This window comes from Paralteromonas sediminis (genome assembly GCF_003820355.1).
Lineage (GTDB): Bacteria > Pseudomonadota > Gammaproteobacteria > Enterobacterales > Alteromonadaceae > Alteromonas_F > Alteromonas_F sediminis.
Genome location: NZ_RPOK01000005.1, coordinates 230687 through 288357, shown reverse-complemented (window position 1 = coordinate 288357; position 57671 = coordinate 230687). Strand labels below are relative to the sequence as shown.

The following is a 57671-nucleotide window of genomic DNA, read 5'->3' as shown; positions in this document are numbered from 1 at the left end:
CTCATCTAACAGAGCATTGAGTCGCTGCTCTTCGTCACTCGCCGCTGAGACGCTGTGAGAGAGCATTAATGCCATACCTAGCAGAATAGATAGTACCTTTGACACCCTTTTCATTATATTTTCCTAATTTCCGTCTTTTTTTGGTGTGTATATAGGGTTGGGAAATGCCGTTACCTTATCTGATAGCTGAGTGATTTTTGCGCTACCCTGCTTTTTTACAGCATCTATTCTCAGCACGTTGTGCATAGGAACATAGGTACGGGTTACGTCGGAAAACTCTGACTTTAATTTTTCATGACTCGGGTCTAATACCAGACTTGTATGGGTATCCCACACAAAATCACCGATCTCGATAAAGCCAAATAGATTACCTTGCACTAGCTCTTTGACATAAAGCTCATAGCGTTCGCCATTGCTGACAAACTGAATTCGATAAAGTGGCGCTTCACCTGACATACTGTTTCTTTTTACTGCATTGAATTTTCGCTATTGTCTCTTTTTACGTAGCTTCGGGCAATAAAGGAGCAAGTAAAGATTGAATGGCAATTTGCATCTCTTCACTGTCCTGAGTGAGTACGGCATTAACTGCTAGGCCCTGAACAAAGCAGGTGAGCTGCAGCGCTGCTGATTCTATATCTACACCGGCTTTTAACTGCCTGTGTTCAGCTGCATGCTCTAAACAACCAATAAACGCTATTTGCAACCCGTCAAGGTAGTGGCGTCCCATTTCCTTGATCGTTTCATCATCGCTACCCAACTCGGTAATGGAGTTAATAAGCAGGCACCCCCGTCCTTCGATAAGATTGATGTAGTCATTAAAAAACGACTGAATAGATACTAAACCTTGTTTAGCGAGTAGCTGCGCTTGTATTGGTTGCAGTTGTGTTTGCTGATAATGGGACAAAACGCGATATAAAAAATGTCGCTTATCTTTAAATTCAATATAGAAACCACGACGGTTAAAGTCAGTACGGGCAATGATTTCATCCATAACTGCGCCGTGAAAACTGTGTTCAAGCAACACATCTATGGCTGAGGTTAGTACGTCTTCTATATCGTATAAGGCTGTTCTTGGCATGGCTTTAAGAGAATGTTTATTCTTAGCCTAATGGAAATTTTTTGAATAGCAAGTATTGAACACGAATAAAAAAGCCAACCCGTTAGGCTGGCTCTATATGGTTTTACGTGTGTAGCGGCTCAGAAAAGTACTTTGAAAATCTGCCATTGTTCGCTGAATTGCTCTGTGGGTCGCCGAGAGAATTCTGACCGGATGTATGCGTTTATTTTACCGTCTGCAAAGCTCACCATCATGTTGGCTAAGACCGATTCATCAGCACCCAGAGATTTACCTTCGCGGAGCTTTCGCTCTCTTAAAATTTGCTTGATTTGTGTTTCAAGCCTTTCAAATAACTGTGCAATCCTGGCGCGTAACCTGTCTTGCTCACCCATTAGCGCATCGCCATTGAGCAAGCGAGTGATACCCGGGTTCTTTTCGGCAAAGCCCAATACAAGATGCAGAATAAGCTGACAGCGAACGGCAGCATCCTTTTCTTCGGTCACTATTTTATTAATTCGCGAGAACAGCGTCGTTTCAGTAAACTCAATTAAGCCTTCAAACATACGTGCTTTGCTGGGAAAGTGTCTGTATAGCGCGGCTTCAGACACGCCTACTTTGTCAGCGAGTTTAGCCGTTGTAATTCTCTGACCTGGACTGGTTTCCAGCATAGAGGCAAGCGCTTGAAGAATTTGTGCACGACGATTGGTTTTTTTTACCGCTGGCATTTATGTTCCTTGGTGCTAATTTCTAATTGTTTTCGTTGTAGTGTGTCGCAATAAGTCCAATTAACGCAGCCGCCAGTTCTCGTTTGCTCGCGGCAGGTAATTGCTTATCGCCTTCTGGCCAGAAAACATGAAGCGCATTATTGTCACTGTTGAAACCCAAACCTTCAGCGGTAATGTCGTTTGCGGCGATCATATTAAGCTTTTTCGCTGCTAATTTTTTCCGCGCATATTCTTCAACATTCTGACTTTCTGCAGCGAAGCCAACTGTAAATGGTGCGGTCGGAAGTGCTGCAACGTCTTTAAGGATATCAGGGTTTTTAACAAAAGTAAGTGTTAACTCGTCAGAAGTCTTTTTGATCTTATTTTGTGCGACGGACTCAGGTCGGTAATCTGCAACCGCAGCACAGGCAATGAAGATATCTGCTGTATTGGCTTCTACTAATGCAGCCTTGTGCATATCCTGTGCTGACACAACATCTACTCGCGTTACATTAACCGGTGTTTGCAAAGAAACGGGTCCACTGATGAGTACAACGTCGGCACCTGCTTTCGCTGCTGCTGAGGCGATGGCGTAGCCCATTTTTCCAGAACTCTTATTGCTCATGTAACGAACCGGATCTATCGCTTCTTGAGTAGGCCCTGCGGTGATCACAATGCGCTTACCTTGCATATCTGGCAAATGTGTATGTTCGTCTTCAGCGAGCTCTAACGCCATGACGATGGCTTCTGGTTCAACCATTCTGCCAGGTCCAATATCACCACAGGCCTGTTCTCCAGAGTCGGGACCAATAAACTGACAGCCGTCGTCTGCTAGTAACGCCAAATTTCGACTCAAAGCAGGTGCCTGCCACATTTGTTGATTCATTGCAGGCGCAATGATTACTTGGGCAGTGGTCGCCATGAACAAGGTGGTTAGTAAATCATCTGCAATACCGTTAGCGAGCTTGCCCAACACATTAGCGGTAGCCGGAGCGATCAATAAAATGTCTGCCCACTTAGCGAGCTCGATATGTCCCATAGCCGCTTCAGCTGAAGGATCAAGCAGGTCAGTGCTAACCGGATGAGACGCTACGGCCTGCAAAGAGAGTTCACTAACAAATGCTTGTGCAGACTGGGTCAATACAACGCGTACATTAGCACCAGCAGTGACCAGCTTCCTTACCAAATCAGGCGTTTTATAAGCAGCAATTCCGCCACTTACGCCCAGAAGTACATTTTTGCCTTTTAACAAAACAAGGTCCACCAAGGGGAAGTTATTGAAAAGAATATCACGGAGTTTTTGTGGTTTGTAGCGCGTCTGATCGCTGGGTCAGCTCACATTCGACAATAGAGGTGATAAAAATAGGTTTTTCAACAAAGAGAATCAAAATGCGAGACTGGCCAGAGGCTGAACGACCATGTGAAAAGTTATTGCGACGGGGCACAGATATTCTGTCCGATGCTGAGTTGCTAGCCGTCTTTATTCGCAGCGGTCAAAAGCAGCGTGATGCGCTGATGATATCCCACGATTTACTTAAGGCTTTTGGCAGCCTTCGAAGTGTTATTACTGCACGAAAAGAGGCATTTTGTGCAGTGGCGGGGGTAGGAGAGGTTCGGTATGCACAAATACAGGCGGCACTCGAAATGGTAAAACGACAATACGAAGAAACCCTTATGAAAGAGTCGGTGTTTAACAATACAGTTGATGTTGAGCGGTATTTGCGTTGTCACTTGCGTGACATGGAACACGAAGTTTTTGGCGTGCTTATGTTGGACAGTCAGCACCAACTGATCAAATTTCGCAAGCTTTTTACTGGTACCATCAATGCTTCAGCGGTTTATCCTAGAGATGTGGTTAAGTGTGTGCTGGCTGACAATGCCGCCGCAACTATACTGGTGCACAACCACCCATCAGGTGTTGCAGAGCCGAGTCAGGCCGATATCTGTATGACAAAAACCATTAAAAAAGCGCTGGATCTGATCGATGTACCCTTGCTCGATCACTTCATCGTAGGAGACGCAAAAACTGTATCTTTGGCCCAAAGAGGCGAGATTTAGCAAAAATTAGCCTGAATAGCAGGAAAAGCTTGATCGCAAGTGGTGTTTGCTGTATAAAATGCGCCCTCTTATTTGAAGCGTAATGTCACTGGCTACTTATCCATCTGGAATAAAGAATGCCACTTAAAAAGTGACACGATAAAGTTGTTCTGGAGACAAAAAAGATGTCAAGAGTATGTCAAGTTACAGGAAAGCGCCCAGCAGTTGGTAACAACCGCTCACACGCGCGCAATGCGACTCGCCGTCGTTTTTTACCAAACCTTCAAACGCACCGTTTTTGGGTTGAAAGCGAAAACCGTTTCGTTAAACTTCGCCTAACTGCGAAGGGTATGCGTATTATCGATAAAAAAGGCATTGATGCAGTTTTGACTGACATCCGTGCACGTGGCGAAAAGGTTTAAGGAAGCAAGATCATGCGTGATAAGATCAAATTAGTTTCTTCTGCTGGTACCGGTTTTTACTACACCACAGACAAAAACAAGCGTAACATGCCTGGAAAAATGGAGATCAAAAAGTACGATCCCGTTGTTCGTAAGCACGTAATGTTCAAAGAGGCCAAAATCAAGTAAAGCCCTTTTTTAAGAGCACTTGCTTTTGTCTCCTGAAAAACCCGGCCAGCGCCGGGTTTTTTGCGTTACACTGAAAAAAAACTGTGGAGTCTTATGGCACGTTTTTCTCAAAGAGCAATAAACAATATGGTGATATTTGCCATGCTGATAATGATTGCCTTGTTTAATTTTGACAGCCTACTACCACGACCTTCAACACCTCCGATGCTGAGTCTGATCCCAGCAGACGCGCATATTCTTAAAATTGATTTTCCTACCTATTCCATTGAACGGGTTGCTAGTACCTTCGTATACAAAAACGGTGATAAGCAAAATGTGGCACCAGAGAAAAGAGCGGCAGCCTGGCAAATAGCTGAAGTGCAACCTTCCACCACTAATAATGTGGTGTCTGCACTGCCTTACATAGTAACCGTATGGCTGGCCGGACAGCCTCAGGGACATGTTTTTGCATTTTATCGCCTGGCGTCAGGTGAGGTGATTGTTGAATATCAAAAGGCGTGGTATTCCATAGACTCTAATACCGCGCAGTTATTAGTAGGCGAAATGGAGTAGAGTTACTTGCCAGAGTTACCAGAAGTTGAAGTGAGCCGTTTGGGCATCAGTCCCTATCTAGAAGGCCAATTTATTGAAAAAGTGATCGTGAGAGAAAAGCGCTTGCGCTGGCCGGTACCTGAGACTATCACTAACTTGGTTGAGCAGCCGGTATTATCGGTAACCAGAAGAGCAAAGTATCTACTGATTTCACTGCCGCAAGGAGACATTGTTTTACACCTTGGTATGTCTGGAAAACTTTGCGTAGTGGATGCATGCACACCGACAATCAAACACGACCACATCGACTTTGTATTGCGTTCAGGTAAGTGTTTACGATTTAACGATCCACGTCGATTTGGTTCTTGTCTCTGGCAGGAAAACGGTCAGCAGCTTTCACTAATGGCTAACCTAGGGCCAGAGCCCCTCACTGACGATTTTGACTCGAATCGGCTGTTTACCTTGTCTCGAAATAAACGAAGTGCGGTAAAAACCTTTATTATGGATAATCAGGTTGTTGTCGGCGTAGGGAATATTTACGCCAATGAAGCCCTGTTTTTGTCTGGCATTGATCCTAGACGACAAGCAGGAAAGGTGTCAAAGCAGCGCTATCAAACGCTAACAGACAATATTAAGCGTGTATTGGCGGCGGCCATTGCGCAAGGCGGTACTACGCTAAAGGATTTTGCACACGCAGATGGCAAGCCAGGCTATTTTAGTCAGCACTTGCGCGTTTATGGTCGTCAAGGTGAGCCTTGTGAAGTGTGTGAAACTACAATTAAGAGTCAGGTAATAGGGCAAAGAAACACATTTTTTTGCCCTCAATGTCAGCGTTAGGATTTGTCGTCGGCGTGCAATTTTTTGTGCAGGGCGGCGTCTACAATAGGGTGACAAAACTCGCTCACCCGCCCTCTATGTAACGCGACTTCTTTTACTAAGGTTGAAGAAATAAACGCATTTTCCTCTGCGGGTGTAAGGAATACACTTTCCAGTGTAGGGTTTAGGCGCCGGTTCATGTTGGCGAGCTGAAATTCATATTCAAAATCTGACACAGCGCGCAAACCGCGAATTAAGATAGGAGATTGTCTTTGCTCTGCAAAATCTGCCAGTAAGCCGGTAAAGCCAACCACATCAACATTGTCTAAACCGCGTGTAACAGACTTAAGCAGATCTACCCGCTCTTCTAGAGTAAACAACGGTTTTTTATTGGGGTTATTGGCAACAGCAACGGTGACATGAGAAAACATTTTTGCTGCGCGTTCGATCAAATCAAAATGACCATTGGTTACCGGATCAAATGTGCCCGGATAAATCGCTTTTGTCGTCATGAGAATACAGAGTCCGATTTAGTTGGGTGTGACATTAGCTGGTCTGCCCAGTTTTTGCAACGCCTCATTCATGGTAACCCTGCACAAGTGCCTGCCAGTTCTGCGGTTCAAAACAGTAATCAGGGAATTTGGTTTTTTGTTTATTCAACGACCGCAGTAATCGGTTCAAGTTGCTTTGTTTCCATTCATTGCCTTCTTGTTTTCGGCACTTGTCAAAGTCAATCAGCCATACTTGCTCATGATTATCGAGCATAATATTTTTGATATTGAGATCATGATGATAAACCTGAGCTTGGTGCATTTTTTTTATAGTTTGACCAACGCGAGCCCACGCTTCCTCACTAATCGGTGCCTGCGATATCAATTGATGGATGTCTGTTGCATCAGGAATACGCGCTGTAACCAAGTCTGCGCGATAACCGCAGCCCACCCGACTAACCAGGCCAGCGATGCCTGTTGGTACCGGCAAATGACAACTGTGCATATAACGCAATAAGGATAATTCCTGAAAGGGGCGCGTGTGTTCTGTAGAAAAGCCGAAAAAGATATCATGATTGAGGTGTCGTACCATTCCACCTCGACAATAATGCCTCAATACCATGGCTTGTGCCTGATGCTCTACAAATAAGGTTGTTCCCCTGCCTTCCGCTACGCCTGTTATCGCATTATTTTCCCGCCAGAAATCGGTGTTGAACCACGCAGCTATGGGGGTGATGTCGAGTTGTCGGCACGACTCAATATCAATCAACAAGGTATGTGTAGTGTCAATTTTTGTTGTTTTTATTTGAGTATTGATGGGATGTCACTCCGTCGCACTTGTGAAACGCAATAAAATGTAATCAAATTAGCATATCACCTATTCTACAAGTATGTGTCTGCATGCCCCAAACCCTTTCTCCTGATTATTCTCTTCCGCAAAATGCATCACTGTGCCTGCTTCGTCTTTCCGCCATTGGTGATGTTTGTCATGCCGTGTCTATGGTTACCCGAATCAGACAAACACGTCCCGACATCAAGATCGTTTGGGTAATTGGAAAAATTGAATATTCGCTGGTAAAGGATATGCCAGGTGTTGAGTTTGTCATTTTCGACAAAAAAGGCGGGAAAGCCGCTATCAAAAAAGTGAAGGACGCACTCAGCCCTATTTCTTTTGACGCTTTGTGTGTTATGCAGGTAGCACTGCGCGCAAACTGGCTATCGCGGCAAATAAAGGCCAGTGTTCGTTTGGGGTTTGATAAGGCCCACAGCAAAGAAGGGCACTCCCTTTTTATCAATAAACGAATAGCGCCGCTGCATCAGCCCCATGTTCTGGAAGGGTTTCATGCGTTTGCTGATGCGCTGGGGATTCCCAGACAAGAGAAGTTACAGTGGGACTTACCCATTTCAGACGATGACAGCGCGCTGTCTGTCAGCCTCAAACAAACACACGGAGAGTTTGTTGTTGTTTGTCCAGCCGCGTCCAAACTGGAGCGCAGCTGGTTACCTGAACGCTACGCACAAGTTATGATGCACTGTGAAAAAAAGGGCATGACACCCCTATTATGTGGGGGGCCTGGACCACTAGATAAATCCTTGGCGCAACAAATTGTGCAGCACTGTCACAGTAAGCCCGTTGACTTAGTGGGTAAGACCAGCCTCAAACAAATGCTTGCTATATTGGCCCAAGCCCGTTTAGTCATCTCGCCCGATACCGGCCCTGCGCATATGGCCACTATGGTTAACACACCTGTTATCGGCCTATATGCACATTCAAATCCCAGACGCACAGGACCCTATTTATCACTCTCTCATGTCATCAATGTTTATGATGCGCACATCGCTGAGCAAAAGGGTAAACCTTGGGAGCAATTAAAGTGGGGCACAAGAGCGAAAGGTGAATCACTCATGCAACAAATCAGTGTTGAACAAGTGATAGAGAAAATCGACGCGCTATTATCCTGAGCGGGCAATTCACCAAGCGTGCGTCTATATTTACAGTCTCTGCCCCAATTGCTTTCACTTATAGGGTGATTGGGTGTAAAAAATTAAGTACACTCTCGCCGATTTAAAAGACTATGAGGTCACAATGACTACCCTATATTCGCAGCTTGAAAAACAACTGGACGACGTAAAAGAAGCCGGACTCTATAAACAAGAACGCGTAATTCGATCTCAGCAACAAGCAGAAATTGGCATTGCCGACGGTTCTCAGGTGCTTAATTTTTGTGCCAACAATTACCTGGGGCTCGCTAATCATCCAGACTTAATCGAGGCCGCGAAGGACGGGTTGGACGAGCACGGCTTTGGTGTCGCATCGGTACGCTTTATTTGCGGGACTCAAGATATTCACAAAGCGCTGGAACAAAAAATCAGTGCTTTCCTTGGCACCGAAGACACCATTTTGTATCCGTCTTGTTTTGATGCAAACGGCGGCTTATTTGAAACTTTGCTGGGGCCAGAAGATGCCATCGTATCTGACGCTTTAAACCATGCCAGTATCATTGACGGCGTGCGACTCAGTAAAGCCAAGCGTTACCGTTATGCTAATAACGATATGACAGCACTGGAAGCGCAGTTAAAACAGGCGCGTGAAGATGGTGTCAGACATATCATAGTGGCGACTGACGGTGTTTTCTCTATGGACGGTGTCATTGCCGATTTGGCAGGTATATGCGACTTAGCTGAAAAGTATGATGCCCTGGTAATGGTTGACGATTGTCACGCAACGGGTTTTCTTGGTGATAACGGTAAAGGCAGTCATGAATATTGCGGCGTGATGAACAGAGTAGACATTATCACTGGTACATTGGGTAAAGCACTCGGTGGCGCCTCGGGTGGCTATACGGCAGGTAAAAAGCCCGTAATTGAATGGCTAAGGCAACGTTCCAGACCGTACTTGTTTTCAAACTCGGTCGCGCCACCTATCGTGAATGCGTCGTTAAAAGTGTTCGATATGATGGCTGAAGGTAACGAACTCCGGGCCGCGTTGTGGAGAAACACCAATCACTTCCGCACGCGTATGACCGAAGCCGGGTTTACGTTAAGTGGCAAAGATCATCCTATTATTCCTGTTATGCTGGGTGATGCAAAACTGGCGTCGGAAATGGCCGATGCCATGTTGAAAAAGGGTATTTACGTCGTAGGTTTCTCTTACCCTGTTGTTCCCCAAGGACAAGCGCGTATTCGTACACAAATGTCCGCCGGTCATAGCATAGAGCAGGTGGATCGCTGCGTTGACGCCTTTATTGAAGTGGGTAAAACCATGGGAGTGATAGAATGAAATCTCTCGCTAAGCTGCACAAGGAACCAGGCATTTGGATGCACGATGCGCCAATTCCCAAAGTTGGCCACAATGATCTGCTGATAAAAATTAAAAAAACAGCCATTTGTGGCACCGATATGCACATTTACCAATGGGATGAATGGTCTCAGAACACCATACCTGTGCCTATGGTCGTGGGTCATGAGTATGTAGGTGAAGTGGTAGAGATGGGCCAGGAAGTACAAGGGTTCAAAATCGGTGACAGAGTGTCTGGTGAAGGGCACATCACCTGTGGTCACTGCCGAAACTGCCGTGCCGGACGCCGCCACCTGTGCCGTAATACCGAAGGTGTGGGCGTCAACCGTCCTGGTGCGTTTGCTGAGTTTTTGGTTATTCCGGCGTTTAATGCGTTCAAAATTCCCGACAATATCAGTGATGACCTAGCGGCCATTTTTGACCCTTTCGGCAATGCGGTACATACCACTTTGTCTTATGACTTAGTGGGCGAAGATGTCTTGATCACAGGAGCCGGACCCATCGGTATTATGGCTGCTGCAGTGGCAAAACACGTAGGAGCTAGGCATGTAGTGATCACCGACATTAATCCTTATCGCCTTGCTCTCGCCGAGAAAATGGGGGCAACAAAAGCCGTTAATGTGAGCAATGAGTCGCTGACCGATGTAATGAAAGCATTGGGCATGACTGAAGGGTTTGACGTTGGACTAGAAATGTCTGGGGTCCCTGTCGCGTTCAGAGACATGCTGGATAAAATGAACAACGGCGGCAAGGTGGCCATGTTGGGTATTCCTCCTAGTGACGTGGCGGTAAACTGGAATGATGTAATATTCAAAGGTCTGACTATTAAAGGGATATACGGACGCGAGATGTTTGAAACCTGGTATAAAATGGCCAGCTTAATTCAGAGTGGATTGGACATTACTCCCATGATCACCCACCAATTCTCGGTCGATGATTTCCAAAAAGGCTTTGATACTATGGGGTCTGGTGAATCGGGCAAAGTCATTTTAAATTGGCAATAGGTACGCGCAGTGACAACCTTTACACACATTACTTGTGAACAACTCAACGCCGAACGCGACCAATGGACGCTGGTTGATATCCGCGACAGACAGTCTTTTGAGCTTGCCCATGTAGAGGGCGCGATAGCTATAGATAACGACAATGTTGCGCAGTTTCTGTCAGAAACAAGCAATGAGCAGCCTGTGGCGGTCATGTGCTATCACGGCATTAGTAGCCAACAAGCCGCCGCTTTTCTCAATCAGCAGGGGTTACAAAATGTGGCGACGGTTGATGGTGGCTTTGAATACTGGCGGCAGCACTTTGCGGTGACCACTGAGAAATGAAACTCGTTGGTTTTGCCAGTCAGCCTACCGCGCTGCTACTGGCTAACTACCTGCGCAAGCAAGGTATTGCGGTAGAGGTAAACGAAGACGCGTCAGGCACTTTTGTATTGCACCTGGTTGACAGTGCGCAGGCAGATAAAGCCATGGCGATCACGCAGGAATTTGTTAGCGCACCTACTCACCCTAAGTATCAACAAGCTGCTTGGGATAGTTCCGAACAGGTATCGCTGGTAAAAAGTGGTGCGTCGGCAATCGCATTCAATCCAAAACAATTACTGGGTGTACCTTTTACGTCCTTGGTGTTGTTAACCTGCGCCGCAATTTACCTGCTATCGCTATTTGGCGGCTTTGAGTTTTTTGCCAATGCACTGATGATCACGCCGTTTTCACAACTCACTGAATCTGGACAATGGTGGCGACTTGTTGGCCCAGCACTCATCCATTTTTCAGCCCTGCACATTGTTTTTAACCTGTTGTGGTGGTGGATCTTAGGCGCACCGATAGAAAACAAATTTGGTACTTCTTTTTTGGTTATCTTCATGCTCATCACCGCGACAGTTTCTAATGTGGCACAGCTGGTGGTAAGCGGGCCAAACTTCGGAGGCTTGTCGGGTGTGGTGTATGCCTTAATGGGTTTTGTGTGGTGGGTAGGCTGGCTAAAACCGCAATGGGGACTGTCGTTACCCAAACATTTGGTTGGCTTTATGCTGGTGTGGCTAGTGTTAGGCTTTGCTGACGTTTTGTGGGTGTCTATGGCAAATACCGCTCATACGGCGGGCTTAGTCAGCGGGTGTTTGTTCGCACTATTGCTGACTAAGCTGTCTAAACGCTAGTGATTAGCCTTGATAGAGATATTTAGTGAAGATTACGTCTTTGACTATTTCAGAGCCGGTTTCTTGTTGCATTAAGTCCTGAAGCGCCTTTCGGATAGTGAGTCTGATGTCCTCTCTGCCTGTTAGTGATTTTACTTTGTCTTGTGGCTGACGGCCAAAAATTTCAATAGTCGTTGCGCGTATCAGAGGTAAATGATGCTCGGCAATTTCCAGTTGGCCAATATCGTGTAACATCAGCTCAATATTTACCCTTACGTAGCCAAGGTTTCGTGCACTGTTGCCGGCGTAATTGGTGACAATCTCAGGTTCAAGACTAAGATAGGCAAAGTCGCCCTGAGCGAATGCAGAAGAGTGGGAAAAAAACAATGCCAAAAAAGACAGTCGCAACAACCAAGGCTTTATCATGTCCAATATCCTAAAGCGTGAAACGTTTATACAATGATATACTAGCACTTTGGTATCGGCATAGAGTAAAAAAATAGGAGCTATTGTTCCCTTGCAGCACGCACCTTCTTTTCCTGTTGGGTTAACCGTTACCTGGAAGCCCGAAAGCCATGCGTTAGTGCCAAATAACTACCTGCGCAACTGGCTGCTCGACACAGGTTCGCTCACGGAGCGTATTCAGTCACACTGCCGTCAATTTTCTGTATACAGAATAGGGCAGGGCGTTGCCCCTTTGTCGACGGAAGAAACCCAGCGTTTAAATGATATAGACAGTGCTTACGAAATACGTGAAGTGTTACTACTGGCTGACGACACCCCCTGGGTATTTGCGCGTTCTGTGGTGCCGGTGTCTTTGAGTACCGGTGAGTGGCGAGACTTGGGCTCTCAACCATTGGGCAAGCTACTGTTTAATGATACACGTTTCACGCGTGGCGAATTTGAAGTGGCTGAAGTACCCTTCAGTGTATTATCGTCGCTGCCAATAACACCTGTATCACACCCCCTTTATGGCAGACGCAGCTTATTTACGCTTGAAGAGAAGCAAATACTGGTTGCTGAAGTTTTTCTGCCCGCTTCACCTGTTTATCAAAGTGTAGTGTCATGACTCGGCTGTATTGGAAAAACCGCAATGTCTATTGGCGACTGATGCGCGCCGACAAACCTATTGGTATTTATTTGCTGCTTTGGCCAACATTGTGGGCGTTGTTCTTGGCTGCAGAGGGTATACCTCAGATATCTCATTTGATCATCTTTGTCTTGGGCGTGATTTTAATGCGTTCGGCAGGGTGCGTGATCAACGATTTCGCCGACCGCAAAGTCGACGGTCATGTTGAGCGTACCGCCGAGCGTCCTCTTGCCAAAAAAGAAATAACCAGTCAAGAAGCCCTATTGTTGTTTGCGCTGCTTATCGCCATATGTTTTGTGTTGGTGTTGTTCTTGAATTGGCACACAATACTGCTTTCGTTTGTCGCTCTGTTTTTGGCCTCACTCTATCCGTTTATGAAGCGTTACACTCATTTTCCGCAGGTGGTATTAGGGGCAGCTTTTGGCTGGTCAATTCCCATGGCGGCTATGGCTGTGCTGAATACCGTACCCGTATGGGCATGGGTGCTGTTTGCTGCCAATCTTGCCTGGACAGTGGCCTATGATACTTACTATGCCATGGTAGACAGAGACGATGACATACTCATTGGCGTAAAGAGTACCGCTATCGCTTTTGGCAAGTACGATTTATGGGTTACCTGGGGGTTACAGGTAATTGCGATGGCACTGCTGGCGTGGGTATTTAGTCAAAAAGCGTTAAATGCAGGCGCATTTATTCTGCTTGTCATTGCTGCTGCACAATTGGTATGGCATGGCTGGACAGTGAAAGACAGAAAAAAGCCCGCGCTCTTCTCTGCCTTTTTAAACAATCACTACGTGGGCATGACAGTGTTTGCTGCCATAGTGGTGGGGCTATTCTGAGCCTTTTTCCAGCTCGTCCAAACGCTTTTCCATGGCCTCCAGCTTTTCGCGTGTGCGAATGAGTACCTGAGTTTGTACGTCAAATTCTTCTCGGGTGACCAGATCCAGCTTAGACAGCTGGCTTTGCAGCACTTGCTTCACCTTGCCTTCTACTTCTTCAGCCATGTTTTTCACGCCGGGTGGAATGGAGTCAGAAATTTGTTTGGCAATTTCTTCAAGTTTTTTGGGGTCAAGCATGTTCGCCACCTATATTAAAGTGTGTTATCCCATTACAATGCGCTCCATTCTAAATAACTGTTTGACTAAGTGCTACAACCGGTAAGCAATGAGATTAAATCCCGCTCAACAATCTGCAGTTGAATATGTGTCTGGGCCCTGTTTGGTGCTGGCCGGAGCGGGCAGTGGCAAGACCCGTGTGATCACAAATAAAATTGCTTATTTGGTCAGGCAGTGTGACATGCCCGCCCGTCAGATAGCCGCTGTTACATTTACCAATAAAGCGGCAAGAGAAATGAAAGAGCGGGTTGCACAAACCTTGGGCAAAAAAGAGGCCCGAGGGTTAAAGGTGTGTACCTTCCACACGCTAGGGCTGGATATCATTAAAAAGCAGGTAAAGGACTTAGGTATAAAAGCCGGTTTTTCCCTTTTTGATGACAAAGACACTATGGCGCTTTTAAATGATCTGACAGAAGCTGACCTAGACGGAGACAAAGACCAACTCAATCTACTTCAGTCTTGTATTTCTAATTGGAAAAATGATCTGCTTACGCCCGAACAGCTGTTGAAGTCGGCAACCAGCCAGGGTGAGAAAGCTTTTGCGGCCTATTACCAGGCGTACCGGAATCATATGCGCGCCTACAATGCGTTAGATTTTGACGACTTGATCATGCTACCCACCTTGTTGTTAAAACAGAATCAAACGGTAAGAGAAAAGTGGCAGGTAAAACTGCGTTACTTGCTGGTGGATGAGTATCAAGATACCAATACCAGCCAATATGAGCTCATCAAGCTGCTGGTAGGTGAGCGAGCCAGGTTTACTGTGGTGGGTGACGACGACCAATCTATTTACAGCTGGCGCGGTGCAAAGCCGCAGAACCTGCATCTGTTACAGCAGGATTTTCCGCGTTTGAACGTCATTAAGTTAGAGCAGAACTATCGTTCGTCAGGCCGTATATTGCATTGCGCGAATATTCTTATTCAAAATAACCCGCACTTGTTTGATAAGCGCCTTTTCAGTGAGCATGACTACGGCGAGCCATTGCAGGTGATCGTTGCCAAAGACGAAAAAAACGAAGCAGAGCGGGTGGTGGCAGAGCTTATTGCTCACAAATTTATGCAGCGCACGCACTACAGAGATTACGCCATACTGTATCGCGGTAATCATCAAAGTCGGTTATTTGAAGAGTTGCTGGTACAAAACCGCATTCCTTACAAAATCAGTGGAGGGATGTCGTTTTTTGGCCGAGCAGAAATCAAAGACATGATGGCTTACTTGCGTTTGCTGGTGAACCAAGACGACGACAACGCCTTTTTACGTATCGTGAATACTCCCTCGCGTGGTATTGGCCGTGCCACGCTAGAAAAGCTGGGAAACTTTGCCAATGAACAGGGTATCTCGTTGTTTGCCGCTGCCGCCCATGAACATTTGTCCTCGGTTCTACCCACTAAGGCATACCACTCAGTCAGTCACTTTGTGAAATGGATAGTGACAGTGTCTGATAATGCCTTAAGGGGAGACACCAAAGACGCAGTACGCAGCGTAATAAAGACCTCCAACTACGAGTCGTGGTTGTATGAAACCAGCACTAGTCCTAAAGCGGCAGAAATGGCGATGAGCAACATTTCCACCTTATTTGGCTGGTTAGGTGACATGCTTGAAGGCAATGAGTTAGATCCCCCCATGACGCTGCAAGAAGTGGTAAATCGTTTTATTCTCAGAGACATGATGGAGCGGGGGGAAGAAGAGAGCGATGCAGATCAGGTTCAGTTAATGACATTGCATGCATCCAAGGGCCTTGAGTTCCCTTATGTGTACTTAGTCGGTATGGAAGAGGGCCTACTACCTCATCAATCCAGTATTGACGAAGACAATATCGAAGAAGAAAGAAGGCTGGCTTACGTGGGGATCACCCGTGCACAAAAAGCGCTCACCTTTAGCTTGGCAAAAGAGCGTCGCCAATTCGGTGAGATTATACAGCCTGAGCCCAGCCGCTTTTTGTATGAACTACCCACTGACGATGTCTCGTGGCTAGACAAGAAAAAACCAGTGACGGCCGAGGAGCGCCAAGAAAAAGGGCAGGTGGGCATTGCAAACTTGCGTAATATCTTAAAAAAGTAGCGGGTTAGTTGCTGAACGCGAGTAAATCTTGGTCTGTCGTTTCTAGATAGGTCGACGACGCAATGAGTTTTCCCTGGCCAAAGCGGCATCCAATATTAGAGAGTGCATCAAGCTGGGACTGACTGGTAATACCGTCTGCAATCACATCAAAGTGAAGGTGCTCTGAAATAAGCATTATCGATTGAATGAGCTTAAGGTTGCGCTGCGAACGGGGTAGAGATTTAATAAATCTGTGGTCAATTTTGATGTAATCAAAAGGATAAGAAAACAAATAGCTTAGCGACGCTAATCCACTACCAAAATTATCCAGAACCAACGTCACGCCAGCCCGTTTTAGCTTCTTAATGGCAGGCAAAATAAATTGCGAACGACGGTTCAGGTCATTCTCATCAAATTCGAACACGATTTTAGAAGGTGATACGCCAGAATCTTCAATTACATCAATAATCTTGTTGACGAGCGACGCTTGCAGCAAGTGCGTAATTGACACGTTTACTGCCAGCTTCTGCATGTTTTCATCTTGCGTGGACTTGAGTATTTCACAAGCCCGCTTTAGCTGATACATGTCTAAGTCTAAAGTCAGGCCACTGTGTTCTGCCACCTGTCTGAATTGCTCTCTGGCAATGGCACCCATTTGCGGATGCTCCCACCGCAGATAAAACTCATGATACAAAGGTGTTTGATCAGACAACGACAAAATTGGCTGTACGAACTGACCAAACTCGCTAGAGCGCATGGTTTTACGCAACTCAGCTTCCATTTCCATTTCTTCAAGTAAGCGCTCGCGCATGCTTTGATCGAACATCACATAATTGCCGCGTCCAGACGTCTTCGCCTGATACATAGCCGCATCGGCATCTCGAAGGACTTCATCGGCAGCACGGTAATGGCTTTGCACGTGGGCGATACCGATACTGGCACCAGAGTACATTTCTTTGCCGTCCAGCGAAAAGGGTTTGGAAATAGCATCAATAATACGTGCTGCGACCTCTTCAACGTCTGCACTGTCTTCAAAATTGTCGAGCAGCACTACAAACTCATCACCGCCCAAGCGCGCCAACAAGTCGTGCCCCCGAATGCAGTGCGCAATGCGCTTTGACACTTCAATTAAAAATTCATCGCCTGCGTGATGGCCCAGTGTGTCGTTGATCAGCTTAAAGCGGTCTAAATCGATAAAGAGAACCGCATACATATTGTCTGCCCGGCGTTGCTTACTGGCAATAGCCAGTTCTAAGCGACTATTGAACATCGCCCGGTTGGGCAAATCGGTCAGACTGTCGTGGTGGGCGTCGTGAATTAACTTAAGCTCTATTTCTTTACGCTCTTCTATTTGTTTTTTCAGTACCTGATTAGCGTTATCCAACTCTTCGGTACGATTTTTCACACGCTCTTCTAACTCTTGATTGTATTTTTGAATGGCTTTAGTTCGCTTTTTGCGCTCCATTGCCGAGGCAATATGGTGCGAAACAAACTTAAGCAATTCTAAGTCTTTGTTGCTGTAATTGGCCTGCGTTCCATAACTTTGAATGGCTATTACACCTTCAATTTCACCGTCTACCACCAGTGGAGAGCCCAACCAAGTAGTCGACTTCTTCAATATATCCTGCGCAGTCGTTACATCAAGCTCACCGGTTTCGGCCAAGCTCAAAACCCGTGCAGGATTAACCAGCTCAGCCTGACCTTTACGCAGTACCAGTTCCGTTAAACCCAAACCTAGACGGCGGCTTTCCACAGAGTCAGATTTGGTGTCACTGAAGTACGGGAACTCCAAGCGTTTACCCGACTCATCCAACTTGGCAATGTAGCAGTTAGGGGCACTAATCAAACGCGCCAGAATATCGTGAAGTTGAGAGTAGAAGGCATTCATGTCACCTTCCAGGTTGGCTGCCAGCTCAGAAATCTCAAACAGCGCTTGTTGGAGCGATTCTACTTTTTGTCGCTCAAGTATTTCTTCTTGCAAGTCGTCATTAATTTCGCGCAATTGGCGGGTGCGCTCGCGAATAGTGCGCTCGGTTAGCTCACTGCGTTTTACCCTGTCAACAGTGGTAACGATATGCTGAGAAACAAACGAGAAGACTTCTAAGTCTTCAGGGGTGTAGACCACTTTAGGATCGTAGGTTTGCACCACCATGGCACCAATCGTTTGCTTGCCGCGTTTTAACGGCACTCCCATTAAGTGCTCAGGCATCTCGCCCATTGCCTTAATGCCAATTTTCGCAAACAAACTGTCGACTTCATTTTTTCTGAAAACCAGGTTGTTACCTGATTTCAAAATATAACCAGTTACGCCACCTTTTGCCTTTTCGGCAGGCACTTGCTTGACGGTTTGCTCATCATATTCATCAACAAAATAAGCGAAGTTAATGGTGTCTTCGCTTTTGTCATAAAACGCAACGTAAAAGTTGTCAGCATTCATGAAATCACCAATGATTTCGTGAATAGCAGGGTACAGATTAGAGAGATGGCTTACCGTACTGGCAAGTTCGGAGATATCTAATAGCGCTTTTTGGATCCGCTCTGCGCGCTTGTATTTGTCGGTAAGTTGCTGAAGCTGAGGAATAAGGGCTCGCAGCTCTTCAACTGTTAGCTCTTCGTCTACCCCTGTAACTTCATTTTTTTTCGACATAAAAATGGCGCGAGCAATGCGGTATGAGTTAGCCCGTTAAGCTAACTCATTTGAGTAAAAAACGCTAATAAATATAGAAGATTGCGCGAATGAAGGCTAAATACCTTCGATCATGTACTCAACAGCGGCTTTAATATCGTCTTCGTTACAATCGCCACAGGTACCCATAGGCGGCATGGCATTAATACCGTTAACGGCATTCATCCAGACTGTTTCGAAGCCTTTTTCGTCTAAACGCGGCTGCCAATCAGCGGCTACCTGAAGTTTAGGGGCGCCAAGCACACCAGCACCGTGACAGGCCACACATGCTTGGTTGTAGATGTCAGCACCAGAACGTGCGCCACCGGCTGCTGTCGCTGACTCAGCTTCAGCACCTGCTACTTTTACGTTACCGTGGGGCTTAATACGGTCGATGATTTCTTGTTCGGTCATTTGCGCTTGTGCAGCAAAACCTACTGCAGATACCAAGGCAATACTGGTTACCAATTTCTTAATCACGGTTTTCTCCGCTGCTTTTAACACTATGATTTTGCGATTATAACCGTAAATAGCCACTGAACAACCGAAATAGCACAATTGTTGGATATTCTTTGTTCTGATTCCGCTACATCACACTAGGGACGATAAATCGGTTGAAGGCTTGGCAATCGCTGAGTATCATACGCGCCTCTGACAAATTGCATTCGCAATTTAAGAGCACCCGTAGCTCATCACTGCGTGACGCGCGTGAATAGAGCGCTTCCCTACGAAGGTTACGGACATCCGGGAATAGGGAAAAGTGAGCAACGGACATTGTGCTAAGAATACGACGCAACGTCGTGTATCATAAAATTTAAGTAAAAAGTTTATCCGCCCCTAGCTCAGCTGGATAGAGCGCAGCCCTCCGGAGGCTGAGGTCAGAGGTTCGAATCCTCTGGGGCGGGCCATTTTCCTCTTTTTTGTCCTTTGCTTTTCTTAGTCACAAAGCCTTAGAAATGAGTCTGTGATCAGATTGTGACCAAAGGTTTCTTGATGACGTCATTTCATACAGCATCGTGTAGGCTATTTTCCTATAGCTTTGTGTTAGTCAAACTCTCCAGTTTGCTTCACTAACGAAACGCATCTGGAGACAGTCTGGACGTTCGGGAAAGACCGTTATGCGAGCGGTAATTACACGTTAAAGCAAATTCAGAACGACTTGGCGGACTGGCTGAACAATGTAAAGCCAGAGCATGAACTAACCTAAGCCGTTCCCCAGAAACTTCATTTTATTTTGTTTCATTGTGTTTATATATGCACATTTCTGGCTTATAGTACTGTTTGTGCATATATAAACACACTTTTGGTGTAGATAATGAGCAGAGAATCAATCGGTAACCAGTTAACGGCTGAGCGCAAACGTCGGCATTTAAGCCAGGGGGACATTGCCAGCAAACTTAAAGTAGACCGGTCCCAAATATCTCGTATCGAGAATGGCCGGTACCAGGGGTCACTGCAGCTGCTGGAGCGGTACTTAACTCTTATGGGGTTAGAATTAACAACCACCCCCATTAATCGTCGCCCGACATTAGACGAACTGGATTCTATTTACGATGACGACTAATTTCATTCTCGCCGGACTGCCTGAACAGGTTCGCCAGTTGAAGGTCAATGTGGCCGGGCAATTATCCGGTATATTAAATCGGACTGCCCAGTTTAACTACACTTATACCCGGGAGGATTTACCGGTATCGTTAACGATGCCTTATCAACCTGAGCCGTATACGCGGGGTGCACTACACCCGATATTCACACAAAACTTGCCAGAGGGCTATCTGCGCCGGTATATCTCGGAAAAACTTATCCGGTATGCCAACGTTGATGATATGTACCTGCTGGCGCTCATGGGGGAGAAGGGTATCGGCCAATTATCTTATGATGCTGGCATTGCGCTGCCAGAACCTGATCCCATCGCCATCGATGACATACTGCATTGGGATGGCAAAGACAGGCTATTCCCTCAGCTGCTTGAACGCTATTACCTCAATGGGATGGCATCCGGCGTTCAGCCTAAAGTAGTGGTATCCCGCTCTACCATCTTACAAAAAGACGTTATCGTTAAAACCTTTGATGATGAGTTCCCGTTACTGACGGTAAACGAGTTCGTCTGTATGAAATGCGCTGAATACTGTGGTCTTAACACGCCCCGAGTATGGCTCTCGGATGATTTGCAGCATTACCTGATAGAGCGTTTCGACGTCGACGATGACGGCAATAAAATCGGTATAGAGGACTATGCCACGCTCATGGGGCGCACTGGCGACCAGAAGTACAGAGGCACCTATGAGAATGTTATGAAGGCTACACTCCGCAATACGCATTCTACTGAAGAATTAGACAAGATGTTTGCGCTTGTGGCCTTTAATTGTCTGATAGGTAACGGTGACGCCCACCTTAAAAACTTCTCACTGCAATACAACCGTGATCATACTGATGTAAAACTGAGCCCAGTTTATGACGTTACTCACACCCTCATATACCCGACTATCGATAACGCCATGGCGCTCAAAATGCGAAAGAGCAAAGCTTTCCCAACGCGCCGCGATTTGATTGAATTCGCCTTTGAGGAGGGGGTAAGCCGATCTATAGCCGGCGATACTGTCGATAGCATGGCGCAGGGGATTCTTGATTGCCTGGCATCACTGGATGAAGTAAACGCCATGGAAGGGCTACGGGAGTCAATAGAAAGGCATGTTGGCAGCGTCATGGAAAAGCATTCTATCCAGGCAGCCTATCGCCATGACAAAAAGAAAAAATACGAATAGGCCATAGGGCGAGTGGGGGCGATTGCCCCCTTCCGGAGGCAAAGGTCATAGGTTCGAATCCGATCTGATGCATTCCGAAGATGTGTAACTTCGTTCGACAAATTGCCGTGACCAATTTTGAACGCCTCAACTTCTGCTCTTTCAGAGTATTTTTCCTTGCTAATCAATTGAAATGAGCAGAACCTGGTTCTAGTCTCAGATTTTTAACCAAGGATGAGTTGTATAATGTTTGATGTGTATGCAGATGAACTTAAAAAGCTTAATGTTGATAGGTCGTCTGGTCGAGCTAAACCCCATAAAGTTTGCCTTTTATTCGCGGTATTTGATCTTATCGAAGATAAGCAAATTAGAGATAACCGAATTCTGTTAAACGATGAGTTGAAATTACGTTTCACTCATTACTTTAATAAGTTTCGTGCTGATGGTGATAGAGATAATCCTTATCTTCCTTTTTTTCACTTAAGAAGCTCAAGCTTTTGGCATCACAAACTGCGCTCTGGCGTGAAATACAATCATAAATATTCAGTAAGTGAAAAATCGCTAAATACTTACATCGAATACGTTTATTTGAATGAAGATCTCTTTGCGTTGTTAAAAAGTGAAAAGCAAAGAAATGCTCTTAGGCAATGTTTGTCAGAGAACTTTGCTGAGTTGGGTGATCAATTTAGGCGTTGGGCGGTTGAGATTGGTAAAAGTGAGAAGACTGCCAAGAATTACGTTTCAGCTTTAAAAACCACGATGCCCAATTGGATGAAAAGTTTAGGGCATGATACTGGTTCTATTTTTGAGCTGGGCTCACTCGCAGAATTCAAGTCGCTCGAGCAGAAACTGCGAGAGACTAGCATTTTCCAAGAAAGGGACTTTACTGGAAAGAGAATGTATTCAGCTGCTCTGAAGGCCTATGGAGATTTTCTGTCAGACACTACTCAGGTGCAATTGCAAGAAGACATTGACTATATTCTCAAAGATGAAACAAAAACGGTGACTGAGAAATCGGTGCTGGTAAAAGCGAGAATTGGCCAAGGAAAATATAGGCAAGACCTTGTTGACCTATGGGGCAAGTGTGCGTTGACTGGTTTCGAAAACAGAGATTTTTTGATTGCTTCTCATATTAAGCCATGGCGCGACTCTTCAGAAGCTGAAAAGCTTGATAAATACAATGGACTTTTGTTGGTTGCTAACTTAGACAGAGCTTTTGACAAAGGTTACATTTCATTCTCTGATAGCGGGGAGATTTTGATTTCTGAAGAGCTTGAGGAATATACAAAATTGGGCATAAGCTCATCCGGCAATTTGCACATGCACCAGGAGAGTCGAGAATATATGCTTTATCATCGAGAAATGATATTTCGCTGATCATACTTGTTGGTTTAAATGCCAGGAATATTCACCTTACAAATTCTGCATGAAGCGGATAACAATATCTGATAATTCCGACCAGTTGCACTTTGCATTTTTACCGCATTGTTCGTATCGTGCTGAAAACAGATAAAGTTATCTGGTAAGTTCTGAGTAAACTAGCAAGGAAGCGAGTCCTTTGTCCGAGAATATTAAATATTATTCAACCCACGCAGAAAAACTCGCTGATCAATATAACAGTGTCGAGTTTGAAAAAGTACATCAGGAGTGGCTGACTGAAATTCCTGAGAAGGGCTTTGCGCTGGATGTCGGCGCAGGTTCGGGTCGTGATGCTCGCTTTCTTGCTGCCAAAGGTTTGAGTGTGGTTGCCGTTGAGCCTGCTGATGGTATTCGCGAACGCGCTCAACAGTACGTGGTTAATCAGCCAATACACTGGCTGAACGACAAGCTGCCAGAGCTTGCTCAGGTATTTAGTCTGCAAACAAAATTTGATCTCATCTTACTCAGTGCTGTGTGGATGCATATTGCCCCGTCTGAGCGGGAACGATGCATCCGTAAGTTAAGTAGCCTGCTCAAAGCCAACGGAAAAATCATTATCTCTTTGCGGCATGGCGCGTGTCATGATGAGCGCACTATGTATAAGGTATCTGCCGACGAGCTGTCTGGTTTCGCCCGTAAGTTTGGCCTGTCATTTCGGTTGCTGAGTGAACAGGTTAATGCTGATGAACTGGGGCGCAATGATGTTTTCTGGCAAACCGTAGTCCTCACTTTACCCGATGATGGTTCCGGTGCATTCCCGCTGCTGCGAAACATCATTGTGAATGATAGTAAATCCTCTACTTACAAAGTGGCCTTACTGCGCACCTTACTGAGAATTGCTGAAGGCCATCCCGGCGCCGTGCTTGAACGCATGAAAGAGCACGTAGTATTGCCGGTGGGTTTGGTTGCACTTTACTGGATTAAGCTATTTAAACCGCTGGTCGATCACTTTCAAATTCCCCAAAGCAGTAACCGGCAAAAAGGGCTGGGTTTTGTAAAAGAAGGCGGATGGCAGGAACTGCGTTCATTTACGGCTAACGACTTTTATATTGGTGCTATTTATTTAAATGGCGATATTGCTCGGGCGGTTTACCAAACGCTGAAAGATGTTACCTCAACAATAAAGAAAATGCCTGTGAGTCACATTACGCTGCCTGGCACTGAGGAAGGGGTGTTTCATGTTGAGACTGAAAACAAACGTACAGCAAAACCGGCAGGGGGTATCGTTATTGACGCCGCCTTCTTGGCGTCGTTCGGTCGCTTTTATATTCCGGTAAATATCTGGGATTCACTGGCCAGATTCAGTGTGTGGATAGAGCCTTCACTGGTCAATGAGTGGGCAGCACTAATGCGTACTTACACCGACAATAATTCGATGCAGTTTTCTCAATCTGAATTGCTGAACGCGTTAACCTGGGAAGATCCACGCAGAACAACAACGCGCGTAAGAAATCGGGTTAATGAGTTACTAAAAAGTGATGGAGTTAACTGCTGCTGGTCGGGTTCAAAGTTGAGAGCTGAAAGTTATGCTGTCGATCATGCTATGCCATTTTCTCGGTGGCCGAATAACGACTTATGGAATTTACTCCCCACAAAAACACAGATAAACACCAAAAAATCAGATAAGTTGCCCAGTTCTACCCGGTTACAACACAGCAGACAAATTATTACCGACTGGTGGCAACAAGGCTGGGCCGACAATGCGGATGAATTTTTTATCCAGGCTAATCTGGCACTGCCTAACTTACCCGATAGCAACCGCAGCTTTGATGATGTATTCGAAGCGTTAACGATGCAGCGAGACAGAATCAAAGATTTTCAGCAACTCGAAGAGTGGTAAGCCAACTGGCAGGGACGAAAATGAAGGGAAGCAAGTCACAAAATAAATCATCATTTCGGATGAAACATTACTTCTAATATAATTCGGAATAAATAGCGGAGCTTTCCGTTATCCTTTCAGAAAAGTCGTTATTTTACGCAGGCAAGTGATCGTGCGTTCGGTTATGACCTCACCAACCGCCATATCAAAATGTGCATTCGCTTGCTTGAGGGTGGAAGTGAGCGCTTCTTCTACCTTTTCGTCTAAGTAGGCTAATATGCCGAGTGTTTGCTTCTTATCTATACCTTGCCGCTTACCGTGCTCTGGCCAGTGTCTAGGCAGAATTTCATTCCACTTGTAGTGTGTATTTTTACTATGGACTTTCATGGCCATTGTTATTTTTTTTGCCTGGATATTCCCTTGGCCAAAGTAGGGGTAGGCGCTTAACACATCGTAAATGGGCGTTAGGCGGAACCCATCCTGATCCAGTGCGATGCTGAAGTTTTTTGCATGTCCATCAATCGCAGCAAGCAACCAAAATACGATTTGCACACGGAAGAATTCGAGTCGATCGTCGTAGGCGTTTTTTGAGCCAGACAGCAGTTCCATGACTTGCTGAGAACCAGGACCACCGGTTTCCTCATACTTTGAACCACTCACTTTCCCTAATGCCTGACACATATCCTCTTGGGGAAGCCGGAAAATAGTGTCTCCCTCGATTCTGCGATCAAAGCGTTCCACCACCAATACCTTCTGGTCCTCAAATTGCGCAATGTCACAATCTGCCACATCCAAGCCCAGGTTTTTCATAAACGTCTGGCAGAACCATTCGTTGTCTACACTAGAAGATAAGTCTATTCCTAAGCTTTCATGATGAAGTATGGGCGGCTTAAAGATATGCGTGGTTGGCGTTGAGCCATGGGGCCGGCACCACCTTCCTTCCCATAGGGTTAGAGCGGTCTTTTCCTGCGCGCCAGCAAGAGAAATTCTGAAGCCATCATCTGAGTTCATACCTAACATTTTCTCAAGACGAGTGTTTCTGATAATTTGCGCAACCTCCCCCTCAGATAATGGAGTGAGTGACAGCGGAGGCATTTCTCCTGTTGCAGGCACTTGAGTGAACGTGAGCGCACCCACACAATCTTTTCCAACCTTGTCTAACAAATCGAAGGGCCTGGCACTATAGGCGCCTAAGCGGTCTTTCATCTGCTCTCTGATAGCGCTTGTATCCGGCAGCAAATTATCAAAATAAGCATGTACAGCGTCTCCCTTTATTTCAGCTCGTTGCATAGGAAGGCTAAGGGAGATAGCGCGGCCTCCCTCTACCTCTAGCCAGGCGGGGTTGTACTTAAAGCTCATGCGCCCATTTTTTAAATACAGCTCACCCACCGGGAATCCGTTCATTGAACAAAAGAGTGTGCGGGTATGTGATTTTCGTCCCATCAGAATCTCAGTGATTTTTTCGCGAGTGGAGAAGTCAGTGTGGATACTTCATCCTTGGACAGGCTGTCGATCTTCAGCTCTAAGTCTAGTGACGCACAAAGTTTGATTAGCATATTGACCGAGACTTTTTCAGGTTTGGTTTCACAGATAGAAATATCCCGTTGATATACGCCAATGCGTTTTGCCAAGTCAGCTTGAGTCCATCCTTTGGCTTTTCTACTGTCCTTGATAATGGCGCTAAGATCCTTGGACGTATTAATCTTCATGTTAGTCTCTTATACCGATTTATGTATAAATTTAAAATATACGTTTTTCTGTATAAATTCACTATATACACAAATCTGTATAAATCAAGTTTATACGGATTTGTGTATAAGAAAGTAAATCTAGCCAGAGTATCGATTTTCTAATCTCACCAGGCTAACACTGTTGATTGATATCAACTTAGCGACCTTATCAGGCGTTATGGGATTCCCATAACGAAAAGCCTCTCGTTTAAATGGAATTCACACGGCTTGAGTCAATTCACCAAATTAATAAGAGGCAAAATGATACGACTTGCCTGAACTTTGATAAGCGCTAAACTAGGGTTTTACCCTTTCGCAAGGGTGAAAAGTGGACAATTTGTCCATCATTAAGAGCCGCTTTTGTGACCTAAGGTGTGACCAAGACCGATTTAACCGGTTATAAATGGTGATTTTAGATATCTTGAAAAAAACTCGTAACTTCATGTAATTGAAGAGTTTATACGATTTTCACCGTTTAATATCGACCTTAAACTTTTCGAAGGGTCGCTCTTCAGGGGTAACGGACATCCGGAGAAAAGAAAAAGTGAGCAACGGATATTGTGCGAAGAACACGAAGCAACGTCGTGTAATATAAAAATTGAAGTAAAAAAGCTAAACCGCCCGTAGCTCAGCTGGATAGAGCGCACCCCTCCGGAGGCAGAAGTCATAGGTTCGAATTCTATCGGGTGCGCCATAAATGCTGCCATATCTTCTCTATAGCCCTTAATTTATGGGGTTGTTTGCTTTCATCTATCTGCAAAAGGTTGCATATCGCTTCCAAAACACTTTACTTTCATTATCGAGGTGGTAAGACCCTAGCGCACTGATAATTACAATCTAGGGCAATTTAGGTCAAAAGAATGCAAATCGTTGGTCTTGAGATTTTTTTGATGAATACATGGCAGAATCTGCCTGCTGAATAAGAGTGAGTAGATCGTGCTGAGGTTGGTTAAATAGAGTGATGCCAATACTCACTGAACAATAGTAATTTTTACTATTAAATGAGTAAGGTTTTGTAATGGATTCGGTTATTTTTTCACATATTAAAATCGCAGCATGCTGAGCATCGTTGTGGTTGAAGGATAACTTTTTTATCAAGACAACAAATTCGTCGCCGCCCCACCTAACCACCAGATCATCCTCTCGAATTGCCGAGCGCAGCCGCTTGGCAACCGCCTTTAATAATTGGTCACCAATGTGGTGACCTTCAGCATCATTTATTTTTTTAAACTCATCAAGATCGACAAACAGTAAACCCGCATAATGTCCGCCCGGATTACTTTTGGTAATTTCATAAATAAGCTCATCATTAAGGGCATGACGGTTCGGAAGTTCTGTTAATCGGTCGAGATAGGCTAACTTTTCTGTCTTTAAAAATTCAATTTTTCGTTCATTTATATCTCTAGAGAGAACGATAAAACGACTATCTTCGCTACCATCTTTTTCTTTGCGCGCCATCGATACCTCAAACCATCGCTCACCAAGCGGCGTGGGCAGTTTAATCTGTGTACCGTGTGAAAAACCCTTTTCTTTTGTTTCCGCTAGCGCTTGCATAACCAAATTAGCGGCTTCGGGTGGCATAACGTCTTTTACCGTTTTGCCTAACAGTTTTTCCGCCGGGGCGACTAAAAGCTCTGGTCGTAGTACTCTCACATCCCAATGGCGTCCATTTGCGTCTAACTCGAACATAAGGTCCGGAATGGCACTTAGAGTAGAAGAAAGCTCTTCGTAGGTAGCGGATGCCGCGGAATACTGATTCCGTTGATCTTTGACTATTAAACGGAAAAGTACGCTATTCCATGCTTTGATGATTTTGTACTTTATTGTTTCAAACATGCTGTGGTGTTGGGTTCCTTGAGACTCATCTCAAGAATAGATTACTTTACTTATATTGTGTAGCGCTTGAGCTATGTAACCTCAGCGTTCTGCCCTAGGGAACGCTGGGCCGTAATTTCCTCCGTCAATTTTGAAATATCTATTTCAAATACAGAGGCGAGGTACTTTAACGTTTCAATGCTTACCTGATTTCCTGACTCAACACACTGAATAATGTGACATTAGCGTGGTTCTCTCATCAAAACAGAATAATTTCATATGCAGAAGCGCAACTATGAAATCGATTCACCGAAAGATTTATGAGTTTGTTTATATGCAGGTCTCTGTTGGATCCTAGAAATATATGCTTCTACTTTAGGTGATGGGGCAAGCATTCCAAAAGTGACCGCAGAATCTAGAAACCCGCCGAACACGACATCTGCTGCTGTAAACTCATCGCCTAAAGTCCAATCACTTTTGGGGGTCATCGCTTCGATAGTCGCTAAAACTCGTGTTTTATCACCCCACCCAGCTGTTGCTGAATTAGGGTGCTCGATGTTCGAAGCTGCCAAGGTTAATGCTGGCTCAATGGTATTTCCAGTAATGAATAGATATCGGTAATACTCCGCTCTTTGACTGGACTCAACAGCAGGAGCAAGCTTCTTTTCCAAATATTTATCACCAAGATACGCACATATCGCAGCGGCTTCAGTAATAACGCACTCGCCATCAACCAATGTAGGCAATTTGCCCATTGGGTTGATAGTTTTCAGGTCGAGCAATTCGGGCGAATCTTCAGAAAAATTAATATTGATTTGTTCATGTTGTACGTCTAACTCTTTTAACATCCAATCAGTTGTTATTGCTCTGCTCATTGAATTGTAATAGTGCTTCATCATGTAGTGTTCCTTTGTGAAAAATTCATTTGCCAAGATATGGATGATATTAGTTAGGTGCCTTTAAAAAATTTAGACTCTAGCTAATACTTCGAAGTATATTTATAAATATGTCACTTACTGGCACATTAGGTTTTGACGAAGGCAAATTTTAAAAGTCGTATTGAAAGGCGAAGTCGTCTGCTGGGGATGCTTCGTTCTGAACAGCATTGGACAACATCTGGTTTGCGAGAACATTTAAATGTTAGTCAACGAACCTTGATGCGCGAATTAGCAAGCTTGAAAGATGAGGGATACCCTATCGAGTCAGATAGAGGTCGGGGCGGCGGTGTTCGTTTAGCAGGCCGATGGGGTGTTGAGCGACTAATGCTAAACCATAAGGAAGTGATTGAACTATTACTGGCACTCTCAATTGTTGAGTCACTAAATTTGCCCTTCATGACAAATAATTTGGACGCAATCAAGCAGAAGTTGTATCAGGCATTTCCTGAAAATCAGCGCGCTAAAGTAAGCAAAATTCGAAAGCGGATATTTGTAAGCTCACACATTAGACACGCAGCATCTCATGAACCATCAGATGCTCACATAAATATATCACAGGCCATATGTGAATCTTTTCTTGAACGACGTTGTTTGAATATTACTTATATCTCGGAAGACAAGCGATACTCGTCGAGAACGATAGAGTCTCATTATCTTATGCTTGCTTGGCCAGATTGGTACATTGTTGCTTGGGACTACCTTAGAAATGCACCGAGAATCTTCCGAATAGATAGGATAAAAGAAGCTGAGGTGGGGTTAAAGAGCTTTAAACTTCGACCGGAATTAATTGCGAATGATCCTTACGCGCATTACTTCTCATCAATCTAATCTGCTGTAATGTATTAAAGAAATATCTCCTTCTCGCTCACGCCGAAAGTGAGTTTCGATTGGCGCGGGATTCCAACCTTTCGTTGTGGAACAGTGCCATAAGCTGGCGGTCAGAAATATGTGGAATACAGACAGCTCTTGGCTCTTAGCTGCCTGTCAGATGAAGTCCCAACCTTGGTATTGTGATACGTCAAAATCGCTTGGTAATTATACCGTCAGTATCCCTTAATAATCACATTAGTACAGTTTAGCAATGTCTTATTGGCTTAGTTTACCAAAGAAACTGGCGTGTAATTCTTCAACACTTTGGTCTTTCTTCTCAGCATCAGAAATAATTAACTGACCTTCGTTGATGGTGGCGTCAAATCCGTAGCGACGAAAAATGGGCGCTATTTCTATTTTATCTGTGCCTAACACATGGTCTCGGAAAATTTCAGCGTGCGAAGTAATACCCATATCTGCGATTATTTTCTGAAGGTCATCGTTATTGTAATAGGTATCTTCGCCACTATAGTTTATATAAAGGTGGCGCAAAACATCGTCTAAGCTTTTTTCTCCGGTAGTCTTTTCCCGGATGCGAACATCTAGCGCTAATCCAGCAAAAAAACCACCGCCGTATACAAGCCCCCAGTGACCATCTTTATTTACCACTGCTGCGTCAGATGGCGAGATTTCACCTAGCCCACTGTCATTTAAATAGCGCTGATATAGCAGGTGGTTGGTCACCATAAACGCGGCTTCTTTACGAATAATTCCGGTTTGAATAAGACCTTTTAACGTATAATAATTAGTGACTCCTTCTTTAAACCAGTCTGCGTGAGGAGATTCAACTTTTAAGGTTTTACCATTCCACAGGTGGAAAAACTCATGCGCGTATAAGAACCAGTTGATCAATTGTTGACTCGCAGGTGCGTCTGGGTTCATAAGCATGCTGATGTGACTCCCGATAACTTCGCCATCATTTTGTGAATGTTCATTGATGATGACTAACATTTTACCGTCTGAATTGACGTTGGGTATTTGAGGAAGTCCGCCCATTAGGCTTGTGTAATACGCGAGGAGTTGTTGAGCACGGCGTTTGAAAACGTCTGCTTTTTCAATAAGTGCAGTACCAGCAAGCACGAATTCAACGTTTAAGTCAGTAGAATCAAGTGTGAAGCTGTTTACATCACCTACCATTATCATCGACTCACTTAATTCAATATTGTGCTTCACAACAAATGATAATTCTTCTTTAGATTGCCATGGAGTATGGGTCGACCAGGCTTCTGGCGTCTTGATTTTTACGGTCGCCGGCGAATCTAAATCATCACTCATGATAAATAAGGCTCTGCCAGTTGCAAAAATACCTTGCTCTGTCTGAAAGGCTACACCATCAATACCGCCTGGCCATTTAAATTCGTCATGTGAGAGATCAATATTGTAATCAAGTGTTACCCAGTCGGTCGTGAGATCTTGAATCTTCCATTCGCGCGGTGAAATTTTTTCAATGTTTAGCTGCTTTCCATGCTCGTCGTACACATTCAATTCATTGACAAAATCTGCCCATCGGTTTGGCATTGAGCCTGCATCAGTCATCATAAACTTGTCATTTGAAACGGGCAGATAGGCTGTAATGTGTACTTGATTACGTTCAGTATCTTTGAAAGTCACCTCGTATAATGGCGAGTTGGCGCAAGTATCAGAAGAAAAAAAGATACCTGTTATCGCAATAAAGGCAAGCATTAGGGGCGTAGAAATAGTCCTTAGCATCCTAGTCAATTCCTGTGTAAGTGTGTTAACAATTATTTTTGTGCGTTCTGGTTGTGTTTGTCGCTTACACAGCAAAAAAGGTTTAAACGCCTAGACAGAAAATAAAAGTATGTTCGAAAACTATCAAGTTGATGGGGTCGTTTGCGGCGGCAAGTTCCAGTATTGTCCCGAAAAAAGACCGCAATAGTCTGTTGAACCGACTACCAAAGTTAAGATTAAGACTACTCGCTTCTCGTTGTATGTCTGAAGCGGCCGTAAGATATTACTAGAGTCTTCTTCCGAAACTCGCTCATTGCAAAGCCTAAGTTTTTTATTACCGCTTCCGCCCTAAGTACAAAGCTTTTGCTCAACCACAGATTTCGAACCGCTGGATTTATCACAAAACAGACTTCTCCTGCCCTTACGCTTCTTCTTTATAAACACTCGGATTAATAGGGTAATACTGGTTTCGTGTTTTAAACACTATGGCTTGGGCGAAAAGGCTGGCAAACAGATTGATGTAACTATCATTCAGTTCAACCATGTCAGACAACAACAGAATAATCACGAAGACACTGTACGCGGTGAGTGACGAAATCAGATACTTGAGCTTGTCTGAAATTTTGAGCGCCCTTTCTTGTTGTTCGATGAAGTGGTCTTTTTTCTGACCATACACCAACTGCCTTATTAAGCCACCTATACATATCAGCACCACAGTGCTGAGTGTGATCAAGTAAATAACTTTGCGCTCTCCCGGCATGGCAACTAGATATAGATAAGCGGCTAAACCTACGGATAATGCGTACATCACTATACTCACCATCACTCTGCGTATAGAAATATAGTCGGCTAATTGATTGCCTTGTAGCTGAGCCGTACGGATTTTTTTAGGGTAACGCTTTGATAAGATTTGGCTGTTCTGGTTGCACCAGTAGGCAGAATTAAACAATGGTGCAAGTTGAATCAATGCAATCATAAGCATCCAGTCAGCGATGACGTGTTGCGCTTTACCCATAACTTGTAATGCGATAAACGTGATTAATCCTATAGCAAACGCCGAGTAATCAAGCCATTTTCTAACTGTCAGGCGTTGTTGCTCTGTGTGTTCATCCTGTGCATATAAATTTGGAAATACGTTTTGTGGATACTTGGTTAGCAAAACCTGTCGACGTTTGCGCCATGTTCTGGAGATAAAGATTGAGATGAAAAACAGCTGAAATAGAAAGGCCAGGTTGATCAGTATTACAGGGGGTTCATTAAAAAGATTCACCGTGCTTTCTCCCACTATTTCATGGCCGTTGTGAAGGCATTGCGTATTTCGGAATCGGTTAGGCCGAGTTCTCGAAGTTGCGTAATACTGGCTGCAATGACAGTAAGCGCCGTTGCATTTAGGTCTGTTTCGCAATGTTCAAGCGCTTGATCGTGAATGAAGGTGCCACGATACCCTTTACCAATAATAACACTGTCCCTTTCTAATAATTTGTATGCCTTAGACACAGTGTTTGGGTTGATGCCCAGCTGATTTGCTAGTTGTCGAATAGAAGGTAGAGGCATGCCTGGCTTAAGGGATTTGCTTGCCACGCTTTGTTTAATCTGGTCTACCAATTGAGTGAAAATAGGCGTGTCACTCTCAACATCTATTTCAATATTCATCGCATTTTTAGCCTTTTTTACTTTCACGCTTCAGCGGTTTTTTCGCATTGTACAACAAACTTTTTAATTGTACTACTTGACTTAATAGTACAAGCGATCTAGATTGTATTACATGTACTACTAGTACATTAAATCTTGTTAAGAGGGTTACTTACTATGAAATGCATTACGGAAAACAAACAATCAGTTATTTTTAGCCTTGTTTGGGCTGGCGTTATACTGCTCAGTGCTTATTTATCGCAGGGTGAAGACTTTGCTTCTACAGCGTTAATCTTTGCGATTACTGGCTGGTATATTTCTTATCACTACTTCTTTAAGCCTCAAGCTGCGGGCTGTTGCAGAAAGAAATCGTCCGCTGACGGCTCACAAAATGTCAATGATGGGGGCAACTAATATGACACCCATTAAGATGATTATGTCGATAAGCCTGTTGTTGTTCTGCTTTTGCAAACAGGCAGTTGCGAACTCAACACAGAACAGTGATATCGCGGGTAGTTGGAAAGGAGCGTTGTCGGTATCGGGTCAAAGCGTACCGTTACTCTTTCATATAAAGCCTGATTTGACTGCGACTATGGACAGTCCGGCTCAAGGTGCAACGGATATACCGGTTAAATCTGTCACTATTGAAGGGCAAAGCATTACGATTACGATTGCGGTCGCCCAAGCTACATTTACAGGGGTAGTAAATAGCAGTGAGGGCACTATGGAAGGGCATTGGAACCAGGGACCAAACAAGCTGCCTTTGAAGTTGGAGAAAGAGAAAGAAGCGGTTAAGTCTGTCATCAACAGGCCACAGCATCCGACCCCGCCATATGATTATGTAGTGGAAGAGGTCACTTTTGAAAACCACACAGATAACGTTACGCTTGCTGGTACTTTGACTTTGCCTTCTTCTACGGGGGAGTATCCTGCGGTCGTGCTCATTACGGGGTCGGGACCTCAAGACAGAGACCAGACGTTCATGGGGCACAAAACGTTTTTAGTCATTGCAAATTACCTCACGCAGCGCGGAATAGCCGTGCTGCGCTATGATGACAGAGGCTTTGGTCAATCTACCGGTCGCTTTGACATCGCTACCAGCGCCGATTTTGCAAAAGATGCTTCTGCTGCGGTGGACTATCTTTCTTCACATAAAAATATAGCAAAAGATAGCATTGGTTTAATGGGGCACAGCGAAGGTGGGCTTATCGCACCAATCACAGCTAGCAAAAATGCCAATGTGGATTTTATTGTGTTACTTGCCGGTCCAGGTCAAACAGGCAACGATATTTCAGTATGGCAAACAAAATCGTTTCTACAAGCCAATGGCTTAAGCGTGGAGGCAGCAGCGGCTGGCAGTGAAATCACGCGTGCGTTAAATCAAACAGTGATGACTAACACTAATAAAAACGAATTGGCTTCAGAGTTGGCAAGTGCCCATGATAGAACATGGCAGTCTTTTCCTGACAGCATAAAGTCAGAAATCAAAGCTATCGGTGGCGGTAAGCTATCACCAGCCCGAATTCAACAGTTAAGCTCAAATTGGATGAAGTATTTTTTGTTGCACAATCCTCAGGTGTACTTGAAAGAATTGACCATTCCAGTGCTGGCCATTCATGGTGCGAAAGATACACAAATGGACATGGAGATGAATCTCAGCAAAATTCGTGCTGCGCTTCAAGAGCAACCTCACCCTCTTACCAAGGTCGAGGAAATCAGTGGCGTAAACCACCTTTTTCAGCGGGCCAATAGCGGCCTCATGTCTGAGTATTCGCAAATTGAAGAAACCATGTCACCTGAAGTGTTAGATCTAGTGGGCAATTGGGTACTTAAGGCATCGACTTTTCGTCAGTGATACACTCTCAAACGTCTTCCCATGATTAATGGGAAGCCATTTACTGTTAACTATGTCAGGGAATTAGTATGGGCCTTAAACAAATACTGTGTGCAGCGGCGACAATACTTTGTGCAATGCACTCAGGGGCAGTGACACCAGAAAGCGCTGAACGGGTAGTTCAAGAATATGTCGATCACACTTGGTTTTCAGGTAATGTACTGATCGCCCATAAAGATGGAAAGGTATCTGCTCAATCTTATGGTCTGGCCAACATAGCAGACAATATTCCTAACCGCCGCGATACCCGCTTTAATGTGGGTTCAATCGCAAAACACTACACGGCTGTCTTAGTGTTGCAAATGATAGAACAAGGCAAATTCTCTTTTGAAACCACGCTGTCTGAATTTGATTTGGGACTAGATGCTTCGATCGCTGAAAAGATAACGATTGAGCACTTACTAACGCACAAAGCAGGCTTTGGTGATATTTTTATCCCAGCATACATGAACGATCCTCTGAGCTACGATTCTTTAGATAAGAAACTCGGTCTGCTGCGAGGAAAACCCCTACTTTTTGAACCCGGAAGCGACTATCGGTATTCAAATTACGGCTACATAGTATTAGGCGCCTTACTCGAAAAGCTTACAAAAAAGTCCTTTGGCATGTTGCTCAATGAAAGAATATTTGGGCCCACTGGCGCCAAAAGCAGCTCATTACATCGCGAAGAAAACAGTCCTAGTCAATCAGAACGCTACGTCTACGCACTCGACAAGACACTGCAGCCCACGCAATTTAGAGAGGTATCTGGTCCTGACGGAGGAATTGAAGCAACGGTCGACGACGTTTACCATTTTTTTAATGCACTGTTTTTCAGTGATGAACTTCTTAATCGGAAAGGCAGCACATTTACCCGTTATTTTGGCAATAAAAAACATCATGGCTCCTACGGTGGAGGTACCGGCGTTAGCGCTGCCGTTGAAGTGTTACGTGATCAACAAACCATTATTGTAGTACTAGCAAATAGCGACGAATTAGTGGCCGAACGTGTATCAAATCGTTTGATGCAAATGTACCGTCAAGAGTCTGTTGATGCATTCATGCTACCTGCTAAACATTTTGTCTACGACCAATACAAAGCGTTGGGACTGGCGCGCTTTAAACGTGACTTTTCTGAAATCTACAAAGCCAAAGGATACACGGGATTTATGGGCAGACCTTTAAATGAAGCCGGCTTATCCCTGGCCAAAAGTGGTGCAGGGCAGGAAGCACTAGATGTAATCAGCACACTAAGTCATTTTTACCCCAATGCCCCGCAAGCATACGACAGCTTGGCTTATGTGCATTATTTATTGGGAGATAAAAGCGCTGCACAATCCGCATTCAAGAAGGCCAAGGCATTGTCTGAGGGGTTTGACAGTGACTATCACGAGAAAAACTATGGTCTATAGCTGTTAGCTAGTGGGTATGAGTATTGTACCGACCAGTCCGTGTGGCTCATTTAACGCAAAGTCCAGTGATGCCTTATCGCCATAATACAAGGTAAGCCGTTTGCGAATATTCGCTATACCAAGGCCTTTGCTGTTATTGATATTCTGTAATGACGTCAGCAATCCATCGTCAGCGAGTTTAATCAGTAACCCTTGCTCAACCACGCTAGCCGATATGGTTAGTGTGGTGGGGTCAACCTTATTGAAGACTGAATGTTTAATGGCATTCTCGATGAGAGGCTGAATTAAAAAACTCGGTATTAAGCAGGACTCAGCGTCATGACTGACGTGCCACTTGATAATCAAGCGTTTTCCAAAGCGCAATTCTTCTACATCAAGATATTGCTGCATTATTTCAAAATCTTGTTTTACTGAAATTTTATCGTCAGTTGAAATGTCTAGCGTAAAACGTAAGAAAGCAGCCAAACTGGCCAATAGTTCACTTGTCTTTTCGCCATCACCACGCAATGCAAGATTAGACGCTGCGTTCAAAGAATTAAATAAGAAGTGCGGGTTGAGCTGATAGCGCAATAACTGAAATTTGGAACGTTGGCGGTCAGTTTCAATGGCCGCTAACCTTTTCGTTTGCGCTAACATGGTAAAATGCGTTTTGATGCTGAAATAACCCGCCGTCCACACCAGCAAAATAAAAAACGAATTGGAGTAATTAAAAAAGATGGCATAAATGGGCAGCACGCCGGTTTCCCATTCCTTAGCAATGGCAGGAAACAAGGTGTACCACATAAACAGGTTTTTTGAGCCACCCCACAACAACGAAAGCACAAGGGTTAACAAAAAACATATCAGCACAAAACGGTATTTATGAGAGGTATCAAGCCGTTTATATACAGAGCGCATGAACACGGTACACAGGAATCCAGTGAAGCTAAACAGTGTGAAAATCATGATGGTGGTAAAATGAGGTACATCAATTTGGAAATTGAAGAAAATATTGTCCCAGGCAAATATCAGCGCATAGCAAAGCCATCCTAACCCTTGCAGTATCCAATACAATTGTTGGCGGCTTTTATTGGCGAATGCCAAGTAACTTTCCATTTGATTACTCAATATTTAACAACCGAAACAATTCACTTTTATGTGCATTGCTCATGCGCACATCATCACCATTTTTCATTATTACCAGTGAATAACGTCCCAGTTCGCTTCCGATTTTTGTCACATAATCTAAATTGACCATGGACGAGCGGTGAACTCGCACAAATTTGTTGGCTGGAAGCCGTTGCTCGATATCGGAAAAGGTCGACCTGTACAGGTGGACTTTATTTTCAGTGTGCAATTCTACATAATTTGACGCGCCCTTAATCCACATAACATCCTGACAGTCTACTAAGCAGACTTCTCCAATGGACTTAACCGCTAGAAGCGACGAATGTGCCGGCTCACTGTGGTTTGAGTCAGCGAGCTCCGATTCAACTTTTTTAAACAAGCTCAAAAGCTTACTGTTCTTATAGGGCTTGAGTAGATAACCCAAAGCATCAATATCAAACGCATCCACTGCATACTCATCATACGCGGTGGAGAATATCCATTTTGTGCTCAGAAACTGACTAAGCTTCTTCGCCAATGCCATGCCACTACCGGCAATAATACTGATATCCATAAAACATACATCTGGTTCGACAGAAAATAATGTTCGTTCTGCCTCATTGTATTCCTGGCAAGTCGCGACGACTTCCCACCCTGGTCGCTTGTCAATTTCTCGGCGCAATCGGTCAATGGCCATCTCTTCATCTTCGACGATAACACAACGGATCATTCACTGTTTCTCCAGACTGTAGTGGAAACTTTAGTCTACAGAAATATCGTATGATTCGTACGCAGCAACTCGGTAAATGCATAGTTATGCGCCAAACTGCAGGACACTCGGGATGAGCAAAACATATTAAGAGACGAACGAATCGTCAGTTAGCCAAGATAATGTAAACAAAAAGACCCACAACATTAAGAAGTGGGTCTTTTGCTTACGTTTTGAACAAGGCTAATTTCTCCGCTTTCTCACTTAAAACTTATATTTCGCCGAGAAGAACAGGGTTCTGCCAACTTGATCATAGCCTGAACCTGTCATTCGACCACCGCGGTCATTGCCTAGGCCGGATGACACCTGTGCAGGTTGCTCATCGGTAAAGTTTCTCACACCTGCGGTTGTGCTGAAGGTCTCGTTAGGTGTCCATGTCAGAGATATATCAGAGTAGAAGGCAGACTCTGCCACACAATCTCGGTATACCGTTGGGTCACCAATGATATTCAATGCACTAGGCCCTGCATTTTTGGCTAGGCAAGTACTGCGAGACTTGGCTTCATCACGAATAAAGACCGAAGTTTCATCAATAAAGCGACCACTATAAGCCAACGTGAAATCACCCATATTGAGACTGAGTTGTGTGACCAATCGAAGGTCAGGCGTACCAAATGTACCTACGTAGTCGTCTCTACCACCATTGGGCAGTTCATCATCCTTAATAATGGTTTGGCTTCTCTCATCCTGAACTGTGGCTTGCACCGTCCAGACCACATCATAGCCTTCGAAGTTCAAGCCTAAGCGGGTGTTGATATCGTAACCCTTAGACGTTTCTTCACCAATGTTAACGAAAGAAGCATCTACACTGGTAATGAAGCGGGTGGATTCGCCCAGGTTAGGGTTTCTCGGCCCAACATTATTACAGAATGGGCTGGCCAAGCCGGGTAAGTCTTCAAAGCAACGGGTCATGATAAAGGCCGCAGATTGTTGCTGAATGGTGTTTTCAATTTCAATGTCAAAATAGGTCACAGAGAAATCAAAACTGACATCCTCATTGCTAATTGGCGTTGCTTTAAAGGTAAGCGTGGTTTGGTCTGACGTTTCAGGCAGTAGGGTGTCTACGGAGCCACCCACTCTAACAGGGATGTTGGTTGAACCTGTTGTTCCCAAAACAAATGGATTGGCACCGCTCAATTCGCAGTTGTCCAGTATTATCTGACTGCGTGTGTCTATAGTGGGGTCGTACTGAGGCGGTGAACCAGACAAATAAGGTGAAGCGTTACAAGGGTCAATACCACCGCTTTCACCGCCAAACTGGTCGCCTAAATATTGTTCACGTAGGTTGGGCGTTCTAAACGACGTGCCATAGGCAGCACTGAATGAAACCCAGTCTACTGGCGCATAGGTCACGCGCACTCGCTCCGTACTTTCAGACCCAAAGTTAGACTCGTCGGTGTAACGTAAGGCTAAATCAACCGTTAAATCATGAGCACCGTCTACTTCACGGAAAATAGGTAGGCTTAGTTCACCAAATACTTCGTTGATGGTTCTTGAGCCGGCAGTAATTCCCTCTGTGCCTGGATCTTCTGCCACTAACAGGCCGTTAGCGCCAAGGAAGTCCACCTGGGAATCAATCTCATCTCGACGGGCTTCAACACCTAGTACCAAACTTGCTGCACCGCCGTTGTCGAAGGAAAACAACTCACCTGATACGTAACCTGACAATAAAGACTGAGTCACTACCGTTCGGTTCACGCGCTCACCAATTAAGTAATCGGCTGCTGCATCAGTGAGTGCCCCCGTGCTGCCGTTGCTGTTGCCAAACAAACCTGTATTAAAGAAATCTACAACGACACAGTCCTGTGCACTGATGATCCCACCCCAAGGGTTATTAGCAATGATGGGAATGCCACATTTTAGATTGCCGTCAGAATCTAAGCGTAAGGTTTCTAAAGTAAGAATGAAGTTGCGTTCATCAATAAGCGGCTGACTTGCTGCACCGTCGCCTCTGTCGTAACTGAAGTTAACATTAAAGGTCCAAAAGTTATCTCTAGCCCACTCGCCTGGAAGGTCACCTGAAATGCCAGTGTTGAATCGGAAATGATCCAACTCTACATCGCGGGTTTGCTTTTTATTGTCGATGGTATAAATGGGAAGTGCATCTGTACCAAGTGGATTCAAGGGATTCGGCACCATCACGCGGGTACCATCATCGTTGAGCATGATATTGCCTTGCTCATTTTCTTGCGGGATCAGAGCGGGTACGCCTGGATAGATTTGCTCCGTTGACGCTCGGTTGGTCAAATGACGATGGAAGTATGACGTGTCAAATGAAATGGCAATATTGTGATCTTCTCCCCATTCTGGGAAATAGGTACCACTGGACATCAGTGAAAATCTTGTGACTGGCGAGACCAAGTCGCTCGCAAGACGGTCGTTATTGTCGTTGAAGTCAGGGTTTGCTCTGAAACGATCGAGCCCCACTTGTTCACCTAAGAACGGAAAGCGCTCACTCCAAACATCGGGGATGTTCTCCGAGGTGCTAAAGTTAGGCACAGGCTGTCCTGTCAGAGGGTTGGTTAGGTTGGACTGGCCAGGCGTGTAGAAATTCCAGCTACTCCCGTTGGCTGCTGTTGTTGACAGTACGGCATTGTCAGGGAAACCGTTATAACAGTAGTCGTATAACTCACCAGTATCGACGTCTATTTCCCGTCGTCTGATACAGTCAATCCTCGAACCCAGTGAAATACGCTCACGCTCATAGAACTCACCACCGAAGATAAATTTGAAGCGCTCGCCTTCACCACCGGTGACAAACGAAAGCTGTCGCTCTTCTCCGCCTTCATCGGAGGGCGCAGACACGTCGGCACTTATCTGCATGCCATCAAAAGATTGTTTCAGAATAATATTAATTACGCCTGCAACCGCGTCGGCACCATACACGGCTGATGCCGAATCCGAGAGTACTTCAACCCTCTCGACCATTTCTAAAGGAATTAAGCTCATATCAGGTTGCGACGGCGCACCACGAACCCCAGAGGCACCAAGGCGAGTGCCATTAAGCAATATTAGCGTTCTTTCTGCTCCCAGACCGCGCAAACCAACGTTCACTGAGCCTACGCCACCTGCAGGTGGTGCTTCTGTCGCATTGGAGTTACCGGAGTTGGTGTTAATGGTATTGTCAATTTGCGTACCGTTAACAAGTGAAATTCGTTGCAGCATGTCTGCTACATTGGTAATACCCGCACGCTTTGCATCATCTACACTAATGACCTGAATGGGCGAGGGTGAAGCAAATTCATCACGACGTACGCGGCTACCGGTGACGGTGATTTTTTCTGTTTCTAGGCTTTCTTCTCTTTCTGGATCTTGTTCTTGAGCATACAGCGTTGAAGGCATTAATAGTCCGCAGGATGTGGCGACTGCCAAAGCAGCAAGGCTGCGTCTAAATGTGGTTTCTCTCATTTGAAAAACTCCCTGAATGTGTTTTTGTGATTTTCTTAGTCGACAGATAGAACTGCCGATACTGTGACGCTATCAGGGCGCACTACTGCTGCGGGGGTTAAGGGATAATGTATGCAGGGGAAGGGATATAATACACAAGCTCAGGGATATAACTTTCAGTGACGGTTAACTGTGATAAGCGGAAACAGTCGCCTGATGCGTATCAAAGTTCGAGGCGCACCGTTTAATGAAGTTATCAAGTGCTTGCATGTCAGTGGATTGCATACCGGCTTGCAAGGGTTGAGCTTGTGCTTGGGCCGGAAATACGCCATACCCAGCAAAGAGAATCAGCCAAGAAGTCAGAGGAAAATAGTGGCTTGTATCATAGCGCTTCAATGCATCGGCCAGACTATTTTGTGACGCGCCCATCCAGCTTGCTACAATGGCCCTAAATGCATTGCTGATATGAGGGTTAGCGGCATTATCCTTCCAATATTCGGTATCACGTCTGGAATTTAAGCGATAGTGGGCGACAATGTAATCAGTCACACTATCAAAGGCGCTATCAATCAGCCGGTTGTACTCATTTTGATATTGCGTAGTAAATTTGCCCTTTTCAAATTCAGTAATGAAATGACCAATACTGCAATAAACCAGATGCAGTGACATGGCTTCTATGGGCTCCAGAAACCCTTGAGACAGTCCAACTGCTAAACAATTGTGAGTCCAGCCTTTTTGCAAACGCCCTTGTTTCCATTTTACGCTTCGACATTCCACATCTGCATCTAATAGGCCTAAATGCTGTCTGAGCTCAGTTTCTGCGTTATCGAGAGTGCAATAGCGAGAGCTGAATACATAACCGTTTCCGGTTCTGCTAGTTAGTGGAATATCCCATACCCAACCATACTTTAGCGCAGTACACCGTGTTTCTGATGGCAAGTGTTTCATGTCAACGGGGGTAGAAACGACGACCGCGGTGTCATTGAAAAGTACGTCATCCAACGCAATATAAGGTACCTTTAAGGTTTTTTGCATCAACAGAGCGGAAAAACCGGTGCAGTCTACAAAAACGTCCCCTTCAAGGGTGCCGCCGTCTCTAAACTCTATGCTCGCGATATCGCCATTTTCCCTTTGAATGACACGCTCAACATGCTGTTGCACGTACTTAACCTTGCGTTGCATGGCCTTTTTTCTTAGAAATTTGCCCAATAAGCCCGCGTCAAAGTGGTAGCCATGGGGGTGATCAAACGGAAACGCATAGTTTGCTTTAGGGCTTTTGCTATTCTGAGAAAGATAAGCGCCCAGAAAGAACCGATCTGGATGGGTATCGACATCAAAGTGATGACGTCTCAACTGACAATTCGTCTCAAATTGAGGAAAAGTAAATGTGTCCATTTGTGAGGGGAATGGATGGCAGTATGCTTCAAAGCCTGGCATAGAAGACCAGCCCTCAAAGGTAATACCATTTTTATACGTGGCGCTACATTCTGGCATCCACTCTGACTCTGCCACGCCAATTTCCTGAAAAAAGTTTTGCATAGATGGGGTAGAGCCTTCACCCACCCCAACAACAGCAACGTCTGGTGATTCGACTAAGGTGAGATGTATATTTTTATCTTTCCATCTTGCAGCCATTAAATTCGCAGTCATCCAGCCCGCAGTGCCACCGCCAAGAATAACAATGTGCAAGGTATCCTGATGCATTTCTCACCTTTTAACTATGGATTACTCCGCAGGGGCATTACCCTCCGCTTTTATGCTTCAAAGCATTTTAAGTATTCCACCTGCGCAATTAAATGGGGCGAAATGCAGATTCGTCACTGCAAACGTTCAGTTCGTCACAATGGTGAATCGTAGCGTTCGTCTTAAAGAACTTTTACGACATTGGCCTCAATGGAGGCCAATGCTCTCAAGCTAAAACTTGACGCTTATGGGCCCACACGCTGCCAACCAGCATCAATACAACGGCCAATACGGCAGAGAGTGTCAACGCCGTCCCTATGGTTTCAGGATTTTGATTATTATTGGCAACCAGTACATAGCTCCAGGGGTAATAAAACCAATGCTCCTTCGAAGAACTGACTTGCATAATACCCATGGTAGCAATGACGCCCAGCGCTAACGGAGCAACAATATTCGCAAAGCGCCAGCTCACTATGTGTTGTATAAGCAATATGGGAAGAGCTGCCACCGCCGTTTTAAGCATGTTTTGCCAATAGGGGAAATCGAATAAGCCTGCACTCGGCCAGCCTTTAAAGGCAACCAGAAGCCCTGACATGCCCAGTGTGAATACGTATAAGGCCAAGCAAGCCCCCATCAGGTATAGCCAGGCGAGGGTCGCTTTTGCCCAAAAAAGGTTCACTGCACTTAGCGGCAAGGCGTGCATGAATCGCCATCCTGCCACTTTGTGTTCGGTTTGATTGAGCAGGGCGGTCACCAATGCAATATATAAGGGCAGCATAAAATACCCCCAGATAGCAGTGGTACTAAACCAAAAATGTTGCCATGAGAAGCTTTCATCAATCACTTGTTCTTGATTAAAGCTCATCAGGCCGAGTAGGGTAACCACCATTAGAGGGCAGGCGAACATAATCAGCAATGCTAGCGTGCGTTTGGTTTTTAACAATTCAACTTTTAGCAGAGTAAGAAACATATCAGGCTCCTTGTTTATTGGAAGAGAGAAACCACTGTTCTAAGGTGGGTTTGTGATACACAGCCTGAAATAGCTGTACACCCTTTTTAATCAGACACGCAGTAACATCGGGAATTTGCTCAAAAACAGGATTAAGGACGTTCAGGCTTGACGGTGTCTCCTGTACGGTTTGATATCCCGCCACTTTGAGTACTTCAGCGGCCTTTTGACTGGAACACACATCCAGTTTTAGGGTAGATGTCATTTGCTTATAGGCATGCTCTAGTGAGGACTCCAGAACGAGTTTTCCGCCCCTCAAAATCCCTACATGTGATGCCATTTTTTCTACTTCATCAAGCAGGTGGCTCGACACAAAAACACTGGTGTCGGACTGTTCGGGCAACTGCTTAATTAACTCTCTGATTTCCTGCATGCCCTGTGGGTCGAGGCCATTGGTAGGCTCATCAAGGATCAGGAGTTTCGGGTCTCCCATGAGGGCTTGTGCTAACGCCAAACGCTGTTTCATGCCCAGTGAAAACGTACTGATCTTGCGATTGCCTGCTTTTGTCAGGCTCACAAGCTCTAGCACGCGGGCAATTTCCGACTTTGATAGATTTTTGATACTGCGGGTTATGCTTAAATATTCTCTGGCGGTTAAATGGGCATATAGCACGGGAGCATCGATGATCGCGCCTACCTGACGCTTATCCAGCTGCGCAACATCTTTACCTAGTACCTGAATAGACCCGCTGTCAGCCCTGAGCAGGCCTAATAACATGCGAATAGTGGTCGATTTCCCTTCACCATTGTTGCCTAAAAAAGCATAAACACTGCGCTGTGGCACTGAGATATTGAGGCCTTTTAGCACGGGCAACGCAGAAAAGGATTTAGTAGCGTTCTGTACGTGAATAATGGGTGTGTGCATATTAACTCTCTGTATTTCAACGATGCATGCATTTAAAACCAAAAATTTTGTTTGCGCCTCGGTCTACAGACCTACTGCGTTATTTATTTCCTGTGATAGGCTGATTACATTCTGTAATACCGTGTGTTGATGCCTATGAAATTCCACTCACTGCGTTGGAAAATAACTGGCTTGGTCTTGTTGGTGGTGCTTAGCTTCAATTTTTTGATGCAATTTGCGATTTGGCTAATCGAATCGTCTCACCGTGATATTGGCAACAGACCAATTAAAGACTGGTTAGATAACGCGCTAATACACCCAGCAGAGCGGCGGCTGGAGCAAGGCAATTCTGAGTCGATAACCACTTTGCTTAGTCATTACTGTAATCGCCCCACACAGGCGATCACCCATGCGGGTCAGCATTATGCCAGTATTACAATTAACGATTTATACCTGCTGGACGAGCAGGGAAATTATGTGTGGAGTTGCGACCCGTCGCTGCCAAAATTTAATGCCTTTATGCATCTGCCCATTGCGTCCAGAGATGATGTTGCTGACGCCATAGTGGGTCGGTTTAATTCAGGGGTTGAGCAGCTTGAAGGTGACGACTATCTCGTTGTGAAAGGGGTTTATCAACCCAATGGCGCCGTTTATCGCGTGTTAGTGTCGCAGCAAACATGGCAGCGCAACCAGCAATTCAGTAAGCTCTTATACTACCCTGTGGAAATTCTAGACAGGGGCCTTTCTTGGTCTGCTGCAAGCTTGCTGATAGGGTTTTTACCCGCCTTGTGCTTAGCTTTTCTTATCGCCTCTAGGATATCAAAAAAAGTGAGGGAAATTACCCAGGTGATAGGGCAATGGGCGGCAGGTAATTTTTCAGCACGTCTGAAAGTAACAGCGAAAGACGACACGGGTAAGGCGCTGTCGCAGCTCAACCAAATGGCGGAGGATATTCGTCGGCTAGTTGAGCAAAAGCAAGCATTGGCAGAGAAGAGCGAACGTCAGCGTATTGCCGCTGAGTTGCACGACACCGTGAAGCAGCTACTTTATGCCAATAATCTGCAACTGGCTGGCGCTAGTGCGTCGTTAGGGCAAGACAATGACAAGGCGGCGCTCATCCTCAGCGAAGCCATAAAAACCAATAAAAAGGCGTTTAATAATATAAACCTGCTGATTGAGGCGTTAAAGCCCATTGATTGGGACCACACAACCTTGTCGACTGCACTTAAACAAGAGCTGGCGCGTTGGCGAAGTGACAAACCAATTGAGCTTGATGTAAAGATTGAGGATGACATTGCCCTGTCGCCCGACCAGAGTTATGTGTTCTACCGCTGTGTGCATGAAGCGCTGCAAAATGTAGTGAAGCACAGTCAGGCCAAGCAGGTTGATGTGGCACTTAACAAGCAAGATGGACAGATTATTTGTACTATCAGCGATGACGGTATTGGCCTGTCGGAGGGGAAGGGTGAAGGACAAGGCCTTGTGCTTATGCGCTCCAGGCTTGAAGCGATAAAAGGTACCTTGTCGATAACCTCTGGCCAGGGTTGCACAGTCACTATTACACTGGAGGCTCAATCATGATCACTGTGATGTCGGTAGACGACCACAGCTTAGTCAGGCAAGGTGTAGTCACGTTTTTATCTGCCCAGCCAGATATTCAGGTAGTGGCTGACTGCGCAGACCCCGTCGAGGCTATTGAAACAGTAAAAAACCTTGTTCCCGACGTAGTGCTAATGGATTTAAAACTCAATGCTGATATCGATGGTGTAGAAGCAACAAGGTGTATAAAAGAAGTAAGCCCTAACACACAGGTTTTGGTGGTCACATCCTATCATCAAGATGAATACATCTTTCCTGCTATTCAGGCGGGGGCTTTGTCGTATCTCCTCAAAGACATTGAACCAGACGCCTTGGCTGATGCTATTCGCAAAGCATCGAGAGGACAGGCAGTCATGTCGCCAAAAGTGGCAGAGCGCATATTGGCAGAAATGAAAGGTGCTGCCTTAGACTCGCCGCTTGCAAGAGTACAACTAAGCGACCGTGAACGTGAAGTGTTGAAGCTAATTGCCACGGGTCTGAGTAATGCTGAGATCAGCGAGAATCTTAATATCGCCATAAAGACTGTGCGTTGCCATGTAAGTAATATTCTCAGTAAACTGCATTTGCGTGACCGCACTCAGGCCGCTGTTATCGCCTGGCAACAAGGGATGATGGAGTAGGCCTTAGTTGCACTCAATTACCACGCTGTAGGTTGTGGTATGAAACCTTTATTGTGTACATACTTCCACACGGAAGCGGCAGGTTTACTGAAATCAGGTAAGGTCTCATAGGCTACAGAGAGACTATAGGTATTTTCAATTATGCTATGGCGAAACATCCAAGCATGAGGGTCAAGCGCCGTGCGAGGTTCAGGAATAAAGCTATAGTCTTGCAAGTTCTTAAAATAAAATGCGTTAAAAGGAATTGCCATTCCTCGCCCTTCCGCTTTGACCAGTGCCTCTTTTAATGTCCAAAGTTGATAGAAACTATTGGCATTGTCGCCATTCACCCAGGCACGTTCCGTTTGGTGAAAGTAGTGTTCTGCAATACGTTCATATCTGCGTGTCTTGTCAATGTACTCTAGGTCAATGCCAATCTTCCTGTCGTACGACAACCCTATTGCGATGCGTCCTTGGCTATGCGAAACATTAAAGTGAAGCTGGCTTTTAGGCTCTACTATATAGGGCTTTCCCCCAGCCTCAATGCCAAGTCGAATAGCATTGATTTCTTCCAGATGGAGCGCTTCAGCGATAAGCCGTTTAAGGGCAACTCGGCTGATCACATAGGTTTGTTTACTGCGTTCAGATTTGCGACTTTCTGCTTGGGCTAAATCACTGGCAGACAAAGCTGTTTGATAACTGTGAAGCCCACCTGTTTGCAGCGCACTTTGCTCATCAATTAAAAAGATATGCAGCCACGATGCATCGGGCGGAAAAGCAGGCGCAGCGTTGTGCTTGAATAGAGGACTATAAAAGATAACTGCGGTATCCTGTTTTATGACATGAAGTTGAGTAGATAGTAAACTTTAGTGCGCATATGAGGCAATGTTCGTGAATAGACGATACTACTTGGTGTGTTGAATCAAAAAAACCTATCTATTACACTGCTCGGTTGATTTTTATAACGATTCGATAAAGTAACGCTATCATGGGAATAGATATTATTGACTACGAGTCGTGCTCTGCTGCTGGGGTAAATTTAGCGCAATTGCGTTCATCTCTGGCACAGCACAAAAGTGGTCTCGTTAAGAATTGTCTGACTGGCTCAGACATTGATACATGGATTGGTAAAGTCGCTGACGTTGACGCCATAAACGATCTTAAAGAATGGCAAAGCAGAAATAATGCGCTTGCTGCTTTAGGCTTGGAGCAAGGCAGCATACTGAACAACGTTAGTGCATTGATTAAAAAATACGGTGCTGCCCGTGTTGGTATTGTGATGGGGTCAAGTACCTCGAGTATCGACAGAACAGAAACAGCATATCAGGCGCTTGATGAAGCAGGGGGGCTGACCACCGCTTTTAAGCAGCCACTTGTGCATAACCCTCACGCTCCAAGCTTATTTGTTGCACATTATACAGGTGTGAAAGGGCCTTCACTGACTATCAATACCGCGTGCTCCTCGTCGGCAAAAGTATTTGTTACCGCTGCCCGATGGTTGAACCTAGGAGTGGTTGATGCGGTATTGGTGGGAGGCGTTGATACCTTGTGTTTGAGCGTGTTACACGGCTTTAACTCTCTGCAATTGCTTTCTGCGAACCCCTGCATGCCATTTGATCACAATCGGGACGGTATAAACCTTGGCGAAGCGTCAGGCTTTGCGATCTTGCAGCGCTCAGGTGACAATGCCAATCGCACAGGCATTCAACTTACCGGTTATGGTGAAAGTTCAGATGCCTACCATATGTCCCATCCCCATCCGGAGGGCTTGGGTGCTAAGTTGTCAATGACACAGGCACTTGAACGGGCGGCCTTGAAAGCATCAGACATCGATTACATTAATCTTCATGGCACATCAAGCAGGGCCAACGACTTGATCGAAGGCGGGCTGGTGTCTGAACTGTTTCCCAAAACAACCCAATGCTCTTCTACAAAAGCATGGATGGGGCATACTTTGGGGGCGGCAGGGATCACCGAGGCAATTATCTGTATGGATGTATTGCTGACTAGCCTTATGCCTGGCTCGATGAATCTCGCGCAACTTGATGACGCCATAGACTTTTCTATTCAGGCTGAAAACCTGACCAAGAACTGTACGCATGTTATGACCAACTCATTTGGTTTTGGCGGTAACAATTGCACCTTATTGTTTAGCAAGGAGCGTTAACATGAATGCTAAGACGTTAACTTGCAAAGTCGCTGGCGTTGGCGCTTGGGGCGCAAATTTTGAAAATTGGCATGACCTGCAGGCACTCTTGTGTGGTCAGCCCTTACCCGATAAGCCACAAAAAGGTCCAAAGCCTGCAATTATCCCGGCAAACGAAAGGCGCAGAGCGCCATTGCCCGTGAGGCTCGCTGTAGAGAGTTCCTGGCAAGCCGTGCAGCATGCGCAGGTGGAGCCTGCATCGCTAACCAATGTGTTTGTTTCTGGACTGGGCGATACCGACTTGACTGACTATATGTGTAAAGTATTGGCCTCAGAGAACAAAGAGTTGTCACCCACCAAATTCCATAATTCAGTGCATAATGCTGCCGCGGGTTACTGGACAATAAGCACGAACACCATGACTGCCGCAAACTCAGTGGCAGGATATCAAGAGTCTGTGTCTCTCGCCCTCTTTGAAGCCATGGTGCAGTGTGAGGCAGAAGGCGTGCCCATGTTGGTAACTTTTTATGATGCGCCTGTTTCTGAGGTGTTAAAGCCGCTTCTTGAGAACACGCATGCATTTGCTTTTTCTTTGGTATTATTCCCCTCCGTATCTGACCATGGCATGGCCATCAGTGCCACGATAAGGGAAGCAATTGCACCTGAATGGCCAACGTTAAGTGCGCAAAGTGACTACTTGCAAAGCCTATATACATCGAATCCTTGTGCGAGAGTCCTGTCACTAGCTGAAATGTTAATGCAGCAAAATGCCAAGCACGATGCCATAACCATGCCTTTGAGCGAGCAAACCACAATTAGTTTTGAGAGAGTGCAGCCTTAATATGCAAACTATCAGCAAAGATATCATTATTGTCGGTGGCGGATTAGCGGGAATGAGCCTGGCATTGCAGGTGCTGAGTAAAAAGCCAGATTTACAAATAGTGATCATTGAGAAAAGCACCTTCCCTGTGCCTGATACAACGGCGAAAGTAGGCGAATCAACAGTGGAAATTGGCTCACATTACTTCACTGAAGTGCTGGGGCTTGGTGGCCATTTCAAAGCTCATCACCTAAAAAAACATGGCTTGCGATGTTTTTTTGGGCGCGCGGATATGGATTGTAGTGCCTATGACGAATTGGGTGTCAGTGAGTTGTTTGGTATTCCCACCTATCAAATTGAGCGAGGTGTTTTAGAGAACCATTTGTATGACTTATTGATGGAAAAAGATGTCACTTTTATTGATGGTGCACTGCCCAACGACATTCAGGTTGGTGATAAGTCGCATTCCGTTGTTTGCCGCAAAGCAGACCATGAAACGCGATATGTCGGACGTTGGATCATCGATGCAGCGGGCAGACAAGGTATACTGAAAAACAAGTTGAGCTTGCAACAAGACAACGGGCACAAGGGAAACGCTGTATTTTTCCGCGTTGATAAAACCGTGCTGATTGACCAGTGGTCACAAGACAAAATGTGGCAAAACAGGGTTAAGGACAAAGGTAAGCGTTGGTTAAGTACCAATCACCTCATGGGGCCCGGTTATTGGATTTGGATTATTCCGCTCGGATCCGGAGCAACCAGCTTTGGCGTCGTCATGGATGATCAGGTATTTCAAAGTAATGCCTTTGATACCTACGAAAATACTCTCGCGTGGATTCGCAGCGAGCACCCTAAATGTGCCGAGGCACTCGAAGGCGCTCAGGTGCTCGACTATAAATGCATTAACAATTATTCCTACGGATGCAAACAAGTATTTTCCCACGAAGGTTGGGCGTTAACGGGTGAAGCTGGTGCGTTTGCTGATCCGTTTTACTCTCCCGGTAGCGACTTCATAGCATTGAGTAATACTTTCATAACGCAGTTAATACTCACTGACTTTAAAGATGGTGATTTACATTTGGAAAGTTTGTTGTTCCAAAAGTTCTATAGTTCAATTTTTGAAAACACCTTGTCGTTATACAAGAACCAGTATGGCGGTTTCGGTGACCGTACTATGATGTCTGTAAAATTGGTATGGGATTACACCTATTATTGGGGGGTGTTGACGCTGTTGTTTTTCACCAATGCGATCACCGATATTGAACTGATGCGTAGACTGAATCCAAACCTAATGCGCGCTAGGAAACTGAATCAGCAGATGCAAATGGCAATGAGCGAACGCGCTAAGCTGAGAAAGGTAATACCGGCAAAAGGCGTATTTTTAGACCAATATTTGGTACCGTGCTTAAAGCAATTCAATGAGGTGTTAAAAGCGCCTAACATTGATGTTTGTGAGGCGCTGGAGGCGAACCTTCAAATTATGGAGCGTGTAGTACCCTGTTTTGAGGACATGCTTAACGATAACCCCAGCGCTACGATCTCTGAAAATGAAGAGCGGGTTTTGGGTGCTTATCGTCAATATGTGCTTGCCTAATTGTGCATAAGCCCAAGTCTTTACTTAGTGTGCTGCTAACGCTGGTGTTGGCTCTGTTAGCAGTGGCCTATCCGTTTTTGGTATATCACTACGTCTCCGACGTGAACCCTAGATGGTTTGCCCTAGTTTTAATCACTTTATATGCCATAAAGTTTGGTTTATCGCCGTCAACAAAAAGTACGCAAGACTGGCTGATGCTGATGATCGTAAGTGCTTTTTGCAGTTGTATATTTCTACTGCAAAGCCAGACATTGCTGAAATTTTATCCTGTTCTAATGAGTATTGGTGTTGGCTCAGCGTTCTTTGTCTCTTTGACTGGGGAGCAGTGTTTAATCGATAAGTTTGCCCGAATGGGCGGCAAGCCACCCCCTCCCGAAGCGCATACTTATCTGCGCAGACTCACCCTAATTTGGGGCATACTGTTGTTTGTAAATGGGGCAGTCTCCGCGTTTACAGCATGGTATACTAGCCTCGCGACTTGGACACTCTACAATGGATTGCTCTCATACCTATTCATGGCATGCTTCGCATTATTTGAATGGTTGTATAGAGGTTATTATAAGAAAACACGTAATATTGTTGATGAATAAAAAAAATACAGATGATTTGCAATCGCAATTTAAGCAGCAAGAAGGCCCCAATATCATCGGTACAGAGTGGGGAGAACAATCCGTGCTCTTGAGCTTGAATGTGCCAGCAGACTTGTCATGGTTTGATGGTCACTTTCCAACGCACAAGGTGCTGCCCGGTGTGGTGCAAATTGATTGGGCGGGTAAGCTGGCGAAAGCCCTTTTCCAAGGTGCATCAACATTTAGCCAGCTTAGCAATATAAAGTTTAAGTCTATGGTTATGCCAAATACAGATCTATCTCTGTTGCTTGAGTGGGACAAAAACAAAGGCAATGTGAAATTTCATTATTTCAACCAAGATGAATCATTTTCTACAGGCATTGTTAAGTTTTTACCCCAATGAAGTACTGCATTGTTATCCCGCACTATAAACATGAGAAGCTATTTGCTGCATTTCTGCCAAAGCTTCTTAACTTAGAGTTACCTTGTATTATCGTAGATGACGGCAGTGGGGAAGAAAGCCTCGCTGAATTAGCTGCGCTACTGGAAGACTATCCTGACTGCCACTTGGTAAAACATCAACACAACCGCGGCAAAGGCGCAGCGGTTAAGACAGGGTGTTTTTACGCTAGCGCAATGGGTTTTACTCATGCTCTCCAGCTAGATGCTGACGGCCAACACGATGTCAATGATGTGAATAAGCTCGTCAAATGTAGTGAAGCCAATCCGCATTCAATCATCTGTGGTCAGCCATTTTTTGATGAGTCTGCACCTCTTATCCGCCGCTATGGTCGCAAAATTACAGATTTTTGGGTGGCGTTTGAAACCTTCTCATTTGCCATCAAAGACGGGTTGTGTGGGTTTAGAATATATCCGCTTAAGGAGTTTGAGGACATTATTGACCGCTATTATGTTGGCCCTCGCATGGACTTTGATCCTGAACTGCTGGTTAAAGCGGTATGGGCAAACGTAGACATGAAGTTTTTACCCACCAAGGTGGTTTATCACGAGAATGCAGTTTCTCATTTCAATTACATTAGAGACAATGGAATGATGATAAAGCTGCATGTTCGACTCATTGCGGGAATGTTGCTGCGTTTACCTTTTCTTGTCCACAACAGAGTTAAGAGCGTACTGAGTTAATGATAGAACAAGGTAATGCTAGTCATTCAGATGAGAGCAAGCATTGGTCAGATATTAAAGAAGCAGGCACGCTCACAGGGATGCAGTTTCTCTATTTTATCTATAGGGTATTTGGGCGCTGGATCTTTTCTTTGATTATGTACCCCGTAGCTCTCTACTTTGTTTTGTTCAGAAGTGAGCAAAGAAAAGCGTCCCGACAGTTTCTCATGGCGCACTATAAAAAGTACCCCCAAATGTGGACAAGAAAACCCAACGACTTCCACGTGCTACTGCACTTTAAAAGCTTTGCAGAACTCATTCTCGACAAACTTCTTGGTTGGCTGATTGAAATAAAAGAGAGTGACTTCATTCTGACTGAGCCCGCACTTATCGATGATATTATGCACGACTCGCGAGGGCAGTTAATAATAGGGTCCCATTTCGGCAACCTAGAGTTTTGCCGCGGGTTTATGCAGCGCTACAAAGACAAAGTTATCAACGTCTTACTTTACGATAAACACGCAGGTAATTTTGTTAAACTGATGCAACGCCAAAATCCGGATTCTCGCCTTAATGTGTTTCAAGTCGATGAATTTGATGTAGCCACCATTATGTTGCTAAAAGAAAAGCTGGAGGCGGGTGAATGGGTTTTTATCGCAGGCGATCGCATACCCTTAACAGGCATTGAACGCTCTGTGTATGTTGATTTTTTCAACGAAAAAGCGCCTTTTCCAATAGGGCCCTACATGTTGGCAAAAGCCATGGGGTGCCCGGTAAAGCTCATGTTTGCTTATCGCGACCAATCAACAAGCAATAAAGTGGTTTTCGATGTGAGGCCATTATGTGAAAAGCTAGTGCTTTCTAGAAAGAACAAGATGCAAGAAATTCAACAGTACGCACAGAATTTTGCCTCTGCATTGGAGGAGCATAGCGCAAAAGCTCCTTATCAATGGTTTAACTTTTATGATTTCTGGCACGCTGAGGCCAGTGTTCCCGTTCCTACACAAAAATAACTCACTGGGTTTAGCGTAAATATGGACAGCCGTTTCGAATCTAAAATACTTGACCTTATTCCCCATCGTCCGCCAATGTTACTCATCAATCGCATTTTGGCGTTGGATGTTAGTGAATCCTCAGCTTTGGTGATTATTGATGAGCAAACTCCATTTTTTGAAGAAGGCAAAGGTGTGCCTGCTTGGTTAGGTCTTGAATACATGGGGCAAACCGCTGCCATGATCGCAGGGCACAGGTTAGAATTAGGCCTCATTGAGCCACATTTAGGTTTTTTGATAGGGACGCGTGCCTATAAAGCAACATGCGATTACTTCGAGCCAGGCTGCAGTTTACAAGTGACCAGTAGGGAAAGTGCTATGGTCGCCGATGGATTTGCCAAGTTTGATTGTGAAATCGCGGTGTACGATAGCGCGTTGAAAAATCAAGACACCATTGCTACCGCAAGTCTGTCTGTATTTCGACGTCCGCTAAATGAAGAGAATAGTTAATGAATAATAATAAACGTGTAGTTATCACTGGAGCGGGTGTTGTCTCCTCACTTGGCAACGATTGGTCTGAAGTGAAAGCGTCGTTGCAATCCGGCATATCGGGTGTTCGTTTCATGGATGATTGGCAAAAATATGAGGGCTTGGGTACTTATTTGGCCGCGCCCGTAGCCGATTTTGCCTTACCAGAGCACTACACTAAAAAGAAAAAACGGAGCATGGGCCGTGTGGCGCAAATGGGCGTTCTGGCCACCGAGCGTGCGTTGGTGGATGCTAACTTGTTGGGCGACCCCAAAATTAACTCTGCCGTCACAGGCATTGCTTATGGCTCTGCAACCGGCAGTAGCGCGGCTGCGTTAGAATTTGTACCTATGCTAGAAAATCTATCTACTTCGCGTATCAATAGCAGTACCTATTTGCGCATGATGGCGCATACAGCGGCGGTTAATATCAGCGTTTATTTCGGTACGCAAGGGCGTATGTATACTACGTCAACCGCCTGTACGGCGGGCAGTCAAGGTATTGGCTATGCCTATGAAGCGATACGCTGTGGGCAGCAAGACATCATGATAGCGGGTGGTGCTGAGGAGCTATGCCCCTCACAGGCTGCAGTATTTGACACCTTATTTGCTGCAAGTAAAAAGAACAGTACTCCAGAAGCGACACCTCGCCCCTTTGACGCCCAGCGTGATGGACTTGTTCTCGGTGAAGGTGCATGTACTCTGATACTTGAGTCTTATGAGCACGCCACTGCGCGTGGTGCAAATATTATTGCTGAAGTGATTGGTTTTGCGACAAATACGGATGGTGCGCACTTGGTAAAACCGAATACAGAAACGGTCAAACGGGTAATGACGATGGCCATGGAAGATGCCGGTGTCACGCCAGACGATATCGGTTATATTTCAGCGCATGGTACTGCTACCTCTCATGGCGACATCGCGGAAAGTCAGGCGACTTTTGAGGTGATGGGCGCAAAACCCATTAGCTCGTTAAAAAGTTACACCGGTCATACATTGGGAGCATGCGGTTCATTTGAGGCGTGGGCAACAGCAATGATGATGAACGAGGGATGGTTTGCGCCAACGCTTAACTTGGAAAAGGTGGATGAGCGTTGTGCCCCGCTTGATTATATTCAAAAAGAGGCAAGAGACATACAAACTGACGTCTTCATGAGCAACAATTTGGCTTTTGGTGGCGTCAATACGTCACTTATTTTAAAGCGCATGTAACGAGCCGACCAGGGTGTCGTCGGACTCTTTGACAATTGTGGTCAAAACGGTGGGTTAATACGCGTAGTCTTTGACAGCTTTTCCAAGCATTCCCGCTTTATACTGCTCACCCTTTGCGTCACCGTGCTCCTGCAATGCTTTTTTAGCATATTTGCGTAATTTGCGATTAGCGCCGTTTTCTTTGACCTCTTCAAGAATTGCCCAATAGCGCCCAGAGCGGTCCTGCCCGAGTGTTCTTGCTATCCAGGCAAACGTGTCTATTTGATTGTCTGCTGCTGAGCTGTGATGCGTTATCAATATCTCCGCGAGCATGTCAGTGAGAGCCTGATTCTCTGTCCGAGTATCTATGATGGTTCTGGCACCCTCTTTTAGGCTGCGCAAATCGCCCGCAGTGATCAGCGCCATAACACGAGCATCTCTGTCTTTGTTACTTTCACGGGCAAACAGACTTGCCGGTAAACTCGCCATGCCTTCTACATATTGCTCACCAGATGCCTCATCAATGTCATCCAATGCCGTTTCGGCATGCCTAACCAACTTTTTGTGCTTCGCATTTTCGACTACTGTGTTGACCGCATTGTAGTAGCGCCCATTTTCTGAGTTGCCTAAGGCTCTTGCCATCCAAGCAAGGGTATCTATTTCTGAAGGGTATGCATTGGGATATTTCTTCAAAAGTATCTCAGCGACCATATCCAGAAGCTCGGTGTTCTGGTTCGCACTTTTCGCAATACTGACTGTGGCGTCTTTTAATTGTTTGTCACTGCCTGACACAAGCATGTCAGCGAGTTTTTGCTCTTCGGGATTAAGCTGTGCCAATGCACCAAAAGAAACACTCAAAGTAAATATTAATAAACCAACATATTTCATATAAAGCTCCATTTTAAAGTGGTTTTGTTTTTGCTCAACTTAACACATTCCGCCGTTAACACTAATGACTTGGCGCGTAATGTACTTTGCGCCGTCAGACATTAAGAAGCTCACGGTATGTGCAACATCAGACACATCACCAAATGTCCCCAGGGGAATCATCTTTTTCGCTTCATCTGCAAAAACGCCTTCAATCATATCTGTCTGGATGATGCCGGGAGCAACGCAATTGACCGTAATCTTTCGCTTACCTAGTTCGACCGCCAGAGCCTTGGTTGCACCAATAATACCAGCCTTTGATGCACTGTAGTTCGTTTGACCACGGTTTCC

At 45.3% G+C, this 57671-nt stretch carries 59 protein-coding genes and 1 tRNA gene (2 of these 60 running past the window's edge); 33 read left to right on the top strand and 27 right to left on the bottom strand.

The genetic code is table 11. The features are described from left to right. The 5 genes from DRW07_RS16315 to coaBC form a co-directional block, all read right to left on the bottom strand. Positions 1-114, bottom strand: partial view of a DUF885 domain-containing protein gene (locus DRW07_RS16315; protein ID WP_124029010.1) — the 5' end (the start) only. Its footprint begins 1644 nt before the window's first position; the window shows 114 of its 1758 coding nt (coding positions 1-114); the start codon lies at positions 112-114; its stop codon lies beyond the left edge, outside the window. A 9-nt stretch (positions 115-123) separates the two neighbouring features. Next, positions 124-456, bottom strand: coding sequence for a DUF1820 family protein (locus tag DRW07_RS16310; protein ID WP_124029009.1), 333 nt, complete (start codon positions 454-456; stop codon positions 124-126). A 43-nt stretch (positions 457-499) separates the two neighbouring features. Further along, positions 500-1078, bottom strand: a complete 579-nt coding sequence (locus tag DRW07_RS16305; RefSeq protein ID WP_124029008.1) for a TetR/AcrR family transcriptional regulator — start codon at positions 1076-1078, stop codon at positions 500-502. A gap of 119 nt (positions 1079-1197) precedes the next feature. Further along, a complete protein-coding gene (gene slmA, locus DRW07_RS16300) occupies positions 1198-1782 on the bottom strand; it encodes a nucleoid occlusion factor SlmA (protein WP_124029007.1) in 585 nt (194 codons plus the stop codon). 22 nt (positions 1783-1804) lie between these two features. Next, complete coding sequence (gene coaBC / locus DRW07_RS16295) at positions 1805-3013, bottom strand: bifunctional phosphopantothenoylcysteine decarboxylase/phosphopantothenate--cysteine ligase CoaBC (protein ID WP_240630687.1); 1209 nt, start codon at positions 3011-3013, stop codon at positions 1805-1807. Positions 3014-3144: 131 nt separating this feature from the next. Here coaBC and radC point away from each other — a divergent pair, with 131 nt between their 5' ends. The 5 genes from radC (at position 3145) to mutM (ending at position 5756) form a co-directional block, all read left to right on the top strand. After that, positions 3145-3819, top strand: coding sequence for a RadC family protein (gene radC, locus DRW07_RS16290; protein WP_124029026.1), 675 nt, complete (start codon positions 3145-3147; stop codon positions 3817-3819). A 164-nt stretch (positions 3820-3983) separates the two neighbouring features. Continuing rightward, a complete protein-coding gene (rpmB, locus tag DRW07_RS16285) occupies positions 3984-4220 on the top strand; it encodes a 50S ribosomal protein L28 (protein ID WP_124029006.1) in 237 nt (78 codons plus the stop codon). Positions 4221-4232: 12 nt separating this feature from the next. Then, positions 4233-4388: a 50S ribosomal protein L33 gene (gene rpmG / locus DRW07_RS16280; RefSeq protein ID WP_124029005.1), complete on the top strand. Its 156-nt coding sequence runs from the start codon at positions 4233-4235 to the stop codon at positions 4386-4388. Positions 4389-4481: 93 nt separating this feature from the next. Beyond that, positions 4482-4940 carry a hypothetical protein gene (locus DRW07_RS16275; protein ID WP_124029004.1) on the top strand — a complete coding sequence of 153 codons (459 nt, stop codon included), beginning with the start codon at positions 4482-4484 and terminating at the stop codon, positions 4938-4940. A gap of 6 nt (positions 4941-4946) precedes the next feature. Continuing rightward, on the top strand, positions 4947-5756 hold the full coding sequence (gene mutM, locus DRW07_RS16270; RefSeq protein WP_124029003.1) for a bifunctional DNA-formamidopyrimidine glycosylase/DNA-(apurinic or apyrimidinic site) lyase: 810 nt from the start codon (positions 4947-4949) through the stop codon (positions 5754-5756). Here the strand turns inward: mutM and coaD are convergent. Next, a complete protein-coding gene (gene coaD / locus DRW07_RS16265) occupies positions 5753-6247 on the bottom strand; it encodes a pantetheine-phosphate adenylyltransferase (protein ID WP_124029002.1) in 495 nt (164 codons plus the stop codon). The two genes, mutM and coaD, sit on opposite strands and share 4 nt — an antisense overlap. A 64-nt stretch (positions 6248-6311) precedes the next feature. After that, positions 6312-6998, bottom strand: coding sequence for a 3-deoxy-D-manno-octulosonic acid kinase (locus DRW07_RS16260; RefSeq protein WP_165870533.1), 687 nt, complete (start codon positions 6996-6998; stop codon positions 6312-6314). A gap of 128 nt (positions 6999-7126) precedes the next feature. On the opposite strand from DRW07_RS16260, the gene DRW07_RS16255 reads away from it, so the two are divergent. The 5 genes from DRW07_RS16255 (at position 7127) to glpG (ending at position 11685) form a co-directional block, all read left to right on the top strand. Further along, positions 7127-8188 (top strand): glycosyltransferase family 9 protein, encoded by a 1062-nt coding sequence (locus DRW07_RS16255; protein ID WP_124029000.1) that lies wholly within the window; start codon positions 7127-7129, stop codon positions 8186-8188. A gap of 124 nt (positions 8189-8312) precedes the next feature. Beyond that, positions 8313-9506 carry a glycine C-acetyltransferase gene (gene kbl / locus DRW07_RS16250; protein ID WP_124028999.1) on the top strand — a complete coding sequence of 398 codons (1194 nt, stop codon included), beginning with the start codon at positions 8313-8315 and terminating at the stop codon, positions 9504-9506. Beyond that, positions 9503-10528, top strand: coding sequence for an L-threonine 3-dehydrogenase (tdh, locus tag DRW07_RS16245; protein ID WP_124028998.1), 1026 nt, complete (start codon positions 9503-9505; stop codon positions 10526-10528). The genes kbl and tdh overlap by 4 nt, the downstream gene beginning before the upstream one ends. Before the next feature lie 9 nt (positions 10529-10537). Continuing rightward, a complete protein-coding gene (glpE, locus tag DRW07_RS16240) occupies positions 10538-10852 on the top strand; it encodes a thiosulfate sulfurtransferase GlpE (RefSeq protein WP_124028997.1) in 315 nt (104 codons plus the stop codon). Further along, entirely contained in the window at positions 10849-11685 is an 837-nt protein-coding gene (gene glpG, locus DRW07_RS16235) for a rhomboid family intramembrane serine protease GlpG (RefSeq protein WP_124028996.1), read from the top strand. Before glpE ends, glpG begins: the two co-directional genes overlap by 4 nt. Before the next feature lie 3 nt (positions 11686-11688). Here the strand turns inward: glpG and DRW07_RS16230 are convergent, their stop codons facing one another. Further along, positions 11689-12090: a flagellar basal body-associated protein FliL gene (locus DRW07_RS16230; RefSeq protein ID WP_124028995.1), complete on the bottom strand. Its 402-nt coding sequence runs from the start codon at positions 12088-12090 to the stop codon at positions 11689-11691. A gap of 91 nt (positions 12091-12181) precedes the next feature. On the opposite strand from DRW07_RS16230, the gene DRW07_RS16225 reads away from it, so the two are divergent. Beyond that, a complete protein-coding gene (locus tag DRW07_RS16225) occupies positions 12182-12733 on the top strand; it encodes a chorismate--pyruvate lyase family protein (RefSeq protein ID WP_240630686.1) in 552 nt (183 codons plus the stop codon). Beyond that, positions 12730-13593 (top strand): 4-hydroxybenzoate octaprenyltransferase, encoded by an 864-nt coding sequence (ubiA, locus tag DRW07_RS16220; RefSeq protein WP_124028993.1) that lies wholly within the window; start codon positions 12730-12732, stop codon positions 13591-13593. Before DRW07_RS16225 ends, ubiA begins: the two co-directional genes overlap by 4 nt. On the opposite strand, the gene ubiK is transcribed toward ubiA, so the two are convergent. Beyond that, positions 13585-13830: a ubiquinone biosynthesis accessory factor UbiK gene (gene ubiK, locus DRW07_RS16215; protein ID WP_124028992.1), complete on the bottom strand. Its 246-nt coding sequence runs from the start codon at positions 13828-13830 to the stop codon at positions 13585-13587. The genes ubiA and ubiK overlap by 9 nt on opposite strands. A gap of 88 nt (positions 13831-13918) precedes the next feature. Between ubiK and rep the strand changes: the two genes are divergently transcribed. Beyond that, complete coding sequence (gene rep, locus DRW07_RS16210; protein ID WP_124028991.1) at positions 13919-15931, top strand: DNA helicase Rep; 2013 nt, start codon at positions 13919-13921, stop codon at positions 15929-15931. A 4-nt stretch (positions 15932-15935) separates the two neighbouring features. On the opposite strand, the gene DRW07_RS16205 is transcribed toward rep, so the two are convergent. Together DRW07_RS16205 and DRW07_RS16200 are read right to left on the bottom strand one after the other, a co-directional pair. Beyond that, the gene (locus DRW07_RS16205) at positions 15936-18557 is read right to left on the bottom strand and encodes a sensor domain-containing phosphodiesterase (protein ID WP_124028990.1); all 2622 of its coding nucleotides are present in this window, start codon (positions 18555-18557) and stop codon (positions 15936-15938) included. Positions 18558-18653: 96 nt separating this feature from the next. Next, on the bottom strand, positions 18654-18989 hold the full coding sequence (locus DRW07_RS16200; protein ID WP_124029025.1) for a c-type cytochrome: 336 nt from the start codon (positions 18987-18989) through the stop codon (positions 18654-18656). A 417-nt stretch (positions 18990-19406) separates the two neighbouring features. On the opposite strand from DRW07_RS16200, the gene DRW07_RS16195 reads away from it, so the two are divergent. The 5 genes from DRW07_RS16195 (at position 19407) to DRW07_RS16175 (ending at position 24578) form a co-directional block, all read left to right on the top strand. After that, positions 19407-19483: transfer RNA gene (locus DRW07_RS16195), tRNA-Arg, on the top strand. A 407-nt stretch (positions 19484-19890) separates the two neighbouring features. Then, a complete protein-coding gene (locus tag DRW07_RS16190) occupies positions 19891-20139 on the top strand; it encodes a helix-turn-helix transcriptional regulator (RefSeq protein WP_124028989.1) in 249 nt (82 codons plus the stop codon). After that, positions 20129-21340, top strand: coding sequence for a type II toxin-antitoxin system HipA family toxin (locus DRW07_RS16185; RefSeq protein WP_124028988.1), 1212 nt, complete (start codon positions 20129-20131; stop codon positions 21338-21340). The genes DRW07_RS16190 and DRW07_RS16185 overlap by 11 nt, the downstream gene beginning before the upstream one ends. Positions 21341-21565: 225 nt before the next feature. Next, a complete protein-coding gene (locus DRW07_RS16180) occupies positions 21566-22696 on the top strand; it encodes an HNH endonuclease (RefSeq protein WP_165870532.1) in 1131 nt (376 codons plus the stop codon). Positions 22697-22877: 181 nt separating this feature from the next. Then, a complete protein-coding gene (locus DRW07_RS16175) occupies positions 22878-24578 on the top strand; it encodes a class I SAM-dependent methyltransferase (protein ID WP_124028986.1) in 1701 nt (566 codons plus the stop codon). A 108-nt stretch (positions 24579-24686) separates the two neighbouring features. Here the strand turns inward: DRW07_RS16175 and DRW07_RS16170 are convergent, their stop codons facing one another. From DRW07_RS16170 to DRW07_RS16145, 4 genes are all read right to left on the bottom strand, one after another. After that, the gene (locus DRW07_RS16170; protein WP_124028985.1) at positions 24687-26000 is read right to left on the bottom strand and encodes a type II toxin-antitoxin system HipA family toxin; all 1314 of its coding nucleotides are present in this window, start codon (positions 25998-26000) and stop codon (positions 24687-24689) included. Next, entirely contained in the window at positions 26000-26266 is a 267-nt protein-coding gene (locus DRW07_RS16165; protein ID WP_124028984.1) for an XRE family transcriptional regulator, read from the bottom strand. Before DRW07_RS16165 ends, DRW07_RS16170 begins: the two co-directional genes overlap by 1 nt. An 873-nt stretch (positions 26267-27139) precedes the next feature. After that, positions 27140-28123, bottom strand: coding sequence for a GGDEF domain-containing protein (locus DRW07_RS16155; protein ID WP_124028983.1), 984 nt, complete (start codon positions 28121-28123; stop codon positions 27140-27142). A 272-nt stretch (positions 28124-28395) separates the two neighbouring features. Further along, complete coding sequence (locus DRW07_RS16145; protein WP_205665413.1) at positions 28396-29001, bottom strand: glutathione S-transferase family protein; 606 nt, start codon at positions 28999-29001, stop codon at positions 28396-28398. A 132-nt stretch (positions 29002-29133) separates the two neighbouring features. Here DRW07_RS16145 and DRW07_RS16140 point away from each other — a divergent pair, with 132 nt between their 5' ends. After that, positions 29134-29868, top strand: a complete 735-nt coding sequence (locus DRW07_RS16140; RefSeq protein WP_124028982.1) for a helix-turn-helix transcriptional regulator — start codon at positions 29134-29136, stop codon at positions 29866-29868. 258 nt (positions 29869-30126) lie between these two features. Here the strand turns inward: DRW07_RS16140 and DRW07_RS16135 are convergent, their stop codons facing one another. From DRW07_RS16135 to DRW07_RS16125, 3 genes are all read right to left on the bottom strand, one after another. After that, positions 30127-31620 (bottom strand): M61 family metallopeptidase, encoded by a 1494-nt coding sequence (locus tag DRW07_RS16135; protein WP_124028981.1) that lies wholly within the window; start codon positions 31618-31620, stop codon positions 30127-30129. A 400-nt stretch (positions 31621-32020) separates the two neighbouring features. After that, positions 32021-32869 carry a hypothetical protein gene (locus tag DRW07_RS16130; RefSeq protein ID WP_124028980.1) on the bottom strand — a complete coding sequence of 283 codons (849 nt, stop codon included), beginning with the start codon at positions 32867-32869 and terminating at the stop codon, positions 32021-32023. Between the two features lie 14 nt (positions 32870-32883). Beyond that, positions 32884-33279 carry a GntR family transcriptional regulator gene (locus tag DRW07_RS16125; protein WP_240630683.1) on the bottom strand — a complete coding sequence of 132 codons (396 nt, stop codon included), beginning with the start codon at positions 33277-33279 and terminating at the stop codon, positions 32884-32886. Between the two features lie 129 nt (positions 33280-33408). Here DRW07_RS16125 and DRW07_RS16120 point away from each other — a divergent pair, with 129 nt between their 5' ends. From DRW07_RS16120 to DRW07_RS16110, 3 genes are all read left to right on the top strand, one after another. Next, positions 33409-33645, top strand: coding sequence for a hypothetical protein (locus tag DRW07_RS16120; RefSeq protein WP_124028979.1), 237 nt, complete (start codon positions 33409-33411; stop codon positions 33643-33645). Between the two features lies 1 nt (position 33646). Further along, positions 33647-35086, top strand: coding sequence for an alpha/beta hydrolase family protein (locus tag DRW07_RS16115; RefSeq protein ID WP_165870531.1), 1440 nt, complete (start codon positions 33647-33649; stop codon positions 35084-35086). 68 nt (positions 35087-35154) lie between these two features. Further along, the gene (locus DRW07_RS16110) at positions 35155-36516 is read left to right on the top strand and encodes a serine hydrolase domain-containing protein (protein WP_124028977.1); all 1362 of its coding nucleotides are present in this window, start codon (positions 35155-35157) and stop codon (positions 36514-36516) included. A 3-nt stretch (positions 36517-36519) separates the two neighbouring features. Here the strand turns inward: DRW07_RS16110 and DRW07_RS16105 are convergent, their stop codons facing one another. The 6 genes from DRW07_RS16105 to DRW07_RS16080 all read right to left on the bottom strand — a co-directional run bounded on the left by DRW07_RS16105 (position 36520) and on the right by DRW07_RS16080 (position 45315). After that, positions 36520-37611 (bottom strand): sensor histidine kinase, encoded by a 1092-nt coding sequence (locus DRW07_RS16105; RefSeq protein ID WP_124028976.1) that lies wholly within the window; start codon positions 37609-37611, stop codon positions 36520-36522. 4 nt (positions 37612-37615) lie between these two features. Further along, entirely contained in the window at positions 37616-38332 is a 717-nt protein-coding gene (locus DRW07_RS16100) for a LytR/AlgR family response regulator transcription factor (protein WP_124028975.1), read from the bottom strand. 243 nt (positions 38333-38575) lie between these two features. Next, the gene (locus DRW07_RS16095) at positions 38576-41779 is read right to left on the bottom strand and encodes a TonB-dependent receptor domain-containing protein (protein WP_124028974.1); all 3204 of its coding nucleotides are present in this window, start codon (positions 41777-41779) and stop codon (positions 38576-38578) included. A gap of 165 nt (positions 41780-41944) precedes the next feature. After that, complete coding sequence (locus DRW07_RS16090) at positions 41945-43462, bottom strand: tryptophan halogenase family protein (RefSeq protein ID WP_124028973.1); 1518 nt, start codon at positions 43460-43462, stop codon at positions 41945-41947. Between the two features lie 205 nt (positions 43463-43667). After that, positions 43668-44411 carry an ABC transporter permease gene (locus DRW07_RS16085; protein WP_124028972.1) on the bottom strand — a complete coding sequence of 248 codons (744 nt, stop codon included), beginning with the start codon at positions 44409-44411 and terminating at the stop codon, positions 43668-43670. A 1-nt stretch (position 44412) separates the two neighbouring features. Further along, a complete protein-coding gene (locus DRW07_RS16080; protein WP_124028971.1) occupies positions 44413-45315 on the bottom strand; it encodes an ABC transporter ATP-binding protein in 903 nt (300 codons plus the stop codon). A 135-nt stretch (positions 45316-45450) separates the two neighbouring features. Between DRW07_RS16080 and DRW07_RS16075 the strand changes: the two genes are divergently transcribed. Then, positions 45451-46875 carry a sensor histidine kinase gene (locus DRW07_RS16075; RefSeq protein WP_165870530.1) on the top strand — a complete coding sequence of 475 codons (1425 nt, stop codon included), beginning with the start codon at positions 45451-45453 and terminating at the stop codon, positions 46873-46875. After that, the gene (locus DRW07_RS16070; protein ID WP_124028969.1) at positions 46872-47513 is read left to right on the top strand and encodes a response regulator; all 642 of its coding nucleotides are present in this window, start codon (positions 46872-46874) and stop codon (positions 47511-47513) included. Before DRW07_RS16075 ends, DRW07_RS16070 begins: the two co-directional genes overlap by 4 nt. 17 nt (positions 47514-47530) lie before the next feature. On the opposite strand, the gene DRW07_RS16065 is transcribed toward DRW07_RS16070, so the two are convergent. After that, entirely contained in the window at positions 47531-48178 is a 648-nt protein-coding gene (locus DRW07_RS16065; RefSeq protein ID WP_165870529.1) for a 4'-phosphopantetheinyl transferase family protein, read from the bottom strand. A 302-nt stretch (positions 48179-48480) separates the two neighbouring features. Here DRW07_RS16065 and DRW07_RS16060 point away from each other — a divergent pair, with 302 nt between their 5' ends. Genes DRW07_RS16060 through DRW07_RS16025 form a run of 9 tightly spaced genes read left to right on the top strand, consistent with a single transcriptional unit; the run spans position 48481 to position 56474 of the window. Continuing rightward, positions 48481-49659, top strand: coding sequence for a beta-ketoacyl-ACP synthase (locus tag DRW07_RS16060; protein WP_124028967.1), 1179 nt, complete (start codon positions 48481-48483; stop codon positions 49657-49659). A gap of 1 nt (position 49660) precedes the next feature. Beyond that, a complete protein-coding gene (locus tag DRW07_RS16055; protein ID WP_124028966.1) occupies positions 49661-50479 on the top strand; it encodes a beta-ketoacyl synthase chain length factor in 819 nt (272 codons plus the stop codon). A gap of 1 nt (position 50480) precedes the next feature. Then, positions 50481-52052, top strand: coding sequence for an NAD(P)/FAD-dependent oxidoreductase (locus DRW07_RS16050; protein WP_124028965.1), 1572 nt, complete (start codon positions 50481-50483; stop codon positions 52050-52052). A gap of 2 nt (positions 52053-52054) precedes the next feature. Beyond that, a complete protein-coding gene (locus DRW07_RS18365) occupies positions 52055-52642 on the top strand; it encodes a COG4648 family protein (RefSeq protein ID WP_165870528.1) in 588 nt (195 codons plus the stop codon). Further along, the gene (locus DRW07_RS16045) at positions 52635-53024 is read left to right on the top strand and encodes an ApeI family dehydratase (RefSeq protein WP_165870527.1); all 390 of its coding nucleotides are present in this window, start codon (positions 52635-52637) and stop codon (positions 53022-53024) included. The genes DRW07_RS18365 and DRW07_RS16045 overlap by 8 nt, the downstream gene beginning before the upstream one ends. Then, a complete protein-coding gene (locus DRW07_RS16040) occupies positions 53021-53764 on the top strand; it encodes a glycosyltransferase family 2 protein (RefSeq protein WP_124028963.1) in 744 nt (247 codons plus the stop codon). The genes DRW07_RS16045 and DRW07_RS16040 overlap by 4 nt, the downstream gene beginning before the upstream one ends. Further along, on the top strand, positions 53764-54756 hold the full coding sequence (locus DRW07_RS16035) for an LpxL/LpxP family acyltransferase (protein ID WP_124028962.1): 993 nt from the start codon (positions 53764-53766) through the stop codon (positions 54754-54756). Before DRW07_RS16040 ends, DRW07_RS16035 begins: the two co-directional genes overlap by 1 nt. 21 nt (positions 54757-54777) lie before the next feature. Next, positions 54778-55245, top strand: a complete 468-nt coding sequence (locus DRW07_RS16030; RefSeq protein ID WP_124028961.1) for a hotdog family protein — start codon at positions 54778-54780, stop codon at positions 55243-55245. Then, positions 55245-56474, top strand: a complete 1230-nt coding sequence (locus DRW07_RS16025; protein ID WP_124028960.1) for a beta-ketoacyl-ACP synthase — start codon at positions 55245-55247, stop codon at positions 56472-56474. Before DRW07_RS16030 ends, DRW07_RS16025 begins: the two co-directional genes overlap by 1 nt. 54 nt (positions 56475-56528) lie before the next feature. On the opposite strand, the gene DRW07_RS16020 is transcribed toward DRW07_RS16025, so the two are convergent. Beyond that, on the bottom strand, positions 56529-57341 hold the full coding sequence (locus tag DRW07_RS16020; protein ID WP_124028959.1) for a hypothetical protein: 813 nt from the start codon (positions 57339-57341) through the stop codon (positions 56529-56531). Between the two features lie 39 nt (positions 57342-57380). Continuing rightward, a protein-coding gene (fabG, locus tag DRW07_RS16015; protein ID WP_124028958.1) for a 3-oxoacyl-ACP reductase FabG crosses the window boundary here: on the bottom strand, positions 57381-57671 show its 3' end. The gene runs 441 nt beyond the window's last position; 291 of the gene's 732 nt are visible here — the last part of the coding sequence; the start codon falls outside the window, past its right edge; the stop codon is at positions 57381-57383.

Excerpts from the sequence above, each read along its gene's own strand:
- DRW07_RS16310 (WP_124029009.1), bottom strand. The coding sequence starts at position 456 with ATGTCAGGTGAAGCGCCACTTTATCGAATTCAGTTTGTCAGCAATGGC.
- DRW07_RS16305 (WP_124029008.1), bottom strand. The coding sequence starts at position 1,078 with ATGCCAAGAACAGCCTTATACGATATAGAAGACGTACTAACCTCAGCC.
- slmA (WP_124029007.1), bottom strand. The coding sequence starts at position 1,782 with ATGCCAGCGGTAAAAAAAACCAATCGTCGTGCACAAATTCTTCAAGCG.
- rpmB (WP_124029006.1), top strand. The coding sequence starts at position 3,984 with ATGTCAAGAGTATGTCAAGTTACAGGAAAGCGCCCAGCAGTTGGTAAC.
- rpmG (WP_124029005.1), top strand. The coding sequence starts at position 4,233 with ATGCGTGATAAGATCAAATTAGTTTCTTCTGCTGGTACCGGTTTTTAC.
- DRW07_RS16275 (WP_124029004.1), top strand. The coding sequence starts at position 4,482 with ATGGCACGTTTTTCTCAAAGAGCAATAAACAATATGGTGATATTTGCC.
- coaD (WP_124029002.1), bottom strand. The coding sequence starts at position 6,247 with ATGACGACAAAAGCGATTTATCCGGGCACATTTGATCCGGTAACCAAT.
- DRW07_RS16255 (WP_124029000.1), top strand. The coding sequence starts at position 7,127 with ATGCCCCAAACCCTTTCTCCTGATTATTCTCTTCCGCAAAATGCATCA.
- kbl (WP_124028999.1), top strand. The coding sequence starts at position 8,313 with ATGACTACCCTATATTCGCAGCTTGAAAAACAACTGGACGACGTAAAA.
- tdh (WP_124028998.1), top strand. The coding sequence starts at position 9,503 with ATGAAATCTCTCGCTAAGCTGCACAAGGAACCAGGCATTTGGATGCAC.
- glpG (WP_124028996.1), top strand. The coding sequence starts at position 10,849 with ATGAAACTCGTTGGTTTTGCCAGTCAGCCTACCGCGCTGCTACTGGCT.
- DRW07_RS16230 (WP_124028995.1), bottom strand. The coding sequence starts at position 12,090 with ATGATAAAGCCTTGGTTGTTGCGACTGTCTTTTTTGGCATTGTTTTTT.
- ubiA (WP_124028993.1), top strand. The coding sequence starts at position 12,730 with ATGACTCGGCTGTATTGGAAAAACCGCAATGTCTATTGGCGACTGATG.
- ubiK (WP_124028992.1), bottom strand. The coding sequence starts at position 13,830 with ATGCTTGACCCCAAAAAACTTGAAGAAATTGCCAAACAAATTTCTGAC.
- rep (WP_124028991.1), top strand. The coding sequence starts at position 13,919 with ATGAGATTAAATCCCGCTCAACAATCTGCAGTTGAATATGTGTCTGGG.
- DRW07_RS16205 (WP_124028990.1), bottom strand. The coding sequence starts at position 18,557 with ATGTCGAAAAAAAATGAAGTTACAGGGGTAGACGAAGAGCTAACAGTT.
- DRW07_RS16200 (WP_124029025.1), bottom strand. The coding sequence starts at position 18,989 with ATGACCGAACAAGAAATCATCGACCGTATTAAGCCCCACGGTAACGTA.
- DRW07_RS16190 (WP_124028989.1), top strand. The coding sequence starts at position 19,891 with ATGAGCAGAGAATCAATCGGTAACCAGTTAACGGCTGAGCGCAAACGT.
- DRW07_RS16185 (WP_124028988.1), top strand. The coding sequence starts at position 20,129 with ATGACGACTAATTTCATTCTCGCCGGACTGCCTGAACAGGTTCGCCAG.
- DRW07_RS16180 (WP_165870532.1), top strand. The coding sequence starts at position 21,566 with ATGTTTGATGTGTATGCAGATGAACTTAAAAAGCTTAATGTTGATAGG.
- DRW07_RS16170 (WP_124028985.1), bottom strand. The coding sequence starts at position 26,000 with ATGGGACGAAAATCACATACCCGCACACTCTTTTGTTCAATGAACGGA.
- DRW07_RS16165 (WP_124028984.1), bottom strand. The coding sequence starts at position 26,266 with ATGAAGATTAATACGTCCAAGGATCTTAGCGCCATTATCAAGGACAGT.
- DRW07_RS16155 (WP_124028983.1), bottom strand. The coding sequence starts at position 28,123 with ATGTTTGAAACAATAAAGTACAAAATCATCAAAGCATGGAATAGCGTA.
- DRW07_RS16145 (WP_205665413.1), bottom strand. The coding sequence starts at position 29,001 with ATGATGAAGCACTATTACAATTCAATGAGCAGAGCAATAACAACTGAT.
- DRW07_RS16135 (WP_124028981.1), bottom strand. The coding sequence starts at position 31,620 with ATGCTAAGGACTATTTCTACGCCCCTAATGCTTGCCTTTATTGCGATA.
- DRW07_RS16120 (WP_124028979.1), top strand. The coding sequence starts at position 33,409 with ATGAAATGCATTACGGAAAACAAACAATCAGTTATTTTTAGCCTTGTT.
- DRW07_RS16115 (WP_165870531.1), top strand. The coding sequence starts at position 33,647 with ATGACACCCATTAAGATGATTATGTCGATAAGCCTGTTGTTGTTCTGC.
- DRW07_RS16110 (WP_124028977.1), top strand. The coding sequence starts at position 35,155 with ATGGGCCTTAAACAAATACTGTGTGCAGCGGCGACAATACTTTGTGCA.
- DRW07_RS16105 (WP_124028976.1), bottom strand. The coding sequence starts at position 37,611 with ATGGAAAGTTACTTGGCATTCGCCAATAAAAGCCGCCAACAATTGTAT.
- DRW07_RS16100 (WP_124028975.1), bottom strand. The coding sequence starts at position 38,332 with ATGATCCGTTGTGTTATCGTCGAAGATGAAGAGATGGCCATTGACCGA.
- DRW07_RS16095 (WP_124028974.1), bottom strand. The coding sequence starts at position 41,779 with ATGAGAGAAACCACATTTAGACGCAGCCTTGCTGCTTTGGCAGTCGCC.
- DRW07_RS16090 (WP_124028973.1), bottom strand. The coding sequence starts at position 43,462 with ATGCATCAGGATACCTTGCACATTGTTATTCTTGGCGGTGGCACTGCG.
- DRW07_RS16085 (WP_124028972.1), bottom strand. The coding sequence starts at position 44,411 with ATGTTTCTTACTCTGCTAAAAGTTGAATTGTTAAAAACCAAACGCACG.
- DRW07_RS16080 (WP_124028971.1), bottom strand. The coding sequence starts at position 45,315 with ATGCACACACCCATTATTCACGTACAGAACGCTACTAAATCCTTTTCT.
- DRW07_RS16075 (WP_165870530.1), top strand. The coding sequence starts at position 45,451 with ATGAAATTCCACTCACTGCGTTGGAAAATAACTGGCTTGGTCTTGTTG.
- DRW07_RS16070 (WP_124028969.1), top strand. The coding sequence starts at position 46,872 with ATGATCACTGTGATGTCGGTAGACGACCACAGCTTAGTCAGGCAAGGT.
- DRW07_RS16060 (WP_124028967.1), top strand. The coding sequence starts at position 48,481 with ATGGGAATAGATATTATTGACTACGAGTCGTGCTCTGCTGCTGGGGTA.
- DRW07_RS16055 (WP_124028966.1), top strand. The coding sequence starts at position 49,661 with ATGAATGCTAAGACGTTAACTTGCAAAGTCGCTGGCGTTGGCGCTTGG.
- DRW07_RS16050 (WP_124028965.1), top strand. The coding sequence starts at position 50,481 with ATGCAAACTATCAGCAAAGATATCATTATTGTCGGTGGCGGATTAGCG.
- DRW07_RS16045 (WP_165870527.1), top strand. The coding sequence starts at position 52,635 with ATGAATAAAAAAAATACAGATGATTTGCAATCGCAATTTAAGCAGCAA.
- DRW07_RS16040 (WP_124028963.1), top strand. The coding sequence starts at position 53,021 with ATGAAGTACTGCATTGTTATCCCGCACTATAAACATGAGAAGCTATTT.
- DRW07_RS16035 (WP_124028962.1), top strand. The coding sequence starts at position 53,764 with ATGATAGAACAAGGTAATGCTAGTCATTCAGATGAGAGCAAGCATTGG.
- DRW07_RS16030 (WP_124028961.1), top strand. The coding sequence starts at position 54,778 with ATGGACAGCCGTTTCGAATCTAAAATACTTGACCTTATTCCCCATCGT.
- DRW07_RS16025 (WP_124028960.1), top strand. The coding sequence starts at position 55,245 with ATGAATAATAATAAACGTGTAGTTATCACTGGAGCGGGTGTTGTCTCC.
- DRW07_RS16020 (WP_124028959.1), bottom strand. The coding sequence starts at position 57,341 with ATGAAATATGTTGGTTTATTAATATTTACTTTGAGTGTTTCTTTTGGT.